Origin of the sequence: Bacillus sp. bc15 (assembly GCF_900142585.1) — a bacterium.
Classification (GTDB): domain Bacteria; phylum Bacillota; class Bacilli; order Bacillales; family Bacillaceae_G; genus Bacillus_A; species Bacillus_A cereus.
This window is the reverse complement of sequence record NZ_FRBJ01000014.1, coordinates 1-57,671: the sequence shown is the minus strand read 5'-3', so window position 1 is coordinate 57,671 and position 57,671 is coordinate 1. Positions and strand designations below refer to the sequence as shown.

The following is a 57,671-nucleotide window of genomic DNA, read 5'->3' as shown; positions in this document are numbered from 1 at the left end:
ATACTCTCTAAACGCTTCTAATACATTACTCTTCACATTTCCATACGTATGCTGTGATAAATAACCAATTTTGACACTACTACCAATTCGAATTTCACCAACGTCTGGATTTATTTCTTCTAATAGTAGTTTTAATAATGTAGTCTTTCCTGTACCATTACGACCAACGATAGCCGCACGCTCTTGAAAACGAACATGTAAATTCGCTTGTTCAAATAAAGGTCGTCCAGCAAAACCTTTACTCACTTCTTTCATTACAACAACATCTTTCCCGCTTCTCTCTTGCCCTTCAAACTGAAGACCCATCTGTTTTCGTTCTAAAATTGGCCTCTTTAATTTCTCTATACGTTCTAACGCACGTTCCATATTTCTCGCTCTTTTATGCAATCCTTCATTCGGAGGGTTCGCTTGATTTGCCCATTCACGTAGACGCTTAATTGCTTCTTTCATTTTCTTTATTTTCTTTTGTTGCTCCTGATAAGCTTGAAACTCTTGAAGTAATCTTTCTTCCTTCTCCTCAACGAACTGAGAATAATTCGTATGGTACACGTGAATCTCTCCATCTTCCAAATCAAAAATTTTCGTTACAACTTCATCAAGGAAATAGCGATCATGTGAAATAACCATAACTGTTCCAGTGTATTCTTTTAAAAATTGCTCTAACCATTCAACTGCAAATAAATCTAAATGATTTGTTGGTTCATCTAATAGAAGTAAATCTGGTTTCTGCAATAGCATATATGCAAGGCTTACTTTCGTCTGTTCTCCTCCACTTAATTCCGTAAATACTCTTGAAAATAAGTCTGTCACTTGTAAGCCATTTGCTACCTTCATTATATTTGCCTCGATTTCATAACCACCGAGAAATGCAAATTTTTCTTGAATGACTCCGTACCTCTCCATTAGCTTTTCCAAAGCAGATTGTTCCTGTTCCACCGCCATATTTTTTTCTAAAGCATGCATTTCTTTTTCTAATTCCTTTTCTACTTTAAAAGCAGAACTCAATACATCATATACAGTCATAACCTCATCAAACTTCGGAATTTGTGCGACATGACCAATACGTGTACCTTTCTTCATATGAATGGCTCCTGCATCCAAACTCTCCATTCCAGTTAGAAGCCCAAAGATTGTTGTCTTCCCACTACCGTTACGACCAACTAATCCAACACGTTCACCATTCTTTATTTCAAGCGATATATTTTCAAATATGTTGTTTCCACCAAAAGATTTCGTTACATTATTTACACTACAAATAGTCATTTTCCGTACTCCTTTCAATATAAAAAACCATGAGAAAGAAACATTCCCCATGGTTTTTCGGCATAGAAAAAGGAAGCCAAATAGCTCCCTTTTCACACGTTTATTAAAAATGGGTGAAGAGATTTCTATCGTTCAATAGTCACTATGCAATTGTTAAAAAAGGGCATACGTATCCCGTTAACAACTACATCATGAAAAATCGCACGACAAAAATAGATAAAATCTAAAAATTTGGCACGTGCAGCTAAAGAACGTTTCATCTCATTCACCCCTTTCGTACGGAATTTAATACTTACTTCTTTATTATACTTTCCAATTTCATGTTTGAATAGTCATTTTTCTGAAAATAATGAAGATAGACTAAACATTTCAATAAGTGACATCAAATCTTACAAAACTGTTATGTTCACGTAATGGAAAGCGATAGTACGAAAAGATGCCTCCCTATACAATAAAGATGTAAACAAGAGAGACAAACAAAAGAAGGAAACAAACATGATGAAAGAAATCGTAAAAGCAATCTTTGAGGTATTAGTGAACGGACAAGCAGTTGTAAAAGAACTAAATGAACTATAAAAAGGAGTGAAGAAATATGATGAACATGGTGAAAATGATTTTACACGCTTTAGTCGATGCAAAAGCAGTTAGCCAAGAATTAAACCAACAATAAAAAGGGGTATATGAATATGAAGAAAGCCATTATTATCATTGCAAGCACAGCAATTACTTTATACACAATAAAAAATAGAAAAAAGAAAAATAATGAAAATGTTCTATATTATCCATACACACTATTAGAGAAAAAATAAAAGACAAGGTACCCTATCGTAATGAGGATATCTTGTCTTTTATTTTTTCCATATTTCCTTTAGAGGATTTCCTTCTCCTTTTCCCGAATGTATTAAGCGGGATTTTTACACATATTTTAAAGGGGCATATATACAAATGGATACACAACAACTATATTTTTTAAACGATATCGGTAAACAAAAACCAGAAAGTATTCGGAATAGAAGCGCTGCATGTCCATTTTGCGATAAAGAACATTTAACGGATATTTTAGCAACTGATGGTTCTATTATTTGGTTGAAAAATAAATTTCCTACATTACAAGATACATTTCAAACAGTGTTAATCGAAACCGATAATTGCGAAGATCATATCGCAACATATACAGAAGAACATATGCGGAAATTAATGCAATTTTCTATTCAACATTGGTTACACTTACAGAAGAACAAGGAGTTCGCATCTGTGATTTTATATAAAAATCACGGTCCATTTTCAGGTGGAAGTTTGCATCATGCACACATGCAAATTATCGGAATGAAATATGTAGATTATCTTGAAAATATTAAAGAGGAAAATTTCCAAGGAGTAATTGTTCAAAAAAATGAACGCATTGAGCTTAATATTTCAGAGCGTCCCATTATTGGCTTCACTGAATTCAATATAATCATTGATAATATTTCATATATAGATGAAATGGCAAATTACATTCAGCAAACTGTACGTTACATACTGACAGATTTTCATAAAGGATGCAGTAGTTATAACTTATTCTTCTATTACTTAAATGGAAAAATTATTTGTAAAGTTGTTCCTAGGTTTGTCGTTTCACCGCTGTATGTAGGATATAAAATACCTCAAGTTTCTACAAAACTAGAAGACGTAAAAATACAACTAGCGGAGTATTTCACAAAATGACACGATTATCAAAAAAAATAGAGTAGGTATCAAAACCTACTCTTTTATTACACCTTTATTTCGATAGTACACATCTTCTAATCCGATGTTATACTTCATGTTATTATCCGTCCACTCCGGCCCTAAATTCCCTGGCCATCCAGATGTATTCGCTATATATTTCAGTAATGCAAAATCAGTCAAACCTTTTTGCACCCCGCGCTTATATCCTTTCATCAAATGCGGCATTGCAATTTGTGCATTTGTACGTGGATCTTTTAGCTCATCATCAGTTAAATGTTCTGGTGCAAGCCCGCCGCCGCGGTGTAGTTGAAACAATCCGAATGAAGTTCCATTATCTCCAACACTCCTTGGATTTAATCGACTTTCATGCTCAGCAATTGCAAGAGGTATCCATTCTGGAAGATTTACTTTCTTCGCTTCCTCTATAATGATTTGTTTCACCTGTTTTGCTTCTTCTGAATCAACATAACTTGTTCCATTCACTAGCTTATCCATTCCTTCAGACTTTCCTTGGAAATATAAATATACTCCAAGAACAACTAAAAATCCTACAAAGAATTTCTTCACTACCTCTACCTCTTTCTCCGCTGAAATTTGTCCCCTTTCAGCCTTCCCTTTACAATTACCTACATTCTATTACTCTTTTATCATAGCAAATAACTATACATATTATCATCATGCTTTAGACCGATTTTGTGAAAAAACAGCTGGTAAATACGTGCAAAAATGTAACTTTCATAGACTATAACGTATTTATTGTATATAATTGTAAACTGAACTCTATATATAGAATAGGAGCATACAAAATGAAAAAATGCCTAACACTCTTGTTCAGCATTTTACTACTCATCCCTACCTACACCTCTGCACAAACATCATCAAAACCAAAAGTACTTGTTTTGTATAGTACACAAGACGATAAAGTTTCAAATAATGTCCAAATCCTTAATACTCAATTAGGACATTTTACAAATGATATAACCGTAAAAAACTTAAAAGAAGCAACTTCAATTAATAACGTATCCTCCTATACACATATTGTTTATATCGGTGAAACAAAAGAAGCGTTTTCTAATGAAACGAAACAATTTCTAGAAAACTTCTCCGGCCCTGTATTAGTATTAGGACAAAATGTTGAACAATTATCTAACCGTTTTTCTTTCATTACATTGAAGAGTGACGATATACGAGTTAACAAAATTGAATATCCAGACAAGAAGCTAAAAAATACCTTAGAAGAGGAACGATTAATTCAATCATTTGATACGAATGGAACTGTGATTGCTAACGCTTTAAGCTCAAATAACACTAATCCACTAATCGTTCAGCATGAAACATCTTATTATGTTGCAACACCTAATCTCTTTGACTGGATGTCTCATTACGTCGGTGAAATGTTATTTTCTTATTTCGGCCAAAAACCAACGACGAATAAAGTTGAAGCTTATTTACGTCTTGAGGATGTTCACCCAGCAGCAGATATAAATCAATTGAAAGAAATTGCTGAATTACTAAAAGAGAAGAAGATTCCTTACATGATCACTGTTATTCCTGTATATGCAGATCCAGATACAGGTAAAACACTACATCTAAAAGATAAACCCGAACTAGTGGATCTTTTACGATCTATGCAAGATGATGGTGCAGCAATTATTATGCATGGTTATACTCACCAATTTTATGACAGCGAAACAGGTGAGGGCTTTGAATTTTGGGATGTAAAAACAGATCAACCAATTCGCCAACCGAAGCATGAAAAACCGAAGACAAAAGATGACTTTCCAAATATAGAGGCATATAACCAATATGTAAAAAAAGGGGAAGAGTTTGAGGAAAAATATACGAAAGATCATATCGAAAAAGGAATTCAAGAACTTGTAGCTGCTAAACTATATCCTGTTGCCTTTGAAGCACCTCATTACACGATGTCTCAAAAAGGATATGAAATATTATCAAGATACTTTTCAACTTATGTAGGACAACTACAGTTAAATGATACAACTTGGAAATCCATGCACTCACCATATTATACAAGTACTCCTTCATTTTTACATGGAATGAAACTATTGCCTGAAACAGTCGGATTTATTGAAGAAGATAAGCCACAAACTATTGCTAAAATGAAAGAACGTGCTCTATCTGTTTCTAAATTATCCGATGGGATTATTGGAGCATTCTATCATCCTTACTTAGGTGTGAAACCATTAAAAGAAGTGTTAAAGGATCTAGAGAGTATTCCAAATATAGAATGGATTGATTTACAAAAGGAAAAGAATGAAGTAAAAATGAAAGATATTCATATTACTACGAATAAAGACGGCATTCACGTTAAAAAACCAACAAGTGCAAATGACATAATTGATTATATAAAGCAATATGGCTTCTTCCTTATACTAGGATTCGTTATCATTGTCTTTCTTTTATTATTAAAACGTGCGAAAAAATTAGAATCCTAATACAAAACCACCGAGCGGAACGCTTGGTGGTTTTTTGTCATATATCAAACCTTGGCATTTTACTAAATACATTCAACTTTTACTTTTTCCGTTACATGATTAAAACTATAATTCTCCTATCCTTTCAAATAAAATTGACTTGTATTTTCATATATTGTTTTTGCGACCTTATCAATGGATATGTTTTTTATAGAACTAATTTCCTTTAATACCTCTCGAATCATTCTTGGGTGCGTTATAACATCCTCTTGAAATTCCCACGGACCATCTGTTTCTACCATCATATATTCAAGCGGATAATACGAAACGATTTTTCTAATCTTCTCCTTATGTAAAACATCCGGTGTAATCGAAATATAATAACCATTTCTCATCATCCGTTTCATTGTTTCATCGCTTCCTTTAAACCAATGGAAGTGTGCACGTGAAACTTTATATTTCTCTAGCAAATCACATACAATGTCAGCAGCTTCATAAACTGCGTGTAATACAATCGGCAAATTATACTTACTAGCTAGTTCTATAAATTTTTTTCAATACAGCTATGTATGGATCTGCAGCAATTCTTTCATCTTCTTTTCTCAAATAATAGGGCAAACCTACTTCACCAATCGCAACAATTTCCTCTGCGTTCTGTTCAATAAGTTGATAAATCTGTTCACACTCTTCTTTATGAATCTGTTGCTCTGGATGAAACCCTATCGCTGGATATATAAAGGGATACTTCTTCGCTAAAGATAACGTTTCCTTACAAGATTGATAATTCATAGATACCGCAATAAGCCCCTTTATTTCCTTACTATTTTCCACCTCTTTTAGTAATCTGCTCTTCTCTTCATCCTTATATTGATCAACATGTATATGACTATCAATCCATTTCATCTTTATGCCCCCATAAAAAAAACAAGAAAGGACTTCCTTTCTTGTTTTAGCATCTATATTATTTAACAATTAAGTTTGTTATGATATCAAATAATCCAATACACACTACGGCAACAGTAAAGTAGCTACAGAAATCTTTAATTGGTAACTTCACTACTTCTTCTTTACGCATCCCATTTTTCTCCCTTCTTACTAGATCCCTAATTATTTTTCTATCTGTATCTATTATGCAAAAAATATGACAAATTTACTATCGAATTAACTTACGTAAACCTTACAATGTTGTAAGGTTTAAAAAAGATCCCCATCTTTATTCAGATGAGGATTATTAAAAATTAGTTGGTTTTTCATTCTTCATTACAAACAGAAAGTAATACATTGAGACTTTCTAGTTACACTATATGAAAATTACTATCTTTTAACTATCGAATTACATTACAGAAGGCTTACATGTTTGTAAGTTATGTGTAATGTAATTCGATAGTTCTCCTTACTTATATTTCGTACAATAAAGTTAGAAAGTAAGCCAAATAAGAAGAACAATCACATAACCAAATTACATTGCTAGTAGCTACTCTTCTTATAGCTTTCACCCATGCTACTACAATGTACCCCCTTCCCCTTTATATAACAAAAAAGCCTTAGTCTATATGGACTAAGGCTTTTTTGTTAACCTTAAAAATACCCTTACCCAGTATTTTTATTTTCGACAAAAAATAGCTGGGGGTATATTTCGCTATCTCACCGTTAAAAGTTTACTCTTCGCATTTATAGGAATATTTGCAACCTCAATCTCTTCAATGGACTCACCGTAACGCCCTTTTACAAAAACCTTTAATGCTTCATCTCTCTTTAACATATGCTTAACCGTTTTCTTTATTTTCTGCTCTCTACCACGTTCATCGAATGCAATAAATTCATATTCATACCACTCATCACCGATATGCTGACCAATTGTATTCACAACCGTATAGTATTCTTTCGTCTTATACAGTGGATTATATTTATCGATAACCGGTCCAAGTTTCGTAGGCAGTAACATTACTACTATCACTATCATCGCTATTATAGTAGTGATCAATTTTTTCTTCATAATAAACATTCCTCCTCTGCAGGATATATATACATCCATTTTAAAAAGGGGGAATAAAATCTACTATTGAATCTCATTACATTACACTTACATTTTTGTAAGAATTAAAAAAGGTGAACGAATTTACTCGTTCACCTTTTAGCTTGCTTTAAAGCCACCGCCAAGTACATCACGTACATCATGTATAACAACGAAAGCATCTTCATCTACCCGGCTAATAACTTGTTTTAACTTAACAAGCTCTTGTTTATTAATAACAACATATAAAACTTCTTTATTTTTACCAGTATATCCGCCGCGCCCTTCTAATACAGTAACACCGCGTGTCATATTTTTCGTAATAGCTTCACGAATTAAATCTGGTTGATTCGAAATAATCGTAACAGCCGTTTTTGTGTCCATTCCTTCTACAATGAAATCAATCACCTTCGCTCCAATGAACACAGCCACAAGTGTATACATCGCCTTTTCTTGCCCTATTATAAATACAGAACCAGCAATTACAACAATATCAATAATTAGTACGCCTTTCCCTACACTCCAACCTAAATATTGATTTGCTAACTGAGCTAAAATTGCTGATCCTCCCGATGTACCTCCGGCTTTGAACATACAGCCTAATCCAATACCCACAAATAAACCAGCAAATAAAGCTGCTAATAATGTATCACTATTTACATGATACTCAATATGTTCTGTAACGTATAAGAACAAAGATGTTTCTACAATCCCTAAAATTGTATAAATCATTGTTTTCTTATCAAAAAATTTATAACCAACAGCTAGTAAAATTGCATTTATAGCAAAGTTCACAATTCCTGGTGACCAATCAAATAAGTAGTACGTAACAACCGTTAAACCAATAATTCCACCTTCCGATAAACGGTTTGGAATTGCAAAGTAATTAATACCAATTGCGAATAATAATGAACCAATTGTAATTAGTGTTATTTCCTTTATACGTTGATTAACCATAGTTCATACCCTCCCCCCATTTGACATTGTATCACTATCTCCTAGAGGTTTAGAAGTGGTTTTTATTCCGCATTTTCCCTCTTAAAAATTGAAATATTATGTTTAAACAGAGGGTTGATTAATTATTCATATTTGCTCTAACTGCACGGACAAATCGCTCCACATTCCCTTTCTGAATATACTTAGCGCGAATGGTTTCATGACTACAAGTAAATTCAAAATACGGATGAAAATCTATGCTATCTATATGCAAATATGAATACTCTTTAAATGTTGAAGAATAGTACGGAAATTTCCCGTAAAAAAGGAGACGTCTAGTAGTGGCAACAAAAACCCCATGTTGATACGATAATATAAAATTATCCTTCTCAAATATCCCTACCACAAAAGCCAGAATCTTTTCATCATCATCTACATACTTTTTCATACTCGATAAAAGTTCATTCATGCATATTCCTCCAAATTCTATTCACTGCATTAACACTTGAAAAGAATCCATGGATTATTACAGACCGGTTTAACTCCTTTATAAAGTATGAAACGCGTTTCCTGTCAAAGATATTTCAAAAAAATAATCCGTTATGCGATTATACACATAACGGATTACGATTAAACTGTAGAGCGTTCCACAAGTTCGTATGGAATTTCCAGCTTTTCTTGTTCAGAACTCTCGTCATTCACTTTTCTATGCAACATTTCAAAAGCAGTTTTCCCTATCTCCTTTAAATTTTGATCAATAGTTGTCAATTGTAACACTTGCGAGATAGGTTGATTATCAAAGCCAATAATCGCTAAATCCTCAGGAACTTGAATCCCTAATTTTTCAACTTCTGTCATAACCCCAATCGCAACTTCATCACCTGCTACTATTAATGCTTCAGGAAGATCCTGCATCTCTTTTAACTTATGAGCCACTTTTACACCATCTTCTAGTGTAAAACATTCTGTAAAAATCCATTCTTCATTAACCTCTTCGTCTATAGATTGCAATTGCTGTTTATAAACATCAAAACGTTTTTGGCTACTTGGCCCTAATTTCCTTCCCGTGCAATAACCAATTTTTTTATAACCTTTCTCAATCAAATAATCCATTCCTAATTGAAAGGCCGCTGAATGATTCGTATATACACTTGAGATGTTTGAAATATCATTGTCTTCACAAGCAATTATTGCGCCGTAAGAAGCATATGGTTCTATCGTTTCCCAATCATTTGCACGTGAACAAATAATAAGACCATCCAATTGTTTTGTTTTTAACATATGTAAACTTTTCATTTCTTCTTTTTTATTATAATTCGTTTGGCAAAGTAGCACCCTGTAATTATGCGCTAACGCAGTCTCCATCATTCCGCTCACCATCGCATCAAAACACGGATGATTAATATACGGTAAAATCACACCAACAATATTCGTTTTTCCTTTTGATAAATGAACAGCATTTGCGTTTTGCGAGTAATTCAATTTCTCAACTATCTCTATAACCGCTTTCCTTTTTTCTTCACTTACATATGGGTGATCATTCAACACTCTCGAAACAGTCGTAACTGAAACTCCCGCCATCTTTGCAATATCTTTAATATTAGCCATACACTCACCTCTACCTTTAACTTAATGAATCTCATGAACATATGTCAAATCTTCTTATCATTACACCTTCATTCGTTTCTCTTACAAAAGTGTAATTTTTCTGTAAGCTAATTCGATAGTTACTTTCCGCAACATTTCATACAATTGAGTCAGAAACAGGGTAACAACTATTCGAAAAGGAGCGGATTAATATGCTGAACAAAATGAAAACGAACAATTTCTAAAATGCAATGGGCATGGTATTTTCCGCTCTTATCGACGCAAAAGCTGTTGCTTCTACATTAAACAAGTAAGGAGAATATATTATGAATAACATCACTTTTAACAAATTAGATTTTTTAGGACTAGCTAGTGGCTCGCTTCTTCTTACTGCTTTTATTTACGCCGCTACGCTTGTATAACTTTGTGTCCCCTTTCCCCTTTATTATAAATAGTAATAGAAAAGACGACCGTCTATGCCCGGTCGTCTTTTCTTATTTTTGATTTGATTGCAAAGCTTCTTTTAACTCCTCAAACTTCTCATTTAATTGATCTGTCATCATTTTCATAGCGGTTTTTCGATCTATTTGTTCTCCAGCCTCAATTTGAATTGGATCTCCAAAAATCAATTGTGCCTTTTTCCCCTTTATTAATTCTTTTACACTTGATGGACCAACATAAGCTGCTGGTACTAACGGAACATTAGAACGCATCGCAATTGTCACAGCACCCGCTTTTAATGAAACATCTTCCGCTGATCTTGTTCCACTCGGAAAAATCCCTACTACCTTTCCTTCTTTTAATAAACGTGATGGAATTTTAAGTGTACTTGGTCCTGGATTCGCACGATCTACAGGGAATGCATTTACATTTTTAAAGAACCAATTTTTGAATTTCCCTTCAAATAATTCTTTTTTGGCCATGTAATGAATTTGAGTTGGATACATCCCTGTAGCTAACATTAATACATCCATAAAACTTGTATGTGTACATGCAACAACATACGGTCCACCTTCTGGTAGCTTTTCTCTTCCTTGTACTTCTACTTTCCCAGCTGTTTTAAATATATATTTCAACAAAAATGTAATTGGTTTATACATTTATTTCGTTCCTTTCTAAACATCCGAAGTATAATCATATTCTTACAATAATTATAACACTAAGTTTTAGGAGTTGGTAATAAAATTAAGGATGAATTGTTAAATTTCAATTCTTACAAAAGTGTAATTTTCTTGTAAGCTAATTCGATAGTTACTTCTTACTATATTTCATACAATTAAGTCAGAAACAGGGCAACAATTATTCGAAAAGGAGTGGATCAATATGATGAACAAAATGAAAACGAACAATTTCTTAAATACAATGGTCATGGTATTATCGGCTCTTTTCGATGCAAAAGCTGTTGCTTCTGCATTAAACAAGTAAGGAGAATGTATTATGAATAACATTACTTTTAACAAATTAGATTTTTTAGGATTAGCTAGCGGCTCTCTTCTTCTTACTGCTTTCATTTACGCTGCTACGCTTGTATAACTTTGTGTCCCCTTTCCCCTTTATATAGAAAAAGACGACCGTCTATGCCCGGTCGTCTTTTTAATTTTTTCTTTCTTTCAATTCTTTTAAAAGCTGTATCAGCTCAGCTTGTTGTTTTATCTTTTTACGACCATTTCGATTAATTGCTGCAAGCTCACAGGCAACTCCGACGGCGAAGAAAAACAATAAACTTTCCAACATATGAAATCCTCCATTTGCCTATTAAACAGCTTGACGTAATTGTTCTTCTTGTAAAACTCTCTTATTTATATTTTCTTCTTTTCTCTGGCAAACGTTATTGCGAATAAGCGCTGCAATAACAAGTACAGTCCCTATAATATCAAACATTGTGATCTGATACCCTTGCATCATCATAATAACTAAAGTCGTAATTGGTACAAAATTAATAAATAAAATCCCATTAATGGATGATAAAATTTTCACACCATAGTTCCAAGCAAGTAGCGCTACAATACCTGGCAATGTCATCATAAATAACAAATCATACTTCACAATAGAAATCGTTCCCATACTAGGAACTGAAACATATCCAAGCGACGTAATAATTACCGTTATAATTCCTGTAACAGTCGTACCGAATACACACGTCAACGTAGAATAACGTAATGTTGACCAATCACTACACGTTTGACCACCCATCGTATAAATAACCCAGCCTACAACACCAATAAATATAAATGCTAATGAGAACATATTATCTTTCAATGTTACAAAGAAACTCATGTCACCTTTTGTAATAACAAACACAGCTCCTACAAAAGCAATAACCATACTCGTTATCATATACTTCTTCGGTTTTATATGCTTATATCCCCATAAAATACAAATAGAAATCATCGGCATAAGTGATTCCATAATGGAAGCTACCATTACACCCGACTTACCCATTAACATTTGCCCTAAAAATATGAGGACATTATATACTGTAAATGCCATCGTTCCAAAAAAGACGAGTAACTTTCCTCTTCCCTCTAAACGAAATGCCTGTTTTCCTTCTTTCATTAACAACAATACAATCAGCATTATCGCCACTGCTCCATAACGAATAAGCGAAAAATAAAATGGATCTATGTATTCTAGCGCATGATCAGCAACTGGAAACATCGCTCCCCATGACATACTCGCAATTAAACACGCTAAAGCCCCTATTATCATTTGACCTCTTCTCACCGCAATCCCCCGTTTCTTTCTATTTGCACAAAGAGAATTGTAAAAGAAAAAATATATCACGTAAAATGATTCAAAATGATGTTAACTATCATTTATAATGATAGTTAACATCAAGGGGGATTACAAAATGGAATTAAGAGACTTACAAATCTTTAAAAGCGTTGCCGACCAGGGTAGTGTAAGTAACGCAGCAAAGGAATTAAATTATGTACAATCAAATGTAACTGCACGTATTAAACAACTAGAAAACGAATTAAAAACCCCACTCTTTTACCGCCATAAACGAGGAATGACTTTAACAGCTGAAGGAAGAAAAATGCTCGTTTATGTTAATAAAATTTTGCAAGATGTCGACGAACTAAAACAAGTATTTTTAGATAGTGAAACACCCTCCGGTATATTAAAAATCGGTACAGTAGAAACAGTAAGTACATTACCTACCATTTTATCTTCTTACTATAAAAGCTATCCGAATGTCGATTTATCATTACAAGCGGGTCTAACAGAAGAATTAATTAGAGAAGTACTTGATCATCAATTAGATGGTGCCTTTATATCAGGTCCTATTAAACATCCACTAATCGAACAATACGATGTTAGTACAGAAAAATTAGTGCTTGTAACACAAAATAAAGCTTTTCATATAGAAGAATTTACAACAACGCCTCTACTCGTTTTTAACCAAGGATGCGGATACCGTTCCAAACTAGAACGATGGCTGAAAGACGAAGGTTTGCTACCAAAAAGAATTATGGAATTCAATATATTAGAGACAATATTAAACAGCGTTGCACTCGGCCTCGGAATTACACTCGTACCACAGTCTGCTGTCCATCATCTTTCTAAAGCAGGTAAGGTACATTGTCATGCAATCCCTGAAAAATACGGCAGTATTTCAACGGTTTTCATACGCCGTAAAGATAGCTATATGACGAATTCAATGCGTAGTTTTTTAAAAACAATTGAAGAACATCATCATATCAATATGCTGTGAAAGACATTCTTACAGGAATGTCTTTTTTTCTTACAAAAGTGTAAGTCTTTCGTAAGCTAATTCGATAGTTGCAAGTGGACATATTTCCTATAATTAAGACATAAGCAGGGCAACAACAATTCGAAAAGGAGCGGATACGCATGATGAACAATATGAAATCAAATAAATTTTTAAATACAATGGGCATGGTGCTATCCGCACTTGTCGATGCAAAAGCTGTTGCAACTACATTAAACAAATAAGGAGAGATTATAATGAACAACATTACTTTCAACAAATCAGACTTTATCGGACTTGCAAGTGGAGCTACTCTTCTTACGGCTTTCATTTATACACTTGCTCAAGGTCTTGTTTAACACTTTGTTTCCCCAAACCCCTTTATATAGAAAAAGCTGCTCGTCTTATAGACAAGCAGCTTTTTAGTTTGTTTCATATATAATTTGACCTGTTTTCGTAATATCATATCCGCCAATTGCATTTAATTCATTATGAAATTCTTCCGATTGCAGAATGTCTTTCACGACTTCAATCAGCTCTTCATTTTCTTTATTCTTCAAAATTACTAAATCATACTGTTCTTTCATGATTGGAATAAAGTCCACATTTACAATTTGCGAAAACTTTTCTGAACCTACTCCTACATCAGCTTTTCCATTTGCAACTTGCGTGGCAACACCCAGATGATTCGATTCTTCCCATTCATATCCACTAATATCAGCTTTATTTAATTTTTGGATTCGTAATTGTTCATCCACTAACACTCTAATACCAGAACCCTTTTCTCTATTTACAAACTTTATAGTGGATCTGGATATATCGGCCCATGTCTTTATTTTCTTCGGATTTCCTTTTTGGACATAAAATCCTACATTTCTGGACAATAAATTAATCATAATACATGGCTGGCCTACTAAAATGCGTTTTACATAAGGAACATTATATGTACCCGTTTCACCATCAAACAAATGCAAACTAACGATACTTCCTTCTCCTTGATACATTTTCACTAAACTTGTTAAGCTACCTTGATACGCCCTTAAAACATTAGAACTTGGCAAACGATTTTCTATACGTTTAGCTAACATATCTAACGTTAGTTCTTGACCACTAATAATACACGTGTTCAAGATACTACTACCATCGTTTTTTACAGGAGTAACTTGTACCTTTCCTGTTTTCATTTGTTTTATATATTGATCTAAATCTGCTGCATCAATGCGCATCTGTCTACCAACTCTATAAGAAGGAAGTTCTCCTTTTTTAATTAAGTCGTATACAGTTAATTTTGATACTTTTAATCGCTTTGCTACTTCTTCCGTTGTGTAGGAATGATGATCCATAGACGATTCCTCACTTTCTTCTTTCATTGTAACAAAGAAAAGAATATTTCTCCTATTTTTTAAAAATAGATATATGTTCAAATTATATTCAATTATAACTATTTATATTTAGTTATATTTAGTTATAATTAGATGTGTCAAAACGAAAGGGGATTTTTTTATGAATAAATTTACATTACGTTCGATTGGGGCACTTATACTTTCTTTCCTTCTTATATTTAGCGCTGCTTGTACAAGTGGAGAAAAGCATACAAAGTCAGCTGCTAAAGAGGATAAAACAGTTGAACTCACTATCTCAGCTGCTGCCAGCTTACAAGATGCATTAAAAGAAATCGAAAAACAATATAAAGAAAAAGAGCCAAATATTAAACTTTCTTTTAACTTCGGTGCTTCTGGAGCACTTCAACAACAAATTGAACAAGGTGCACCTGCTGATTTATTCTTCTCTGCTGCAGAAGATAAATTCCAAATCCTTGTAAAAAAAGGATTCATTAATGAAAAAGAAGGGAAAAATCTTCTTGGAAATGAACTAGTTCTAGTCATCCCTAAAGATAGTTCTCTTACAAAATTTCAAGATTTAAAAGATGAGAAAATCAAAAAAATCGCACTTGGTACACCTGAATCTGTACCTGCTGGCAAATATGCAAAGGCCTCTCTAACACACGAAAACCTTTGGAATGATGTTCAAAATAAAGTCGTATTTACAAAAGATGTTCGCCAAGTGTTAACATATGTAGAAACAGGAAATGTCAATGCTGGTATCGTATACAAAACAGATGCTCTCATTTCAGATAAAGTAAAAATTGGTGAAACAGCAGCAGCTACTTCTCATGAGCCAATCCACTATCCTTTAGGTGTTATAAAGGAATCTAAACATAAGAAAGAGGCGACTTCATTTTATGAGTATTTGCAGTCAAAAGATGCACAATCTATCTTTAAGAAATATGGATTTACAGTCCTGTCGTAATTACTATGAGCATTGATGCTATTATATCGCCTGTCTTTCTATCTTTAAGAGTAGCTGCGTGTGCCACTATTCTCGTTACAATTTTAGGGACGATTGTCGGGCGAGCACTAGCTCGCTCCTCATGGCGATATAAAGTACTATTAGAAACCATATTTTTATTACCAATGGTACTTCCACCAACTGTTATCGGCTTCTTTCTCATTATCATCTTTGGAAACAACAGCCCGATCGGAAGGTGGGTTGAATCATTATTTCAGCAGTCTATTATGTTCACATCTACCGCTGCGATCATCGCTTCTACAGTTGTTGCATTTCCGCTTATGTACCAATCAGCGAAAACGGGATTTTCTATCGCAAATGTACAAATTGAAGAAAGTGCTCGTGACCTTGGCGCAAGTGAATATCAAGTTTTTCTGCACGTTACACTTCCGCTCGCATTTCCTGCATTACTAAGCGGGATGATTTTGAGCTTCGTCCGCGCGCTCGGTGAGTTTGGTGCTACACTCATGTTTGCCGGGAATATCCCTGGTAAAACACAGACAATCCCGACTGCAATTTACATGGCCATTGACGCAAGTAATATGCAACTCGCCTGGACACTTGTGGTTATCACTATTAGTATGTCACTCCTATTTCTGCTATGTATTCAGCTTATTAACAAAAGAATTACTAACCCTTAAAGCAGCTTTTTTGGAAGCTGCTTCTTTATTTCTTAGGAAATAAAATATACCACCGGGAAATAACTGAATTTTACCTCTTATTTAAATATACATTTTATTTGAATTCACTTTCTAAAATAGGCAATTTCCTGTTATTATATGGAGGTGTTTCAAAAAATGAAGAAATGAAAACGCATTTATATCGTGAATTCTTCATCCTGTTTTAGCGATCGGTAATCTTCTACTCTATTAGTGGGGCATTACCGATCGTTAGAACGATATGTAACTATATTGATATAGCAAACCGAAGGGAGTCTTGTAATGGACATTTTATTAGCGCTTCTTCCTGCAATTGCATGGGGAAACATCTTATTAGTAAGCGTAAAAATGGGCGGTGGTGCATATAGCCAAACGGTAGGTATGACAATCGGTGCTCTATTCTTCGCAACAATTATGTATGTATTTACTCAACCAGCTTTAACAATGACAATCTTAATTGTTGGGTTTATTTCAGGTTTATTCTGGGCTTTAGGACAAGTAAACCAATTAAAAACAGTTGAAAAACTAGGTGTTTCAACTACCGTAACAATTTCTACTGGTATGCAACTTGTTGCAACTTCTATCTTTGGGGTTATCGCTTTCCGTGAGTGGACTACTACTACAACGATTATTCTGGGAACGATTGCAATCCTATTAATCGTAGTTGGTGTTGTATTCACATCACTAGATGATAAAGAAAATGCTCAGCCACCAGGACAATTGAAAAAAGGACTTCTTACTTTAATTGTTTCTACTTTCGGCTATCTTGTATATGTAATTATTATTCGTTGGTATAATATCGATGGTTGGTCTGCTATTTTACCACAAGCAGTTGGTATGTTTGTTGGTGCGGTTGTACTGACGTCTAAACATAAACCATTTAACAAATATGCAATCCGTAATGCTTTATCTGGTTTACTATGGGGAACTGGAAACTTATTCTTACTTCTTTCATTACCACGTGTTGGAGTAGCAACAAGCTTCCCATTATCTCAAACTGGAATCGTTATCTCAACATTCGGTGCGATTGTATTCTTGGGTGAAAAGAAAACAAAACGTCAATTGATCTTTATTGCACTAGGTAGTGTTTTAATTATCGGCGGCGCTGTACTACTTGGTATGACAAAAGCTTAATCTTATATTCTATTAGTAAACCCCTGAAGCATATATGCTTCAGGGGTTTTTTAATTCTAATTATTTTCTAGATATAATTATTTGTATGTTCTTGCCCCTTATAATTGCTCTTCCACTCTAGCAAACCAGCTACACATATAAAGAGATTAATAATAGCTAATATTAGCATGACGTATAAACCAGTAGAAATATAAATTACAATGCTAACTACGTTATATAAAATCCATAAATGCCAGTTTTCTAATATTTTTCGACTTAACATAAATTGAGCCACTAGTCCCAATACGGCATTTAAAGCGTCTAAATATGGACTTGTTGACTCTAAATAACGGACTTGATAATAACCCCAACCAATCCAAGCAACTAAAATAAAACTTATATAAAAAGTCCACCCTTTCAAATCTAAACGAACTGTTGCTTTTACCTCTCCCTCCCCACTTCGTGCAATCCAATAATACCAACCATATACATTAAATATAAATTGAAAAGCGGCTAATACTGCCATTGCATATAAACCTTGTGTAATAAAAATGTATAGAAATACCGCAACAGTAATCATGCCAAATAAAAAGTTGGATACTTTTTCTCTCGCTAATAACCAAACATTAATGATTCCCATAATTGATGCGAAAATTTCAATATAACTCGATTGAATATACAATCCAACTAATACACAAATAATACTAGAAACAAGTAAAAAAAGTGGACTTCTAACCATATTTATCTCTCCCCAGATGTGTAATAAATTCCCTATCACCAGTATAAGGAATAGCCCTTTCCTTTACCATGAATTTCCGTCTTCTCATTATCCATTCCATCTACGGTAAGTCTTTTCTTTTTACAAAATTCTCTTAAAGATGATATCGTTTTTATAACATATCTCTACTAGAAAGGAATAAAGGATATGCCTAACAAACATCGAATTTTATTTATTGGCGCTGGTCGTATGGCAGAAGCTATATTTTCCGGATTACTTAAAACAAGCAAAGAGTACATCGAAGAAATTATTATCTCTAACCGAAGCAACGTAGAAAAGTTAGAACAATTACAAAGGCGATATAATGTGTCTATTACAACGGATTGGAAGCAGCATATTACATCTGTCGATACGGTTGTTTTAGCAATGCCACCTTCTGCTCATGAAGAATTATTAGCTGAGCTATCTCCGTTAATATCAAATCAACTTGTCGTAACAGTAGCAGCTGGCATTGGACCATCTTATTTAGAAGCTAGACTCCCAAAAGGCACACCTGTTGCTTGGATTATGCCTAATACAGCTGCTGAAATTGGAAAGTCTATCTCCTTATATACAATAGGACAATCAGTAACCGAGATGCATCAAGAAACCCTGCAACTGCTTTTAAGAGGTATTGGTACTTCGCAACTTTGTACTGAGGAAGAAGTTCATCAGCTTACTGCAGTTACTGGAAGTGCGCCAGCCTTCCTTTATTACTTTGCTGAAAGCTTAATTGAAGCAACAAAAAGTTATGGAGTCGATGAAGAAACCGCAAAACATCTTGTCATTCAAATGATTTCTGGCTCTGCTTCTATGCTCGAGCAAACGCAAAATCCAGCTAACCTCCGCGAACAAGTAACAACGCCAGGTGGTTCCACAGCTGAGGGTCTCAAAACTTTATACGAATATAATTTTTCAGAGGCAATTCAAAAAGCAGTAGAAGCAACAAACAAAAAAGCTAGGGGGAAATAATATGATTTTAACAAGTTTAAAAGATTATACAACATTACATAACGGTGTAAAAATGCCTTGGTTTGGTTTAGGTGTTTTTAAAGTAGAAGATGGTTCAGAAGTAATTGATTCTGTAAAAGCAGCAATTAAAAATGGCTACCGCAGCATCGATACTGCAGCAATCTATCAAAATGAAGAAGGCGTTGGACAAGCGATTCGTGAATCCGGTGTTTCACGTGAAGAATTATTTATTACCTCAAAAGTATGGAATAGCGATCAAGGATATGAAACAACACTTCAAGCATTTGAAACTACATTAGAGAAATTAGGTCTAGAATATTTAGATTTATATTTAGTACATTGGCCTGTAAAAGGGAAATATACTGAATCATGGAAAGCATTAGAAAAACTTTATAAAGATGGCCGTGTTCGCGCTATCGGTGTGAGTAATTTCCACATTCACCACTTACAAGACGTATTTGAAATTGCTGAAATTAAGCCAATGGTCAACCAAGTGGAATATCACCCACGTTTAGCACAAGAAGAGCTACATGCATTCTGTAAAGAACATAATATCCAGCTTGAAGCTTGGTCACCATTAATGCAAGGACAACTACTAGATAATCCAACGTTACAAGAAATTGCGACAAAATATAATAAATCAACTGCGCAAATTATTTTACGCTGGGATTTACAAAACGAAGTTGTAACAATCCCTAAATCAATTAAAGAACATCGCATTATTGAAAATGCAAACATCTTCGACTTTGAATTAAGTGCTGATGATATGAAAGCAATTCAAGCTTTAAATGAAGATCGTCGCGTTGGTCCAGATCCAGATAACTTTAACTTCTAGTAGAAAAACCACTGCCATATGCAGTGGTTTTTTTGCTTAAGAAAACTGAAAATTTAAACTATATTCCATTTGGTTGACACTTCATTATTCAAGGTGTAAGATTTTGAATTATCAAAGAAACACAAAAATTAATAAAATTTATTCGTTTACTCATTGTATCAAGAGAGGTGGAGGGACTGGCCCTTTGAAACCTCGGCAGCAGGTTCATTTTGAATACTGTGCCACTTCCTGCAAGCTTTATGCTTGAAAGATAGAATGAGGGACTTCGTTTATATACGGGTGCATAACTTGTACGTAAAAATCCCTCTTTCTCAATATGAAAAGAGGGATTTTTTATTTTTCATTTCCCTCATCATCATCCAAACTTAATTATTTAGGAGGAAAATCAAATGAAAAAGAAGTTTGTACCCGGTATTGCATCAGTTGTAGGAGTAAGTATTTTATTAACTGGTTGCGGTAGTTATAAAAACGAAGCAAGCGGAGCAAATGCAAAAGACGAGGCACCTAGTAAACAGGTTTTAAACTTATCTTCACCTACTGAAATACGAACAATGGATACGGCTCGTGCTACAGATACTGATTCTGGTCAAGTAATGAGAAACGTATTTGAAGGTTTGTATAATCTTGGTGAAGGTAACAAACCTGTTCCTGGTGTTGCAAAATCTCATGAAGTAAGTGGCGATAAAACGAAATACACATTCCATTTGCGAGATTCAAAATGGTCAAACGGCACTCCTGTTACAGCGAAAGATTTTGTGTTCGCTTGGCAACGTGCCGTAGATCCAGCAACAGCCTCTGAATATGCATTTCTATTCTTTGATATTAAAAATGCAACAAAAATTAACAACAAAGAACTTCCAGCCGACCAACTTGGTGTAAAAGCAGTTGATGACCATACGTTTGAGGTAGAATTGGAGCGTCCTGTTCCGTATTTTATTAGCTTAACAGCGTTCCCAACATTTCTACCAATTAACGAGGAATTCTTTAAAGCACAAGGTGATAAGTACGCTTTAGAAGATAATACAATCTTGTACAATGGAGCTTTTACACTAAGCGATTGGAAGCACGAACAAAGCTTTAAATTTAAGAAGAACCCCACCTATTGGGATAAAGATACTGTCAAACTAGAAGAAATCAATTTTAACGTCGTAAAAGAAAAATCAACAGAAGTAAATTTATTCGAGTCAAAACAATTAGATCGTATAAAACTAACATCTGACTTCGTTGATAAATATAAAAAAGATGCTAACTTTAAAGAACGTCCAAATGTAGGCGTACAATTTTTACGCATGAATCAACAAAACAAAGTACTTCAAAACGTTTCTGCACGCCAAGCAATCGATCAAACAATTGATAGAAAATCCTTTGTAAATACGTTATTAAATGATGGCTCTACACCAACATTTGGTCTCGTTCCAAAAAACTTTGCAAAAGGACCTGAAGGAAAAGACTTCCGTACTGCAAACGGCGATTTAACAAAAGTTGATACAAAATCTGCACAAGAATTATGGAAAAAAGCTAAACAAGAGCTTGGTTCTGAAAAGATAACATTAGAATTATTAACGAGTGATGCTGACCTTGATAAGAAAACTGGTGAATTCTTAAAAGGGCAACTAGAAAAGAATCTAGATGGATTAACAGTAAATATAAAACCGCAACCGCGTAAGCAACAAGTTTCGCTTTTATTAAAAGGTGACTACGAAATCGGAATTGACGGCTGGAGCCCTGACTTTGCGGATCCAATTACATTCCTTGAGCTATTTACAACGAATAACCCTTATAACTTAGATCATTACTCTAATAAGGAATTCGATGAAACAATAGCAAAAGTGAAAACAACTTTAGCTGGTGATGAAAAAGCTCGCTGGGAAGCATTACTAGAATCCGAGAAAATATTATTTAAAGACTCTGTTATCGCTCCTCTTTACCAAAAAGGCGAATCTTATTTAGAACGTTCTTATGTGAAAGGAATTGTGCAAGTAGACTTTGCGGGTCAATTAAACTTCAAGTGGGCAAAAATTGAAAAATAAAGTAAAACCGTAATAAGTGGGGGTTCTTCATCCCCACTTATTATTAGCCCACACCAATTGTTTTTTTAGCAAAATATATTAAAAGTAGGTTCTCTCACACAAAAGAATCTACTTTTTTAATATATTATTCTAAGAAATTAACATTCTATTTTTATTATTGACATATAGTTCTTTCCAGTGTTAATATTCTAAATAATCAAAGAAACGAAATATTTCACCATCAAAATATAATGTCTACTAAGTTGAAACATATAACGATAGATTATAGCTCAACATGTATATACATATAGAACACCTGATTACCTATAAACAAATATTTATAATAGGTTCTATCTCCTTCTATAGCTACTTCAAGACATGGACATTATGACGTTACGAACAACACATTTAGGGAGGAACGAACAATGAAGAAAAAAGTTGTACCTGTTGTTGCATCTGTTTTAGGGGCAAGTCTATTACTAACTGCTTGCGGGGGAAATAAAGATAATGCAGGCGGAGCGAAAGCAAACGATAAAGTACCTGATAAACAAGCAATTAACTTATCATTCGCTTCAGAAATTCCAACAATGGATGTTGCAAAAGCAACGGATGGGGAATCCATGAATGTAATGCGCAATGTTTTTGAAGGTTTATATGCAATGGGAGAAGATAATAAACCGATTCCTGGTGTTGCTGAGTCGGTTGACATTAGTCCCGATAAAACAAAATATACATTCCATCTGCGTGATTCAAAATGGTCAAACGGTACTCCTGTTACAGCAAAGGACTTCGTCTTTGCTTGGCAACGTGCCGTAAATCCTGATACAGCAGCTGAATACGCATTCTTATTCTTCGATGTACAGAATGCGAAACAAATAAACCAAAAACAATTACCAATTGATCAACTAGGGGTCAAAGCTGTTGATGACAAAACGTTAGAAGTACAACTAGACCGTCCTGTTCCTTACTTCTTAAGCTTAACGACATTCTCAACATTCTTGCCAATTAATGAAGAGTACTTAAAGTCTCAGGGCGATAAATACGGTTTAGAAACAAATCATTTAATTTACAACGGTGCTTTCACATTAGATAACTGGAAACACGAACAAAGTTTCCAATTGAAGAAAAACCCTAACTATTGGGATGCTAAAACGGTAAAATTAGAAGAAATCAACTTCAATGTCGTTAAAGATAAGTCTACAGAAGTGAACTTATATGATTCAGGACAAATTGATCGCGTTGCTTTAACTGCAGAGTTTGTTGATAAATATAAGAACGATCCAAACTTCAAGGAACGCGCTGAAGTCGGCATTCAATTCTTACGACTAAATCAGAAAAATGAAACATTAAAAAATCAACATGCACGCCTTGCTATTAACGGCGCAATGAATAAAAAGGCTTACGTAGAAACAATTTTAAATAACGGTGCTATTCCAGCTGAAGGAATGGTTCCTGCGAAATTTGCAAAGAGTCCAGAAGGCAATGACTTCCGTAAAGAAAATGGAAATCTAGTCAAGGATGATGTGAAAACAGCGAAAGAAAACTGGAAAAAAGCAAAACAAGAACTTGGTACTGACAAAGTAACAATCGAACTATTAACAAGTGACAATGCTTTAGCTAAAAAGACTGGTGAATATTTAAAAGGTGAATTAGAAAAAAACCTAGATGGATTAACAGTGAATTTAAAACCACAACCACGTAAACAACAGTTGAAACTACTATTAAGTGGTGACTATGAAATTGGTATTGACGGCTGGGGCCCTGACTTCGCTGATCCAATTACATTCTTAGATTTATTTACAACAGATAGTGCTTATAACTTCGATAAATACTCTAACAAAGAGTACGATGAGCTAATTCATAAAGTGAAAACAGATTTAGCTGGCGATGAAAAAGCACGCTTTGAAGCAATGAAGCAAGCTGAAAAAATTCTATTACAAGACGGCGCTGTCGCTCCTTTATACCAACAAGGTCGTTCTTACTTACAACGCTCTTTCATTAAAGGACTTGTAACGACTGACTTCGGCGGTGAATTTAACTACAAGTGGACAGAAGTTGCAAAATAACAAAAGTAAAAAGGTATCCTACGAAGGATACCTTTTTACTTTTATACAACTTTAACTACAGAGCTTCTTCTTCCCTTTACCATTCCTTTTATAGCTAAAGTCTTCACTGCTACTAATTGTGTAACCAATACAATAACTAATAATGAAATAATATTTCTCTCTAAACTAACTCCTCCGAATATTATTGTATAATAGCCATTTGCTGCATATGTTGCTTGAAATAATTCACCGATCGTTTGATACGTTTTAGAAAGCATTTCAGTACCTCCTCACAACTTCAATTTACCATATACATACAAATCATTTTTGATTTAAATTGCGGATGAGTCCTTGTGACTGCAGGATAATAATTTATTTTCAACACATACATAATTACATGTTTTTGGGAAAAACTTGTATAGAACGAATTTACATAAGGAGGAATTTATAATGAGAATTCTACTATCAGTTTTATTAGCTCTTATGCTAGTACCTGCATTAACAGGATGTAAAGCCCCTGCAAAAGAAGACACAACTTCTAATAAAAAGACGACTGAAGAAGCAAAAAATGAGGCTCCTGCAGATTTAAAACTAAACTTTAATGAATTTAGTTTAGATGCTGACTATCAAGATACGAAGAAAGACTACGAAGCTGATTATAAGAATGTAGCCGCTGATAAGAAAATGGAAGCAAAGCTTGAAGACCATAAAACAAATGCAAAGTTTACAGGTGACGAGGCTATTACAAAATTAAGCCCCCTTCTACAAGAATTAAAATTTGATAAAGATACTGCTGACCAAGAAGTAATCGATCAAGTAGTGAACGTGTTCAAACTTGATAAAGACTATCAAAAATTTGATTTAGAAGTTGTCTTCTCTGATGGAACGAAAAAAGAATATAAAAGAGAAATAAAATAAAGAAGTAGGCAATTGCCTACTTCTTTATTTTTTAATTTTTGCGTATCTTAGTTCTGGACTAGAACCGATAATGAACTGAACACCAGATACTGATGGTTTTTGTAAATATGAAGCACTTGGGAAAATAATTGGGATTAATGGTGAATCTGTAAACATAATATCTTCCGCTTTATGCAATAAGTCAAAACGCTTATCTTCGTTTTGTTCAACTTTTGCTTCTTTTACTAAAGCGTCAAATTCTTTATTATGCCATTTTGCATAGTTATTCGGACCATCACCTGCATATAAATCTAGTTTAGTAATTGGATCTAATAAAGAGCCGCCCCATCCCATATAAGCTAATTGGAAATCACTTTGCTTGTATGTGTCGATGTAACTCTTCCACTCTTTATTTTCTAATTTAATATCTACGCCAAGATTTTTCTTAAACATTTCTTGCATTGCTTCTGCTACTTTTTTATGTTGTGTATCTGTAGTGAATTTTAATGTTACTTCAGGTAATGTAGACCACCCTTGTTCTTTCATACCTTCTTCTAATAATTTTTTCGCTTCTGATGGATCAAATTTAACGTAATCACCTTTTTCTTTACGGAAATCACGACCACTTTGTGTTTTTGCTCCTTCTGGAACGAATGCATATGCTTCTTGCGCATTATTTTTATACAGTTTTTCAACGATAAATTTACGATCAACCGCTAATGAAAATGCTTTACGTACTTTCGCATTTGTAAACGGCTCTTTTTCTACGTTAAACGAATAAATATAAGATGAGAATCCTGCAACACGCTTATATTCTTTATTTCCTTTTTCTTTTTCAATCATCTCTTGTGGTAAACCACTTAGTAAATCTAATTCTTTTGATTTAAATAATTGATACGCTGTTTTAGAGTCTGGAATAATACGAAACTCAATTTCTTTTAATGTTACCTTTTTATCGTAGTATTCTTTATTTTTTTGTACTGTAATAGCCTGGTTATGCTTCCACTCTTTTAACTTGAATGGTCCATTCGTAATTAACTCTTTTGGATCTGTTTTTAATTTATTATTATCATCAATCGACTTTTTAGCTAATGGAATAAATAATGAGCTTGCTAATTTCTGTTTAATAGAAGCAACTGGATGTTCAAGAGTTACCTTTAATGTTTGAGGATCAACGACTTGAATACCAACTTGTCCCTCTTCACCTTTTCCAGTATTATATGCCTCTGCCCCTTTAATGAAATACATTTCTGTCGCATTCATAGAACCCGTTTTCGGATTTAATAATCGCTTCCATGCAAATTCAAAATCATTTGCCGTAATAGGAGAACCATCTGACCATTTAATATCTTTCTTCAAATGGATTGTATATTCAGTTCCATCAGCATTTACTTCTTCTTTCTCTGCTAATTCATTTTGATATTTCCCATCACTATCTTGCGTATATAAACTTGAAAACAACTGCCCAATGATATAACCTGACGTGCTATCTGTTGCAATAGCAGAATCAAGTGTGTATGGATCACTACTAATATTCGTTACTAATCGATCGCCTTCTCCCTTACCAGCACTCGCCTTTTGCGTCTCTTTCTTACCGCAAGCGACCGAAGTAATCGCTAAAACAGTCATAATGATAAACAGTAAAAACTTCTTCATCCTATATTCTCCTTTAACCCGAAATTTTTGGTGTTGATGCTAACAATGTTTTTGTATAAGAATGTTGTGGATTACGGAACACTTCGTCCGTATTTCCAAATTCAACAAGTTCTCCTTTATATAAGACAGCCACTTTTTCACATAAATAGTGAACCATCGGCAAATCATGCGCGATGAATAAATATGTATAGCCTTGTTCCTTTTGAATTTTTTGCAGCAGATGTACAATTTGAATTTGCAATGAAACATCTAATGCTGAAATTGGTTCATCAAGAATTAATACTTCTGGCTCACACAATAACGCTCTTGCAATAGCAATTCGTTGACGTTGTCCTCCGCTAAATTCGTGCGGATAGCGATCAATATATCGTCTATCTAATCCCACACGTTCTAGCGCATCACCTGCTACTTTATCCTTTAATCCTTTATCACCTAAACCGAATGAAATATAACCTTCCGTTACGCTATCGTGTACTTTCCAGCGCGGATTTAACGCTGCTGTGGAATCTTGAAAAATAAACTGTACTTTCTGTAAGAAATCACGTTTATGAGCTGCCTTCAACTTGTGAACAACTTGACCGTTATAATCAATTTCACCAGACGTTGGGCTCTCGATCCCAGCTATGAGCTTACCAAGTGTTGTTTTTCCTGAACCACTTTCACCAATAATGCCAAGTGTTGTTCCTTTCGGAATAGAAAGTGATATGTCTTTTAACGCTGTGATTTCTTTACTTTTACTTCCATACGTTTTCGTTACTTGCTTTATAGTAATTAAATCTGTCGTCATGAGGCATTCACCTTCTCTTTTGATTTCGCTTTATTATGCTCTAGAACATGTTGCCAACAATGTGAACTATGCTCCTTAGAATATGTGGTTCTCTCTGGAAAACGATGAATACATTCTTTTATCGCTACTGGACAACGATTTACAAAAGGACAACCAAAGCTATTTAATGTTTCAATGGAAGGTGTCGTTCCTTCTATAGCACGTAATACCTTTTCAGAATCATCCATATTCGGAATTGCTTGTAGTAAGCTTTTTGTGTATGGATGTTTAGGGGAACCTATCACTTCCTCTATCGTTCCTTTTTCAACGACACGTCCCCCGTACATAACAACTACTCGATCAGCTACTTCACGTACAAGTGCCAAATCATGTGTAATTAATAAAATACTCGTATTTTGTTTTTCTTTTCTTTCTTTTAATAGCCCCATAATTTGTTTCTGAATCGTTACATCTAACGCTGTTGTCGGCTCGTCTGCAATTACAAGCTTTGGATGACAAGCAAACGCAATTGCTAAACAAATACGCTGCCTCATACCTCCGCTTAATTGATGTGGGTACTGTTCAAAGCGTTTCTCTGCTTCATGTATCCCTAAACCTGTTAACAAGTTAATCGCAATTTCCTTCGCTTCTCTTTTCGATTTTTTCCCATGTTGCAAAACTACTTCTGTAATTTGTTTGCCTACCTTCATCGTTGGGTTTAAAGATGAAAGCGGATCTTGAAAGATAAAAGCAATATCTTTCCCACGAATTTGATTCCATTCTGATTCTTGTAGATTCGTTAATTCCTCTGATTCAAAAGATATATTTCCATCATCAATATGAATTGATTCTTGATTTAAGCCGATAATAGATTGTGCTGTAACACTTTTCCCTGAGCCACTTTCTCCTACAAGCGCAACTATTTCACCTTCGCTAATAGAAAAGGAAACATGCTTCACAATTGCTTGTTTACTATTCTCTTTTTCAACGGCTAACGTTACGTTTTCTAAAGATAAGATTTGTGCCATGTTTTTTCTCCTTTCGATTCCGTTTGACGATTTTTGGATCAATCGCATCTTGCAAACCATCACCAATTGCATTAAATGCGAACATAATGAGAGCAATCATGATTGCTGGGAAGAATAGCTGCCACCATTCTCCGCTCAATAATGTCCCAAGTGCATCATTCGTCATCGTCCCCCAGCTTGCTGCCGGTGATTGCACTCCTAGTCCGATAAAGCTTAAAAATGATTCTGAGAAAATAGCTGCTGGAATTGTAAATGATAAATTTACGATAATAATGCCTGTTAAGTTCGGAATTAAATGCCCGTATATAATTTTCATATGTGATGTACCTAATCGCTCCGCTGCAATAACAAACTCTCTTTGTTTTAAAGATAAAACTTGCGCCCTAACGAGACGTGCCATACCAATCCATCCTGTTAATGCAAGGGCGATGATAATGGTAAAAAGACCTGGTTTCATAACAATTAATAATAAAATAACAATCAATAAATACGGGATACCGTATAACACTTCGATTCCTCGTATAATCCACTCATCAATTAATGTCCCAAAGCGATTGCGCCCTCTCACATATCCACTAAATCCTCCAATTAGCACACCAAGTCCTATATCAAGAGCAGCTGCCACTAATCCAACTGTTAATGAAATTTTCCCGCCAGCCCAAGTACGTGCCCATATATCTCTTCCCAAATCATCTGTTCCGAACCAATGCTCACTACTAGGTGGTAAGTTTGTGGCCTCTTTTACTTGTTCACTCGCAGTAAATGGCGTTAAACTTTCACCAACAAGCGAGAAAACAATAATGAGTAATAACGTCACTGATCCTAAAACTGCGATTGGATTCGATACAAACTTACGAAACACTTCTTTCTTTCGGCTAATCTTTTGCTGATCTTTATTTATCGTTAATTCTTTTTTCTCTTCATTTGTTAATATCTGGTCATTAATTTCATAAGCTCCCATCTAAATACCCTCCTCCTTATGTAATAGAACGAATACGTGGATCAACAATGCGATGAATAATATCTGTAATGAAAATACAAGCAATTAATAATGCACTATAGAAAATCGTTGTTCCCATAATCACCGGATAGTCTCGGTTAAAAATACTATCTACAAAATATTTTCCTAGGCCAGGAATTGAAAAGATTTTTTCAATAACGAAAGTCCCTGTTAAGAGTCCAGCCATTAACGGTCCAACAAATGTAAGTACTGGAACAATCGCATTTCGAAGAGCGTGTCTTATAATAATCTTCTTAATTGGTATACCTTTTGCTCTTGCTAGCTTAATATAATCACTCTGCAGTACTTCGATCATATTAGAACGAACAAACCTTGTAATAACTGCGATTGGCCCTAACGCTAATGCAAAGGATGGCAATACCGTATGTTCGAATGTTCCCCAAGAGGCTACTGGTAAAAACTCAAATTGGATAGCGAATACTTGTATAAATAGTGGTGCTAAAATAAAACTTGGAATAGAAATACCTAAAATTGCGAGCAAACTCACACTATAGTCAATTAATCTCCCATGATATAGAGCAGCAAATGTCCCTACCGCAATTCCTACTAACAATGAAATAACAAGTGCTTGTAGACCAATAATTGCTGATGGACCAAAGCCAGTTGTTATAATTTCTGATACACCTTGCCCGGTTGATTGAACAGATTCACCAAAATCAAAATGAACTACACCGTCTAAATAAGCAACATATTGATTCCATAACGGTTCATCAAGGTGATACTTCGCTCTCATGTTTTGGATCACTTCTTCAGGAAAGATTTTTGCATCTGATGAAAATGGATCTCCCGGAATAATATGCATAATTAGAAATGTCACTGTCGTAATAACCCATAGTGTGAACACCATAACCGATAATTTTTTAATTACATACACTTCAATAACCCCCTAAACACATGAATTTACTTTGTTTTATGAATGTACTTTTTCCATTACTCCCTTTTCTCTTTTTAGAATACAAAAAGCCTTGATCTTAAAAAATAAGATCAAGGCTTAACAAACAAAGGCCCATCACTTATCTTTCAAGACTTGCTTGCTGGAATTAGCACGGTGTTCCTATTACAGAACCCGCTGCTGAGGTGTCATAGGGCCAGTCCCTCTACCTCTCTGGATAAGTAAATTGCTATATTATTATTTGGTTCAAATTGTATATTTCGAATTATAATTCTGAAAAATTGAAAAGTCAATCGAATTGGATAAATTTAGAAAAATCAGTTTTTAATTCTTTTATCGAAATTACAGTTTTCTGCTTATCATAACAAGAAATGATGTTAAAGGAGTTATAAGATGGATCCCTTACTTCTTGCTACTATAGGATTATCCTTAACTATCGTTATACTTGTCATCATCGGCTTCTATAAACTCTTTATTAAAAAGAAACGTATCACTTCTTTCTTATACCCCTTTCGATAATATTACCGGGCAAACTATTTCCGAATTTCACGAAGAACAGAAAATATTAGTATCTGAGGATGAAGACGGAGATGGTAAGAAGAAAAAATAACCTTGCACAGGCAAGGTTATTTTTTCGTTTCTGCTTGAAAACGTTTATAGTATGTCGATGCTGTTGCAAAATTAATTTCTATATCACGAATCAACGATGAATCTTCTTCTTTAGCTAACTTCTGTAATTTTTTCATCGCTTGTTCTGATTCATTCAAGAAACCAACATATACCTCATGTTCTTGCTCTTTCGACTTCGGAACACGAATTTCTTTACGTATATGATCAATATCTTCTAACATGCTCGTTGTTACCTTTTGCACGTCTTCTTTATATGTAGCATTCGTTATTTCCTTACCGCCCTTTTCTTTTGCCACTTCAAATAACTGGAGTGCTTTATTAATTTCTTTATTCATTTTTATATCGTATTTTTCATGTACTGCAAGGTATTCTTTCATCTCTTCTGTTTGTTCAGTAGATTGCTCTACCTTTTCTTTCGGTTCTTTCGTATCTTTATTTCCATTACATCCTGCTAGAAGGATCATACTTCCCATTACAGCAATACCCAAAACCTTCTTCATCTCTTCTTCTCCTTTTATCTACAGCTATTACTCGTTATAGTTTCTTTTATCTCCACTTGTTATTATACCGAGAACTCCCTACTTTTTACACTTAAGACGACATCGTAATATATATACCAACATGTTTGTCACAGTATCGTCACTTTATACAAATAACTTTTGCAATGCTTTACTACATCACCTTACAAAACTGTAAGCACACATAAAGAACAAACCATGCTAGACTTACATATGCATAACGCAAACATATGTAAGGTTTTAAGGAGAATCATCTATGTACAACACAATGCCTTTTATGGGAGAAGATATTCGTGTCCTTATTCGCGAAAAATCACTTCATATCGAAAATACAGAGAGCCTTCGCCGCGTATTAAAGAAGAAGCATGCTCCATTTAAGTTAGCTCAATATTTAAAACAACAACATACAAATCAATTTCATACCGTGCTAAATATATCGGATAAATCATTAACAATCGAAATCATCGGTCATGTCTACATTGGAAACTTTGCAGATACCTTAAAGGAAATCCCACGTATACCGAAGATTGCTCCTATTATCGTTAAAAAAGCGTATAAAATTACTGACCATACCGATATTATCGACTGTGGGGAAAAAGAAGTCGATAGTAATCGCTGGGTGTGGGATAAACTTGCTGTTTTATATGATACGATCATGAATAATATGTATGAGGTATTTCAAAGAAATGAAAAAAAGAACTGATTCAAACATTCCCTTTGAATCAGTTCTTTTTTGTTAAGCCTCTAAATTTTGTCTTTGTTGCAGTTCAAACTGCTTCTCACTTCTTCTGGCCATAAATAGATAACATAATACTGCTCCTACTTCACAAAGCGCAATAACAACACCCATCGGTAACGCTGTATTACTCCCACCAATACCTACTAGCGGAGCGACAAGCGCTCCTGAAATGAACTGTAATAAGCCTAATAAAGCTGACGCTGTTCCTGCAGCTTGCTTCTGATTTCTCATCGCTAATGAGAACCCAGTTGTTGATACAACCCCGACACTTGATACAACAAGGAATAACGAACATAAAACACCGATTAAACCTATTCCTAGTACGATTGTCAGTAGTAAAGATAGGCCACCAACAGCTGCGATAATAATACCAACAACAAATAATGTCTTCTCATTTACTTTCCCCGCTAAACGACCCGTTACCTGACTAGCAATAATAATACCGATGCCGTTAATCGCAAAGAATAAACTAAATTGCTGTGGTGATGCTCCGTATATGTTCTGCAACACAAATGGTGAGCCCGAAATGTATGCAAACATTGCCGCTGTTACTAATCCTTGTGACAATGCATATCCCATAAACAGACGGTCCTTTAACAATTTTCCGTACGTCGCCAAAGTCCCTGACAAACCACCCGTTTCTCTTTCTTCAAGAGGTAATGTTTCACGCAATACAAAAGTAGCTGAGATTAACATGAATACGCTAATTGCTCCAAGAACGATGAAAACACCGCGCCACGTTGTAAACTGTAATAATTGCCCCCCAATAATCGGTGCCAAAATAGGTGCTGCTCCGTTTACTAACATAAGCAGTGAGAAAAACTTCGTCATTTCAGAACCTGAGTACATATCACGTACCATTGCACGTGATATAACAATCCCGGCTGATCCTGAAGCTCCTTGTAGGAAGCGCAATAATACTAATGTCCAAATAGATGGCGCAACAGCACAAAGTAAAGAAGAAGCAACATAAATAATAAGAGCAATAATAAGTGGTTTGCGTCTTCCGTAAATATCGCTAATTGAGCCAACAAATAATTGTCCTACTGACAGCCCAAGCAAACAAGCTGTTAATGTAAGCTGCGCTAGGGATGCACCTGTTTGCAAATCATCCGTTAACTTCGGTAATGAAGGCAAATACATATCAATAGATAATGGCCCAATCGCCGTAAGTGTTCCTAATACAAGAATCATCCATAACCTGTTTGCCTTTACAGGTTTATATATTTCGTGATTAACTTCATTCACTTTTTCAATTCACCCTTTCCTATACACACTGAATCGTAACAATTATAGTTACATCATAAACATACGTCAAGTACAGCGCATTTTCCTCTTTCATAATGTAAAAAAAGCGATAGAAATTCTATCGCTTTACTTTTTCACATTGCTATTCGCAAATTTAGATACCGAGGCCATCGTCTCTCCTGTATCTAAATATGTAATTTGAATTGGGTCTCCTACTTCTGTAAACATAGCATACGGGAATTTCTTCACTGGTATCATAAATACCTTTTGTTCATTCTCTAAAAGTACGTACACGATTGTATTTTCACCTGATTTTTCTTTATATACACGTTGTACAATACCTTCTTTTTGCGCTTCTTTTCCTGTTGAGGTTGGTCTAAATGTATCACCATTACCGCTCATTACGTTTTTATAATTCTCAAGCGCTTCTTTCTGCGAAGAACCTGTCGCGAATATTTTTGCATTAGCAGCATATACAACTGTATGTGCACGTACTAGGCCTCCGTCATCAACAACCGGAATAATCCAAGCTGGTTTACCGTATACGTTATAAATGACAGGCATTGTCCCATGCCATTTCTCTCTCTTAAAGGAATTATCTACTACTTCTGTAGCTGCTGAACCATCCATAATCCCCTTCACTTCTTTTCCATTATAGTAATATAGCTTGCCTGTGCGTGCATCTACTAATGAATAGCCTAGGGCTGAATCTACTCCTTCTTTTGGAGAAGTAAAGTCTGTAAAATAATACAGTGTTCCATCTTTACCAAAGATCGGGGTCACGCCTTCTTTCGTTCCCCACTCAGTCGGAATTTTCATATCTGTTTGTGAGAATTTCGTATTCCAAAATCCGTGAATATATTTACCAAAGTACGTATTTAACGTAGATGCAGTCTCATGATTTAATACACCATCAACAAATTTAGGTGCCTTTCCTTTATCATATCTTTTCACTTCACCTGTTTGTGCATCTACTACGACAACACCTTCTACCTCAAATCCAGATCTTCCTGAAATAAATTCACCATACGTCATTGTATAATATGGTTTTCCTTTATCATCAACCTCAAATTTAGGTTTTCCTTTAAAGATTAAATTTGGTTCTGCTTGCCTTACCACACGCTCTAAATTATTACCAAAAAACATGCTTGGCACATATTTCATTTTATAACCGAGGTGCAGTTTCGCTTCCGCATCAGGATTCGTACCTGACATCGTTACATACCCTGGAATTGTCTCAGCTTTACGCGCTTTAAAAAATCCTGAAACTTCAATCGGTGCTACATATAAAGCTTCGCCGTTTACCATTTGTGGCGTTAATTCTCCTAGCTCAAAATAAGCTACTTTCGGAATATCACCAAATACTTTTTTCATCTTATTCTCCGCTGTCTTTGGCGGCACTGTAAACGGCTGATCATTTTCAGTAAATGGCTCTGAAATATCTTTCTCTATCTTAACAACAGAATCATATTTCTTTTGCGAGATTACTATATCGTGCAAATAACCAAAGTAGCCGTAACTTGCGAGTAAAATAAACATTAGAAGTCCTTTTAATGTACCTTCTAATTTCCCTATTTGATCTTGTGAAAATAAAACAAGCCCAATTAAAATTGCTACTGCAACAGAATAATGAGTAAGAATCGAATCTACTCGATCATCAATTAGCCAAAAGTATTCATAGATTGCAATACCTATCCAAAATAAAACAGGAATAACTAAAATAGATGATTTCTTACCCTTTACAACCTTCTTATCTCCCTTCTTATCCACTGCTCGAAGCTTACTACTACTTCTTGTCCATGGAATCAAAAACAAAGTAAGAATAGCTAAAACTACAAATTTCATCAAAGGCACTGTCCCCTTTTCTTTTGTATTCCCTTTTAGTATAACAAATAAAGGGTATTAAGGTGAAAATAGGAATAGTTATATTTTTTTACTACTTAATACAATCCCGCTCACTACATATAGAATAGATGCAATATAAAAAATTGTACCAATCGTAAAGAAATCTACTAAATATCCCGTGGCAATAACCGCTACTGCTCCGCCAATGGATGTCCACACATGGTATTTTCCAATCTCATAACCAGCCTTTTCCTGCGCAACCTTTCGTGCTAATGAAGTCTTCTCAGTATTACGCTGCACAGCACCTAAAACTCCCATTACAATTTGAAGAATATACACATGCCATACTTCCGTGGCAATCGGAAAGCAAAGCATTAAGATTGCCATGGACCAAGCGTATATGATTAATAATTTTTTATCACCTACTTGATCAGATACCTTTCCCACTAGTGGATATACAAGTGCTGATGTTAAAGCAAATAAGCCATACGCCCAGCCAAATTGCGAGAAGCTATTTCCAACGTTTCGAAGTAATAATATATAAAAAGGAAATACCATACTTCCTGCCATCATGATAATACTTTGCGAAGCCACAAATCTTCTATATGTCATTTCGTATACTCCCTATAAAATAAATTAACAAATCTCTCTTCTGAATCTACTTCCTTCTTTTTCTTGAGAAATTCTTCAATACGAGGATATGCCCTTTTTAACTGCTCTTTCGTTGGATAAGAATAGTACGGCAAATAGTAACTACCGTTATGCTTTAAAGTAACATCAATCATCTTCCGAATGACATCCTCTGTTTTCTTTATCTCACTCTCTGAGCGTCCCTGGTTAATCAAAAGAACCAGCGCAAACATATCATCTTTCGCATAGGACAAAACTGCATTTTCATTCTTTTCCACGTAACGAATCGTAATGTTGAGTAAATTAAACTCTTCTTCATTTAATGCGTTACGTAAATCATCTATATACTCCGTGAAAGCATCTATAGGTACAAAGTATTCTTGTAACACTTCGGTCCTATTTGGATTTTCATATTCCATAAAAGCACTATCTGATCTCATAACATTATTACGCGTCTCATACTTTCCATCTGTACGTTCAAAATAACCTCTTTGTATATCCCAAAATGTATTCTTTCCCCAATCACTATAACGTGATAACCCAAGTAAAAATTTAGGTGCAGCTATAATATTTTCTTCCTTTAATTCACTGTACTCTTCTCTCATATTTTGATTTTGTGCCAAAGTATAATCCGTCACATACATCTCTTTTAAAAATGAATTTGGAGCAACAGAAATACGCGCTAAGTGCATGCGAACATTCTCATCTCTTTTCACTTTCTCTTTGAAATAAGATGCGTATTCTTTATAATCTATCATTCTCGTGTGCATTTCATATAATTCATCATCTGTTAACTTCAGCGTCACATCTAAAATAACTCCAAATAAACCGTAACCCCCAATGACATATGGAAATAACTCTGCATTTTCTTCTCTACTTACATTACGTACCGTGCCATCTGCCATTAACAATCTAAATGAATCTACTGTATCAATTAGTGCCTCATGACGAATATCACGCCCATGTACATTTACACTTAATGAACCACCAACAGTAAAAATATTTTGAGACTGCATGACCTGTACCGCAAGGCCATATGGATTTATTTTCTTCTGAATATCATTCCACGTGACACCACTTTGAACTGTAATACGCTTCTTCTCTGGATCGAATTCTAATATTTTATTATATCCTTTCATATCGAGCATCGTGCCATTCGGATAATATGTCTGTCCTCCTTGGCTATGTTGCATGCCTGCAATGGAAATTTTCTCTCCTGAAACTTTTGCATCTCGCACTAATTTTATTAACGAGTGCTCTTCCGTAGCACTTTCAACACGTTTTATTTTTGTCGGAAGCAATTTACCTACATCACTCATAATAGGATGATCAATTTGTTTTTTATACGTATGTACAGACGTTGCAAGCAAAACCGTATATGCGACAATGACCACTACTATCTTTCTTTTTTTCAAAGGACACTCTCCTTATTAGCAACAAAAAGAGATACCCGTTCTTTCAGGTACCTCTCTTGACAGTGATTACTTTGCTGCTGGCAATTGTATTGGATCAAATTTATCATACGATGTAAACTTCGCATCCGTAATAATGTGCGCTTTATCCTCACCATTGCTACTCATAACCATATCTATCTTTGCTGATTCATATTTAAAATCTTTTGTAATAATATATTCCCCATCTATTTCTTCTATCTTTGCATTTTGGCCTTGTAGCATTTGTTTCTGCTTTTCATCCATACTAGCTAACATACTCTCTGTCTCTTGCCCTTTTAATGCAAACTTCAGCTTATAATTATCTCCACTTTTCTCCATCTTCACTTTATTTAAAATTTCCGATGGAATCTCTAAATTATCTACCATTCCTTGAGTCGCATTCATTCCGTTAGCATTTAATTGTTCCTCTGGTACAGACATCACTTCACCCGTATTAGGATTTTTCAACTGACCAGCAATTTTGCCACCCACATCATAAACAACAACCTCTGTACCAGAAACATTCATTTCAGAACGAGAATTTTTTTGCTTCGGCTCTAATTGCATTTTGGCCTTTATTACATTCATCTCTGTTCCTTCAGCCTTTATTCCCACATCATATGTCATCGTTACATTTTCTTCGTTTTTAAAAGCTTCATTCGCTTTATTGAAAACATCCTTCGCTGTTAATTCCTTTTCTTTCTGCACAGCTTCTTTTTTCGGCTCATCAGTCTTTTTTGTTTTCTCATTACTACACCCTACTCCTAGACCGACTGCAAGTACTAAACTTGAAATTAAAATAAATTTTTTCATAACGTCCCCTCCTTCCCAAAAATAATATCATCTCTTTTCCTATGAAATCTATATAATTCGTAATATTCTTCTTTAAATTTATTTCCTATATAGCAACATGTTTGAGAAAAAGTTTAAATATGATGTAAATAATAACAACTCATTTCAGGAGGTCATTATGAAAGCTATTATTTGCACAAAGTATGGACCACCTAATGTTCTCCAGCTTCACAATATAGAAAAGCCTAAACCTAAGAAAAATGAAGTATTAGTTAAAATTCACGCAACAAGTGTATCGACTGGAGATTGTAGAATACGTGGCTTTAATAGCCCCCTCTTATTTTGGATTCCTATGCGGATCATATTAGGTTTCAGAAAACCGAGAAAACCTATACTTGGCGTAGAGTTATCCGGTGAAATCGAAGACATTGGATCAGATGTAACACAATTTAAAAAAGGAGATCCAGTTTTTGCATTAACAGAACTAAACCTTGGTGGTTATGCGGAATACACATGCGTGCATGAAAGTGGATTAATAGCATTAAAACCTACCAATGTGACATATGAAGAAGCTGCCGTTATTCCTTTTGGCGGAACTTCAGCATTGCACTTCCTTAGAAAAGGACAGATAAAAAAAGGGCAACGAGTACTTATATACGGCGCCTCTGGGTCAGTAGGGACAGCTGCCGTACAGCTTGCTAAATACTTCGGGGCGACTGTCACAGCCATTTGTAGTAGTTCGAATTTCGATTTAGTAACAGCTTTAGGGGCAGACAACGTAATTGATTATATGAAAGAAGATTTTACTAAGCGGGGCGATCACTACGATATTATATTTGACGCAGTTGGAAAATATAATAAGTCTCTTTGTACAGATGCATTAATGCCTAATGGAAAATATGTATCTGTGAACGGAATGATGGCAAAGGTCAGTAAAGAAGATATGAACCTACTAAAACAACTAGCTGAAACAGAAAAGCTAAAACCTGTTATTGATAGAACTTACCGATTAGAAGAAGTTGTAGAAGCCCATACGTATGTAGAAATGGGCCATAAGAAAGGAAATGTTTCGATTACCTTAAAATAAAATATATTCTGAAAATACCATTGACAATTCTTTTTGTACGATTTACTATTAGTACCATATTCAAAACTACATACACATACTCTTATCAAGAGTGGCGGAGGGACTGGCCCGATGATGCCCGGCAACCGAGCTTATGACGTATAAGCTAAGGTGCTAATTCCTGCAAAACGAGTTTTCGTTTTGGAAGATAAGAGAGGAATCTATTTCGTCTATTCGGCACCTCTCTTATTTTTGGGAGGTGCTTTTTATTTTGGAACGTATATGAAGGGGGATTTATAAATGAAAAAGGTATTATTAAGCATTGTAAGCGGAGCAGTATTATTATTAGGCGCATGTAGCGTGAGTTCAGATAAAGAGGTAAAAGCATTAGACGAGAAAAAGATTACTGTCGGTGTAACAGGTGGGCCGCATGAACAAATTTTTGAAAAGGTAAAAGAAGTTGCCGCAAAAGATGGCCTCGAAATTGATATAAAAGTATTTAATGATTATGTAGCGCCAAACGTATCTTTAGATGAAAAAAGCCTTGATGTAAATAGCTACCAAACAAAATCGTATTTAGATGTATTTAAAGCTGAACGCAATATGAAATTAGCTGAAGTATTTTCAACAGTAACATTCCCTATGGGCGTATATTCTAAAGATATAAAAGATGTAAAAGACTTAAAAGACGGCGATGCAATTGCTGTACCAAATGACCCAACGAATGAACTGCGAGCTTTAAAATTATTTGAAAAAGCAGGGGTTTTAAAAGTTGATCCAAAGGCTACAGAAAAAGCGACTGCAAAGGATGTAATTGAAAACCCGAAAAATTTAAAGATTGTTGAATTAGAGGCATCTCAATTACCAATACAACTAAGTGAAGTGAAAGCAGCCGCAATCAATACAAACTTTGCATTAGGTGCAAAATTAAGTCCGGCGAAAGATTCTATTTTCCGCGAAGGAAAAGATTCACCATATGTGAACTGGGTCGTTGTTCGTACTGAAAATAAAGATGATGCCGTTGTAAACAAATTAAAGAAAGCTTATCAATCTAAAGAAGTGAAAGAGTTTATCGAGAAAAAATTTGATGGTTCAGTTTTACCATCTTGGTAGGAGCTGACGATAATGATTGAATTAAAAAACATATCCAAAGTATTTTCAACAAAAAAAGGGACTGTTGAGGCTCTTAAGTCTACTTCCCTTAAAGTAGAAAAAGGCGAGGTATTTGGAATCATTGGGTATAGCGGCGCCGGTAAAAGCACATTGATTCGATGTGTAAATTTATTAGAAAAACCAACGACAGGAAATATCATTGTAAACGAACAAGACTTAACAACGTTAGCGACAAAAGAACTAGCAAAAGCGAGACAAAAAATCGGAATGATCTTTCAAGGATTCAATTTACTTAAAACTGTTACCATCTATGAAAACATTGCATTACCTTTACGCCTTGCTGGCATTCCAAAAGCGGAAATTAAAAAAAGGGTAGAAAAATATTTACGCATTGTCGATCTTTTCAATCGAAAAGATGCTTATCCAAGTGAACTTTCTGGCGGTCAAAAACAGCGCGTTGCAATTGCACGTGCACTATCACATGAGCCTGAAGTGTTATTAAGTGATGAAGCAACGAGTGCTTTAGATCCAGAAACAACTGATTCTATTCTTGATTTGTTATTAAAGATTAACGAAGAAATTGGAATTACGATTTTACTCATTACACACGAAATGAACGTTATCCAACGTATATGCGACCGCGTTGCCGTTATGGAACATGGATCTGTAGTCGAAAGCGGGACTGTGAAAGATATTTTCACAAACCCACAACATGTAACAACGAAGAAATTTGTAAATAGCGCCTTTGCAGCTAAAATTCCAGAAGAGGTACAGAAAGAACTACAGAATACTGGAGAAATTGTAACACTTTCATTTATTGGCACTACTTCAGGTGAACCTGCCTTAGCTGTTGCCACAAAACGTTTCCAAGTGTATCCGAATATTTTATCCGGTAATATTACGCAGTTAAAACATGAAGCATATGGGAAACTAGTCGTTCATATGCAAGGAGAACAAAATGAAATCCACCGTACTTTATCATTTTTACAAGAGCAAGGAATCATCGTAGAAGGAGGTAGAACAGATTATGGGAAACAAGTCCTTTTTGGATGAATGGGGTAAAGTCATATGGGAAGCCACAATTCAAACCTTTCAAATGACATCTATTTCATTACTCATCTCACTCCTTATTGCACTGCCACTTGGCGTCACACTTGTTTTAACGAGACCTGGTGGGCAGCGTGAAAATAAAATCATCTATCCTATTCTTAATACAGTTATTAATATCATTCGCTCTCTTCCATTTATCATTCTATTATTCTTCATCTTACCTTTTACAAAGTTTCTAATGGGAACATCCATTGGCGTGCAAGGTGTTATCGTACCACTTGTCGTCTTCACAGCTCCCTATATCGCACGTTTAATGGAGACAGCCTTACTAGAAGTAGATCGAGGGGTTATTGAGGCCTATCAAGCGATGGGATTCTCTACTATAAAAATCATTTGGCACGTCATGGTTAAAGAAGCTCGTCCCTCCCTTGTACTTGGATTAACAATTGCAACGATTGGCTTAATCGGCGCAACAGCAATGGCTGGTCTTGTAGGTGCTGGCGGGCTAGGGGACTTAGCATATCGCTTCGGACATTTACGCTATGAACCTGAAGTAATGTATGCAACCGTCTTTATTCTAATTATCCTCGTTCAAGGATTACAGTCTTTAGGTAATGGGGTTGCACGAAGACTGAAGAAAGATTAAAAAAGAAGGTATCTCACCAGGGTGAGATACCTTCTTTTTATCTTTTAAATCCGCCTTCTGAATGAATAACTTGCCCCGTAATCCACTTAGCTTCTTCACTTACTAAAAATTTAATGAGTCTAGCTGCATCTTTTGGCTCACCAATTCTGCCAAAAGGAAACATCGGCTTTAACCCTTGTTTTATCTCTTCAGTCATCCATCCTGTATCGGTTGGTCCTGGATTAATTGCATTCACTGTTATTCCTAATTGAGCTACTTCTGCTGACAACGTACTAGTAAGAGCATCAATAGCTCCCTTCGTTGTCGCATAAGCTAGTTCTCCTGCCATAGGACCTTGAAATTGCCCCGAAGTCATATTAACAATTCTACCACCAGATTTCTTATCAAATCCTCGGGCAAATTGACTACTGAGCAATGTAGTCGCACGAATATTAACCATATAATGCTTATCTAATTCTTCAGCAGTCAACGTAGAGAAATCATTATTCGTAGAATATGCTGCATTATTAATTAATATATGAGGGTACCCTAATTGTTCAGTAACTTTATTTAAAAGCTCTTTCGGTGCATCATTCCGAGTTAAATCTAACTCCATGCTCAATACTCTAACACCTTTTTGTAATAGCTCTTCTTTTAATTGTATTTGTTCATTTTTATCAACGCCCCAAGGCATCTCTTTATCATAATCCGTCCAATACGTAAAAAATATATCGTATCCTGCCTCAGCTAATTCTTTACAAATCGCTGCTCCTATACCGTCTAGACGACTTACGCCTGTAACAACTGCTACTTTATTTTTTAATTGGTTCATCATATACTCCTCCAAGTTTAAAGGACGCATATTTTATATAAGAGATATAAATTTCCCCACCTAGACCTCTGTCCTTACAAAAGGGATGTACAAGCCAACTATGCAGTCCTTGCATGATTTACAAATAGCTAAATAAACCCTCACTTATGAGAGAAAAATTCATCTATCCAATTTCTAATCATTACAAGTTCATCCACATATCGAGTCCTTGTCTCCTTTCCATATATCTCTGTTTCTATCATACCAATATGATGTACTATTTCAAATGATAAAAAAATAAAAACCAATATTCCATTCCAAACTTCTATCGAATTTATTATATTACAATATAATAAATAATGGAAATAACCAGAAAAATACTGGTAAATATTGACTAACCTTCTTATAATAAAACGTGGGGCTAATGTGAGAATTTAGTTTTAAACAAATAGGGGGAAGAAATATGTCAAAAAAATTACTTTCTTTATTTTCTGCAGTAATCGTAGCAGCTTTTGTAATAACCGGCTGTGGTCAAAGCGATACGACAAATAAAGAACAAAAAGAGAATGCAACAAAAGAAAGCAAAACGGAAAAAACAGATACAACGAAAGAAAGTAAACCTACTGAAAAAAAATCCGAAGATAAAAAAACTGAAGACAAAAAAACTGAAGATAAAAAGCCTGAAAATACAGCTACTGGATCAAGCGACTACTCTAAGCTGATTTCCTATATGGAAAAAGAAACAGGTGGTAAAACAAAAGTTCTTTTTGAAAATAAAGAACCACAAGTCTATAAAGCTGAAGATGTTTCAGTATCAATGAATAGTTACACATTAGTTGAATTAAATGGATTCCATACAAACTTCGATATTCCGTTTAATCGTCAAACAGAAGGCGGAGTTATTCTTGTGAACTACAGCGTAAAAAATAGTTCAGCTAAAGATATTTATTATATGCCAGCATTGGACATGTCATTTACTGGCGCGCAGAAAGCATATAGTAACTATAAAGATTTAATTCCAAAAGAAGATCAGCTCCCAACTAAACTTGCTCCAACGAATGATTACTTAGTAAAAGCAGGAGAAACTATTTCTGGTTATATCGCTTATCCATTCGGAAAAGATGATCTAGCGAAAATTTCAAGTCTCTCAACAGTCTCAGTCACAGTCCCAACTGCACAAGCTAATAAAGGAAAATTTGATGCTCCAATCGGAAATCCTGGAAGCTTTTCACTAAGTTTAAACAAACAGGGTGCTGAAAAAGTTGCAACAGATAATACTTTCTACCAAGATAAAGCTACAGCTAATAACATGGGCGATAAAAAAATGTTAAAAGAGAAATCAAGTATTAATAACAATCAAGAATTAGGCGCTGTTAATGTTACATTAGACGGATACCAATTCACTCAATTCACACCAAATTCCGTCGAAGCTCCACGCTTTGCAAATTTTAAAAACGGTCTTGTTCTGTTAACAGTAAAATTCAAGCTTGATAACAAAGATGCTCAAGACGTTTCACTGTCTCCTATAAGCTCTACATTGAGAGTGAATGATGGTACACAATATACGATTAATGAAGGTATGCTATCAAATTATGACTATAATGCTTCAGTCAAAACAGGAACATCTGGAGAGTTACTACAAGTATATATTTTAGATCAAGAGCAGTATGAAAAGATTTGGAAAGACAAAAGCTTTGAGATTGAGTTAGGACCTATGAGAAATAAAGAAGCTAAAGATATTTCACAAGGTAAAAAAGCTAAATTTACATTACCTAAATAAATTAATAAATATATAATAGAAAAGGCATATAACATATGATTGTTATATGCCTTTTTCATTTTATAAAAACACCATTTTTGTTCACACTTTATCCATTGTGAATTTTTTCACAATGGATATATAATAAACATGTAAATAGAATATTGGAGGGATTTCAATGGTTATCAATTTTTTAAGAACTGATAAACGTGCTGCTTTCATATTATTATTTTTACGATTTTACATAGGATATGCATGGCTCACTGCTGGGATAGGTAAAGTTTTCGGACAATCTTTTGATGCAAGTGGTTTTCTAAAGGGCGCTATCGCTCAAGCATCAGGTGACCATCCTGCAGTACAAAGTTGGTGGGCAGATTTTCTTCAAAATTTTGTTCTTCCAAACGCAGACCTATTTAGCTTTTTAGTTCAATGGGGAGAAATTTTAGTAGGTCTAGGTTTAATTTTAGGCGGATTAACAAAAACAGCTGCATTTTTCGGAATCATAATGAATCTTTCATTTTTATTAAGCGGAACTGTTAGTGTAAACCCAAATCTGCTTATTTTAACTATGTTCATTTTAGTTGCAGGGCAAAACGCTGGACGTATTGGATTAGATGGCTATGTTTTCCCTAAACTTTTCCGTAAAAATAACCACGGAACATATAAATTAAGTAAAACTGCGTAGTAACAGTTTACTTTTAAAATATAAATAAGAAAAAGAGCCTGAGTATAGGCTCTTTTTCTTATTTATCCTAATTTAAACTTTTAACGAGCCACGAAAACCTCTGGCAGCATAGTAAGAGTCTGCTCCATTGTGGTACACGAAAACATGTCCGAAGCGATAATCGCAAAATAGAGCACCACCGAGTTCTCGAATATCTGAAGGTGTTTGTACCCAACTTGATGATTTCATGTCAAAATCCCCAAGTTGTTGCAATTCCCGATATTGTTCTTCCGTTAATAGTTCAATGCCCATAGCATTTGCAACATCAATAACATTATTTTCTGGTTTATGTTTTTTTCTTGATTCTAACGCTTCAAGATCATAACAAAGACTTCTGCGGCCTTTAGGACTCTCCTTTGAACAATCATAGAAAGTATATTCGTCCTTTTCTTCATCATAACCGACAACATCCGGCTCACCGCCAGTTACTTCCATTTCGTTAAGTGACCATAATTTTTCAGCATTAGCTTCTATCTTAGCTTCAACCTTAGCCCATTCAAGACCTTCATGGCGGTTCATATTTTTCTCAAAACGAGCTTGCAATACTTTCAATAACTCTTGACGTTTTTCTACTAGTAAGTCATTTTTATTTCCTGTCATATTAGTCCTCCCTGATGTGTGTACAGATATTAGTTTAAGTATATATTTTATAATAAATCATCTCAAGATGAAGACCGTTTCAGCCTTATGTCTTGTACAAACATCCATTATAAAGTTCTAAAACCCTCCATACTTTCTCCAAGAATATAGTGTGAAAACCACATCAAATTCTGCTTCATAATAGCTACATTCATTCCCGGCTGATTAGGACTATATGCCATTCCTTTAAATATAATTAATTCTGTATCCACTTCCATATCCATTAATCCTTGATATAGATCATATGCATTTGTAATTGGAATTCTTGCATCCTTTTCTCCATGCTGAATTAAGGTAGGCGTACAAGCTGATTCAATATACGTCATAGGTGATGTCTTCGTATATATCTCTGGATCATCCCATGGAGTATTTCCTAAATACATTCTAATAAAGTAAGGTATATCTGTATTTACATAATGGGTACTCCAGTTAGTGATTCCACCGCCAACTGAAATAGCTTTAAATCGACTACTAAATGTAGAACAGAAAGCTGATACATATCCACCGTTGCTCCATCCCATAACTCCTACTCTATCCTTGTCTACCATCCCTTTTTCTACTAGTTCATCCACTCCAGATATAACATCATCGTAGTCAGCAATCCCCTGTTTTCTATAGTTAGCTTTTAAAAATTCATTACCATAACCTGAACTTCCTCTGTAATTTGGTTCTAAAACGATAAAGCCTTTTTCAATAAACTGTTCAATCGGATATTTCTCATTGAAGCAGTCTGAAAATATCGGAAAAGACGCCCAAGCCGGACCGCCGTGAATTACTACTAATAAAGGATATTTTTTATTAGTATCAAACTCTACTGGCGTTGATAAAACACCTTCTATTTCAAGACTATCGCTACTTTTCCATGAGATGATTTCCCTGTTACTTCTAAGTTTCCCTTTGAAAAAGCTATTTTCATCCGTTATTTTTTTATCGTCTAAATAGATTTCAAAGGTTTCATTTGTTATTGCCTTATTGTAGGATATATATTTGCCATCCTTTGTTATAGAAGCATCCATTATAAAGCCATCTACTTTTTCGCTTAATATTTCCACAGTTCCATCTTCAGCTAGCAACCCAATAAGATAATTCGTTTTATTCTGCCATCTAATTAAAATCCCTTTAGCTGTCCACTGTAATGGCATAACCGTACTATCAAAATCTGTTAAAGGTTGAATTAGCTCTCCATTATGAATATCATATATCTCTAACGTACTATCTTGTATATAGTTTCTATAGTAATCCCTCTCTCTTATGCTTGCTGAGTAACAAATTTTGCTGCCCTCTGGAGAAAAGCAAACACTCCCTCCCAACAATTTATCCACATTCAGCTTTTGTAGCTCTCCAGGTTTAATATGGAGTATATATAGATCTCCATTTATATAATCTGCCATATTTGAGCTTGGTGTCGCCATAAATACAACCTTTTTACCATCATTTGAAATATCAAATTCATGGATATGAAAATCCTTACCATCAGTTAATCGATAAACAACTCTGTTCTCATGTTCATCTGTATCACTTTGTATCACCTTTTCTATTTCAATGTAATATAAACAATTATTCTGGTGTTCCTTACTTACATGATCGAAATCTCCATATAATTCCTTACGTTTCTTTATTTCCTCACATTCTTTTGACTGTGCAACATAATAAAAACCTTTGCCAGCAGGATCCCATTTGAATGTACTAATTCCTTCCTTCTCATCAGTAATTTGAACCTCGCTATAACCATCTAGCGACTTAACAAATATCTGATTTTTCCCATCACCAACTGGACTAAGATATGCGATACACTTAGCATCTGGAGACCATAATGGGTGTGTACTATCTATATCCCCATTTGATAATGGGTAACTCTGCTTCTTATCTTTTTCATATATCCATACATGATTCCTATATGTATTGTCTTTCCAATCAGCCGTCTTCTTTACAAATGCTACGTTTTTACCATCATCACTTATGTTTGTACTTGATAAGGTTGGTAATGAAATAATCTCTTCTATACTTAGATATGTTTTTTTAATCGTTTTCATCAATATCCCCCCTGAAATGTCCATAAATCTCTCGTCTCTTTTTGTCGTAATAAAAGAAATTGTTCATGAATACTTAAAATAATAACGGAAAATTCAGATAAATAAAAGTGAATTCGATAAAGTAAAACTTTAATCTATAGGGTTCTATCCACTTACCAATTCTAGATGTTATTTTTCGACACAAAAACACCCCTTTAGATAAAATATCTAAAGGGGTGCAAATTTGTAAATTTATTTTAAAGCTACAACTATATTTATTAACCTACCAATCTCCTACTCAACAGTAACAGACTTAGCTAAGTTACGTGGCTTATCAACGTCACACTCGCGGTGAAGTGCTGCGTAGTATGAAATAAGTTGTAATGGAATAACTGCTACTAGCGGTGCTAGTGCTTCGTGTACAGCTGGTAATACGAAGCTGTCTCCTTCCATTTCTAAGCCTTTCATTGAGATGATACATGGGTTAGCTCCGCGTGCTACTACCTCTTTCACGTTGCCGCGAATTCCAAGGTTTACGTGCTCTTGTGTAGCAAGTGCGATAACTGGTGTACCATTTTCGATTAAAGCGATTGTACCGTGTTTTAACTCTCCTCCAGCGAATCCTTCTGCTTGGATGTAAGAGATTTCTTTTAGTTTTAACGCACCTTCTAATCCTACGTAGAAGTCTACGCTACGTCCGATGAAGAAACAGTTACGCGTTGTCGCTAAAAATTGTTTTGCTAATGCGTCCATTTCTTCTTTTTGATCACAAAGTTCTATCATTGCATTTGCTACAAGTCCTAGTTCGTGTGTTAAATCGAAATCAAGAACTTCACCTTTTGCTTTAGCAATATCAGCTGCTAAAATTGAAAGTACTGCAAGCTGTGCTGTGTAAGCTTTCGTTGATGCAACTGCAATTTCTGGTCCAGCATATAACGGAAGTGTATAATCAGCTTCACGAGAAAGAGTAGAACCAGGCACGTTTGTAATTGTTAATGCTTTATGACCCATTTCATTTGTTTGTACAAGTACTGCACGGCTATCAGCAGTTTCACCACTTTGTGAAATGTAAATGAAGAATGGTCTTTCTGTTAATAATGGCATGTTGTAAGAGAATTCACTTGCTACATGCACTTCAACTGGCATTTTTGCAAACTTCTCGATAAATTGTTTTCCAACAAGACCTGCATGATAGCTCGTTCCACATGCAATGATGTAAATACGATCGCTATCTAAAATCGCATTGCGAATGTCTTGATTTAATTCAATCTCGCCATTTTCATCTTGATACTTTTGAATTATATTACGGATTACAAGTGGTTGCTCATCGATTTCTTTAAGCATGAAATGAGGGTATGTTCCTTTTTCAATATCACTTGCATCTAATTCCGCTGTAAACGGTGCACGTTCAATCGTTTCACCTTGTAAGTTTTTAATTGTAATACTTTCTTTCGTTACGATTACGATTTCTTTATCCATTAACTCAATAAATTGATCTGTAACTTGTAACATCGCCATAGCGTCGCTCGCCACAACATTAAAGTTGTCACCAACACCTACTAATAGCGGGCTTTTGTTTTTAGCAACATAAATCATGTTTGGATTTTCAGCATCAAGTAATCCGATTGCATAAGAGCCATGTAAAAGAGATAGCGTATTACGGAACGCTTCTTCTACACTTAATCCTGTGCTCACTTGTTGTTCCATAAGCTGTACGATAATCTCTGTATCTGTTTCACTTACGAACGTTACATCTTGTAAATATTCCTTTTTCACTAATTCATAGTTTTCAATTACACCGTTATGAACTAGTGTAAAGCGTTTTGATGTACTTTGATGCGGATGCGCGTTTACTTTACTTGGAACACCGTGTGTAGCCCAGCGTGTGTGTCCGATACCTACGCTTGCTGCTACATTCTCATCTACGATTTCACGAAGTTTTGCGATACGGCCTTTTTCCTTGTATACAACAACACCGTTCTCTGCTTGTACTGCAATACCTGCTGAATCATATCCACGATATTCTAGCTTTTCTAAACCTTTTAATAAAATTTCCTTTGCATCTTGCTCTCCAATAAATCCTACGATTCCACACATGTTTAGTCGCCGTTACAAATGCTTACACTGCTCTGCGAACATGTAACGACATAGTCCGATACCATTTTTATTTATACTAAAAAACGGATTACATATTGCTAGCCCTGTAAGCTTGTAACGGCTTTCACCTTCCTCTCGATTGGGTTTAAGTCCGTATATACTTATACAGCTAGTTTTCATCCGTTCCTCTTCTCTCATCACACTTTCACCTTTGTCCACTAAGTCACCTTAATGATTTAAGTAAAAGTTTGCGGTTGTGATGAACAACCGGGAGTCATCCGCCGAAATCTCGATAAACCCCACCTCGTCAACTACACTATTTGTAGTTCTGGCGCTTTTATAATTTACAATATTTCCTTTGAGAAAAAGAACAAGACCATCTTATAACAAACATGGATAAACCGTCAATGAAATTTTTTTCATCGTCTATAAAACATATGAAAAAGGAGCACTTTTTGTGCTCCTTTTTCATATAAATTCAGCTAATTACTCAGCGCCAACTTCGGCTTTCACAACTTCTACAATGCGATGTACATATGCATCACAAACTTCTTGTGTTGGTGCTTCTGCCATTACACGAATAAGTGGCTCTGTTCCAGATGGACGAACAAGAATACGGCCATCACCGTTCATTTCTTCCTCTACAACACGAATAATTTCTTTAATTTTTTCATTTTCTAATGCTAATTTTTTATCTGTTACACGAACGTTTACTAGCAATTGTGGGAATTTCGTCATTTCTCCTGCAAGCTCAGATAATGGTTTTTTCATCATTTTCATGATGTTTACAAGTTGAAGTGCACTTAACATTCCGTCACCAGTTGTAATGTAATCAAGTAAGATAATATGGCCTGATTGTTCTCCACCTAAGTTGTAACCACCGCGTTTCATCTCTTCCATTACATAGCGGTCACCAACTGCTGTTTTATCACTTGTAATATTGTTTGCTTCAAGTGCTTTGTAGAAACCTAAGTTACTCATAACAGTTGAAACAACTGTATTATGTTTTAATTGACCAGTTTCTTTCATGTACTTCGCACAAATAAACATAATTTGATCACCGTCAACGATGTTTCCTTTTTCGTCTACAGCAATTAAACGGTCGCCATCGCCATCAAAAGCAAGTCCAATATCCGCACCTTTTTCTTTTACCAATTCAGCTAAGCCTTCTGGATGTGTAGATCCTACACCCTCGTTAATATTCATACCGTTTGGAGAAGTTCCCATTGTTGAAATATCAGCTTCTAGGTCTGCAAATAAGTATGGAGCTAGAGAAGAAGTTGCACCATGTGCACAATCTAAAGCGATATGTAGGCCAGAGAAATCTTCTTCAACAGTTTGTTTAATGTACTGTAAATATTTTTGTCCACCTTCAAAGTAATCGCTCACTTGTCCAAGATTAGTACCTGTCGGACGTGGTAGTTCATCAACTTCTTTGTCTAATAAAGCTTCAATCTCAGCTTCTTGCTCATCTGTTAATTTAAAGCCGTCTGAACCAAAGAATTTAATACCATTATCTTGTACTGGATTATGAGATGCAGAAATCATAACACCTGCTTGTGCATCTAGTGCTTTTGTTAAATAAGCAACGCCCGGTGTAGAAATAACGCCAAGGCGCATTACTTCTGCTCCAGTTGATAATAGACCTGCTACTAAAGCTCCTTCTAACATATGGCCAGATACACGTGTATCACGACCGATAATTACTTTTGGACGATCTGTATCTTTTGTTAATACATAACCACCAAAACGCCCAATTTTGAAAGCTAATTCAGGTGTTAACTCCTTATTTGCAACTCCACGTACTCCATCTGTACCAAAATATTTACCCATTATGATTCGCTCCTTTTTCTTGCTCTTTTTGATTATGGTTATCTACCGTTGGTTCTTGACTAGTTTCTTTATCTTTATCTTGATTTTGGTTTTGATTATTTTCCTGTTCCGTTTCTTTTTCTTGATTGGATTCAGGATTTTTTGGCTTCTCATTTTGATTTTCTTGATTGGTGTTTGAATCCGGTTGTTGACCGTTACCCTGTACTTCTTTATCTGGTTTTTCTTTCTTTACAATAGTAACTTTAGCACTTTTTTGTTTTGGCTCTATTGAAATATTACCAGGTCCACTCACTTGAATAGAAATATCTTTCGTCCCTGAAGATACATTTTGCAAATTAATTACCGCTGTTATTTGGGCAGCTGTTATTTTATCTACTATACTTGCTTCTCCTGAAATATCAACACTTATCTTTCCATCTTGCGGCGAAATTAGCTGAGCCGTAACATCTTTAGAAAGTCCATTTTTTTGGATTGGGATGCCATCAATCGTTTTTGTTTTCGTTTGTTTTGTTTTTTGCACTCCCACCGAAACCTTCACTTGATTCGGTTTTGCACTGGTTACACCCTTGGGTAATAAAACAGAGGCATCGAATGTTGTAGACTCTGTCAATTGACTAAGATCTACTTCGACCCCCTCTAGCGATTGTATATTATCCAAAATATCTTTTGGACCAGCTATTGTTACTTCTCTCGGCTCGACACTGATATTTGTAACTGCCAATCCTTCTGCTAAACTCCCCTTCTTCGTATACGTTACAGGAACAGTTTTTTCAGTATTATTGGCTGTAGTTTGCGTTGCCACATTCAATGTTACACTAATTTTAGATGGACTTGTTCTTACATTTAAACGTTTTCCTTCTTTATTGTATAATGTAACTTCGGGCGTTTTTGTAACAGTTTTATTAACACCTTTTAAATCAACATACGCTTTGGCAGATGAAATGCTTTCAATTTCTTCTTTCGTCCCAACTACCTCAACAGTATCCGGTTTAATGCTTGATTTTTCGAGAGTAGCCCCCGCTGGCATTTGATCCTCATTTGATAATTTCAAATCTACATGAACATATTTTCTCGCCTTTTCATGAAGAGTAACTTTAATTGTTGATGGCTGAACTGTTCCTTTCACATCGTCTGGAAGCCCGTTCGTTTTTAAAGAAATCTCATAAGTTCCTTTTGGACTATCTCGCAAATCAATTGGTATGTCAAATTGTTTTTTTGCTTTTGCTGTAGCAACTGATGCTTTTGGGCCTTCTAACTTCACCTTAACGCCCTCTGCTGGAATACCACTTACAATATATTTCTCCTCATCATACTTAAGATTAATCTCATAATTAGTTAATGTTTCTTTCGTATCATTTGCAAAAGGTAATATACCTGATGTCGTATTTTTCTCAGTTAACGTCGCTGACATAAAAAGCATACACGCCAATAGTAATGAGATCCCTTTTAAAAACCAATGATTCTCCATTAACTTATCCATGACGCTTTCTCCTCCAATTCCATAAAGACGAAGAAGTCGTTTTTTCGTTCCCACTAAATTCAGCTAATAACATATCCTTCAGCTGTTCTGTCTTCAAATCACGATGCAACTTACCATTTTTCGTTAAAGAAATTTGACCAGTTTCTTCAGACACAACTACTGTAATACTATCAGTAACTTCACTAACTCCCATTGCAGCACGATGTCTAGTTCCTAATTCTTTAGAAATAAACGGACTTTCTGATAATGGAAGATAGCATGCTGCTGCTTTAATTGTACTTCCTTGCATAATTACCGCTCCGTCATGAAGAGGTGTATTTGGAATAAAAATATTAATAAGTAATTCCGATGATACGTTTGCATTCAGCGGAATACCCGTTTCCACATAATCACCCATACCGGTCTCTTTTGACAAAGTAATTAATGCACCTATTCTACGTTTCCCCATATATTCGGTTGCTTTTGCTATCGCTGTTGCAACCATTTCAGGTTCATCATCCTCATGCGGTCCAACACGCGAAAATAAACTCCCGCGCCCTAGCTGCTCAAGTGCTCTTCGCAATTCTGGCTGAAAGATAATAATAACGGCTAAAAATCCCCATGTTAATACTTGTTCAGTTAGCCAAGATAACGTATGCAATTCAAGGAAAATACTAATCATCTTAACGACAATGATAACTGTAATCCCTTTTAAAAGTTGAACAGCTTTCGTCCCTCGGATTATGAGAATCAGCTTATATATAATAAACCATACAATGGCAATATCTAATGCCGTACTAAGATATTTCAAAATGGTCGTATCTTCAAAAGGCATGCTATCCCTTCCTCCTACTTACGAGCAATTCTATCCATATAGTGAAATATTGTTTTATGCTCTATCTGTATGTATTTCCAACAACTAGTTAATTATACCATACATGAAACAAACGACAATTACAAACAACCCCCTTTAGCTCAAATTGGTAAGATGTCAAACATTTTTATCTTACAGTATAATATAAATCATTATTATACGCCTATTTTCAAATAAAAAAAGCAACTTCTCAGTTGCTTTTCTTACATTTATTTTAGTTTTTCACCGAATAAAGAACCCATTAAAGCAACTGCTGTTGTTGCCGTTCTATTTCTCTCATCTAAAATCGTATTTACCTCAACAAATTCAGCAGATGTGATAATATCCGCTTCTGCTAACATTTCCATCGCCAAGTGGCTTTCACGATAAGATAAACCACCAATTACAGGCGTCCCAACACCTGGTGCATCATGAGGATCAAGACCATCTAAATCTAATGATAAGTGTACACCATCAGTATGAGATAAATATGCGATTGTTTCTTCCATAACAGCCGTCATCCCCATACGATCAATTTCATGCATTGAGAACACTTTAATACCTTCATTGCGAATGAAATCTTTTTCTCCTTCATCCAATGCACGCGCACCGATAATTACGACATTCTCTTTTTTCACCTTTGGATATGCTCCATATAAATCTACAAGTGAAGAATGTCCATAACCTAAACTTGCTGCAAGTGACATACCGTGAATATTTCCAGATGGTGAAGTTTCCTCTGTATTTAAATCACCGTGTGCATCATACCAAATAACACCTAAGTTTTTATAATGTTTTGCTACACCAGCTAATGTACCGATAGCAATACTATGGTCACCACCTAATACAAGTGGAAAACGACCTTCTTCTATAATATGATCCACCTTACTTGCTAATTCATTACATACAGTTGCAACTTGTGTAAGGTTTCTTAATTTTGTATTTTCATCTATCTCTTTTTCTCTCTCTATACGTATATCTCCCATATCTTTAACATTATATCCAATTTCTTCAATTCTTTCAATTACCCCTGCATAACGGATTGCGCTCGGTCCCATATCAACGCCACGACGCATCTGCCCTAAATCCATTGGAACTCCAATAACTGAGATTTCTTTTTTCATAGATAGTATCCCCCTTCTGTGCCTTCACTAAATATTTTAAATCTTTTATATAGTCTGACTCAACTCGACATTTTTCTGTATGGATATACAAATTATTCACTTATATTCACGTTGAAAATCAAATTTCAAGACTATTCTATGTATAAAGTTAACTTAATGAAACAATCACAATCACTATTATTAAATAATAATAAAAAAACACCCCTACATTTAGAAATGTTTTTCTGACGCTATTTTCCATACTGTTGCAATATTCTTCGTTGTCATTTCAATATTTTCTTCTGCTACTCTATATGCTTCTTCTAGTGTCATCGGTCTCGTTGTAATACTAAATACCGCATCTATTCCTTTCTCGTACACGGCTGAATAATCAGATGATACAGACCCTCCAATAGCAATTACAGGCACAGAAAAACGTTTCGCACGCCCCGCAACACCAACAGGAGCCTTCCCATATGCAGTTTGTTCATCTATTCTACCTTCACCAGTTATAATGAGATCTGCATCTTCTATATGTTTATCAAAATTTGTATAATCCAATACAATTTCAATGCCCCTTCGCAAGTCTCCCTTTAGCACTGAAATAACAGCCGCTCCCATTCCTCCTGCTGCCCCTGCACCAGGTATTTCAGATACATCAGAAGATACATATCTTTTAAGGATATTCGCATAATGTTTTAAATTCTCATCTAGCTCTTTCATCATCTCTACATTCGCACCCTTTTGTCTCCCAAATACGAAAGATGCTCCCTGCATTCCGACTAATGGATTATCCACATCACATGCCGCTTCTATCTTTACCCCCTTGAAGCGTGGGTCCATTTGTGAAAAATCAATAGCAACAATCGAATGTAACGTACCTCCAGATGGATCTATTACTTCACCCTTATCATTTATAAATCTTACTCCTAAAGCTGCTAACATGCCTGCCCCACCATCATTTGTAGCACTTCCTCCAAGTCCTAAAATTATGTACTCCGCCCCTTGATTTAGCGCATGTAATATAAGTTCTCCTGTTCCTTTTGTCGTTGTAATAAGTGGGTTTCGCTTTTCAACTGGAACGTGCTGTAATCCTGATGCTGCTGCCATTTCAATAAACGCTGTCTTTTTATCTTTAGACACGCCATAAAAAGCTTGCACACTTTCTCTAAGCGGTCCTGTCACACTAATTGATATAATTCTCCCCCCTGTAGCATCAACAAGCGATTCAACCGTCCCTTCTCCTCCATCTCCAATTGGTATTTTCACATACTTTGCATTAGGAAAAATTGCTCTAAAACCTCTTTCAATAGCTTCACATACTTCTATAGCTTTTAGGCTTTCTTTATATGAATCAGATGCAATAACAACTTTCACAATTATCCCCCATCCCTTATTTTTACGTTTTCTTCATTTTAAACGATAAATATAAAAGTTGTCTTTTTAAACACAAAAAAGCTTACATCATATGATGTAAGCTTTTTCTATTTAGATGGAGCCTAGCGGGATCGAACCGCTGACCTCCTGCGTGCAAGGCAGGCGCTCTCCCAGCTGAGCTAAGGCCCCTTAGTAATAAAGCGGAAGACGGGATTCGAACCCGCGACCCCAACCTTGGCAAGGTTGTATTCTACCACTGAACTACTTCCGCGAAAATGGTGAGCCATGAAGGATTCGAACCTTCGACCCTCTGATTAAAAGTCAGATGCTCTACCAACTGAGCTAATGGCTCGTAAATGGCTGGGCTAGCTGGATTCGAACCAGCGCATGACGGAGTCAAAGTCCGTTGCCTTACCGCTTGGCTATAGCCCATTAATATTTACTAGTATGGTTATCTTCTCAAAAAAATAAACCCTTTCAGGTTATTTTTAAGAAAATGGTGGAGGGGGGCAGATTCGAACTGCCGAACCCGAAGGAGCGGATTTACAGTCCGCCGCGTTTAGCCACTTCGCTACCCCTCCGACATTTAAACATATATGGTGGAGGATGACGGGATCGAACCGCCGACCCCCTGCTTGTAAGGCAGGTGCTCTCCC

56 protein-coding genes, 5 tRNA genes, 2 pseudogenes and 3 riboswitches (1 of these 66 running past the window's edge) are annotated in these 57,671 nt (G+C 35.3%); of the genes and pseudogenes, 23 read left to right on the top strand and 40 right to left on the bottom strand.

Features of this window, described 5'->3' with window-relative positions; translation table 11 throughout:
- A protein-coding gene (gene abc-f / locus BUA87_RS27025; protein WP_072941412.1) for a ribosomal protection-like ABC-F family protein crosses the window boundary here: on the bottom strand, positions 1–1,314 show its 5' portion. It extends 618 nt beyond the left edge of the window; only the first 1,314 of its 1,932 coding nucleotides appear in the window; its start codon is at positions 1,312–1,314; its stop codon lies beyond the left edge, outside the window.
- A 74-nt stretch (positions 1,315–1,388) separates the two neighbouring features.
- Complete coding sequence (locus BUA87_RS32010) at positions 1,389–1,523, bottom strand: RAxF-45 family protein (RefSeq protein ID WP_000830643.1); 135 nt, start codon at positions 1,521–1,523, stop codon at positions 1,389–1,391.
- Positions 1,524–1,943: 420 nt separating this feature from the next.
- On the opposite strand from BUA87_RS32010, the gene BUA87_RS27020 reads away from it, so the two are divergent.
- Positions 1,944–2,072, top strand: a complete 129-nt coding sequence (locus BUA87_RS27020; protein WP_001998915.1) for a hypothetical protein — start codon at positions 1,944–1,946, stop codon at positions 2,070–2,072.
- A gap of 136 nt (positions 2,073–2,208) precedes the next feature.
- Positions 2,209–2,970 carry a DUF4931 domain-containing protein gene (locus tag BUA87_RS27015; protein WP_071713807.1) on the top strand — a complete coding sequence of 254 codons (762 nt, stop codon included), beginning with the start codon at positions 2,209–2,211 and terminating at the stop codon, positions 2,968–2,970.
- Between the two features lie 36 nt (positions 2,971–3,006).
- Here the strand turns inward: BUA87_RS27015 and BUA87_RS27010 are convergent, their stop codons facing one another.
- Positions 3,007–3,540 carry a transglycosylase SLT domain-containing protein gene (locus tag BUA87_RS27010; protein ID WP_000713253.1) on the bottom strand — a complete coding sequence of 178 codons (534 nt, stop codon included), beginning with the start codon at positions 3,538–3,540 and terminating at the stop codon, positions 3,007–3,009.
- Positions 3,541–3,779: 239 nt separating this feature from the next.
- Here BUA87_RS27010 and BUA87_RS27005 point away from each other — a divergent pair, with 239 nt between their 5' ends.
- Complete coding sequence (locus tag BUA87_RS27005; protein ID WP_071713806.1) at positions 3,780–5,429, top strand: DUF2334 domain-containing protein; 1,650 nt, start codon at positions 3,780–3,782, stop codon at positions 5,427–5,429.
- 116 nt (positions 5,430–5,545) lie between these two features.
- On the opposite strand, the pseudogene BUA87_RS27000 reads toward BUA87_RS27005, so the two are convergent.
- The 5 genes and pseudogenes from BUA87_RS27000 to BUA87_RS26980 form a co-directional block, all read right to left on the bottom strand.
- Positions 5,546–6,311, bottom strand: a pseudogene (locus tag BUA87_RS27000) (TatD family hydrolase).
- Positions 6,312–7,047: 736 nt separating this feature from the next.
- On the bottom strand, positions 7,048–7,404 hold the full coding sequence (locus BUA87_RS26995; RefSeq protein ID WP_072941409.1) for a YxeA family protein: 357 nt from the start codon (positions 7,402–7,404) through the stop codon (positions 7,048–7,050).
- Positions 7,405–7,542: 138 nt separating this feature from the next.
- The gene (locus BUA87_RS26990) at positions 7,543–8,379 is read right to left on the bottom strand and encodes a YitT family protein (RefSeq protein ID WP_000248045.1); all 837 of its coding nucleotides are present in this window, start codon (positions 8,377–8,379) and stop codon (positions 7,543–7,545) included.
- Between the two features lie 118 nt (positions 8,380–8,497).
- The gene (locus tag BUA87_RS26985) at positions 8,498–8,827 is read right to left on the bottom strand and encodes a PH domain-containing protein (RefSeq protein WP_001004245.1); all 330 of its coding nucleotides are present in this window, start codon (positions 8,825–8,827) and stop codon (positions 8,498–8,500) included.
- A gap of 161 nt (positions 8,828–8,988) precedes the next feature.
- Positions 8,989–9,966, bottom strand: coding sequence for a LacI family DNA-binding transcriptional regulator (locus tag BUA87_RS26980; RefSeq protein ID WP_001273903.1), 978 nt, complete (start codon positions 9,964–9,966; stop codon positions 8,989–8,991).
- A gap of 305 nt (positions 9,967–10,271) precedes the next feature.
- On the opposite strand from BUA87_RS26980, the gene BUA87_RS26975 reads away from it, so the two are divergent.
- Positions 10,272–10,367, top strand: coding sequence for a DUF3948 family protein (locus BUA87_RS26975; protein WP_001060007.1), 96 nt, complete (start codon positions 10,272–10,274; stop codon positions 10,365–10,367).
- A gap of 72 nt (positions 10,368–10,439) precedes the next feature.
- On the opposite strand, the gene BUA87_RS26970 is transcribed toward BUA87_RS26975, so the two are convergent.
- A complete protein-coding gene (locus BUA87_RS26970; protein WP_000277778.1) occupies positions 10,440–11,045 on the bottom strand; it encodes a lysophospholipid acyltransferase family protein in 606 nt (201 codons plus the stop codon).
- Between the two features lie 337 nt (positions 11,046–11,382).
- Between BUA87_RS26970 and BUA87_RS31105 the strand changes: the two genes are divergently transcribed.
- Complete coding sequence (locus BUA87_RS31105; protein ID WP_001060007.1) at positions 11,383–11,478, top strand: DUF3948 family protein; 96 nt, start codon at positions 11,383–11,385, stop codon at positions 11,476–11,478.
- 60 nt (positions 11,479–11,538) lie between these two features.
- Here BUA87_RS31105 and BUA87_RS26960 read toward each other — a convergent pair whose 3' ends face one another.
- Complete coding sequence (locus tag BUA87_RS26960; RefSeq protein WP_000894065.1) at positions 11,539–11,679, bottom strand: YrzO family protein; 141 nt, start codon at positions 11,677–11,679, stop codon at positions 11,539–11,541.
- A 21-nt stretch (positions 11,680–11,700) separates the two neighbouring features.
- Positions 11,701–12,669, bottom strand: coding sequence for a DMT family transporter (locus BUA87_RS26955; RefSeq protein ID WP_002004285.1), 969 nt, complete (start codon positions 12,667–12,669; stop codon positions 11,701–11,703).
- A 127-nt stretch (positions 12,670–12,796) separates the two neighbouring features.
- Between BUA87_RS26955 and BUA87_RS26950 the strand changes: the two genes are divergently transcribed.
- Both BUA87_RS26950 and BUA87_RS26945 read left to right on the top strand, forming a co-directional pair.
- Positions 12,797–13,663, top strand: coding sequence for a LysR family transcriptional regulator (locus tag BUA87_RS26950; protein ID WP_016513341.1), 867 nt, complete (start codon positions 12,797–12,799; stop codon positions 13,661–13,663).
- A 254-nt stretch (positions 13,664–13,917) separates the two neighbouring features.
- The gene (locus tag BUA87_RS26945; protein WP_001060018.1) at positions 13,918–14,019 is read left to right on the top strand and encodes a DUF3948 family protein; all 102 of its coding nucleotides are present in this window, start codon (positions 13,918–13,920) and stop codon (positions 14,017–14,019) included.
- 63 nt (positions 14,020–14,082) lie between these two features.
- On the opposite strand, the gene BUA87_RS26940 is transcribed toward BUA87_RS26945, so the two are convergent.
- Entirely contained in the window at positions 14,083–15,003 is a 921-nt protein-coding gene (locus BUA87_RS26940) for a substrate-binding domain-containing protein (RefSeq protein ID WP_014481933.1), read from the bottom strand.
- Between the two features lie 160 nt (positions 15,004–15,163).
- Between BUA87_RS26940 and modA the strand changes: the two genes are divergently transcribed.
- From modA to BUA87_RS26925, 3 genes are all read left to right on the top strand, one after another.
- Positions 15,164–15,970 carry a molybdate ABC transporter substrate-binding protein gene (gene modA, locus BUA87_RS26935; RefSeq protein WP_071713803.1) on the top strand — a complete coding sequence of 269 codons (807 nt, stop codon included), beginning with the start codon at positions 15,164–15,166 and terminating at the stop codon, positions 15,968–15,970.
- 5 nt (positions 15,971–15,975) lie between these two features.
- Positions 15,976–16,650 (top strand): molybdate ABC transporter permease subunit, encoded by a 675-nt coding sequence (gene modB / locus BUA87_RS26930; protein ID WP_002152004.1) that lies wholly within the window; start codon positions 15,976–15,978, stop codon positions 16,648–16,650.
- A gap of 300 nt (positions 16,651–16,950) precedes the next feature.
- The gene (locus tag BUA87_RS26925; RefSeq protein ID WP_000353544.1) at positions 16,951–17,802 is read left to right on the top strand and encodes a GRP family sugar transporter; all 852 of its coding nucleotides are present in this window, start codon (positions 16,951–16,953) and stop codon (positions 17,800–17,802) included.
- Positions 17,803–17,869: 67 nt separating this feature from the next.
- On the opposite strand, the gene pnuC is transcribed toward BUA87_RS26925, so the two are convergent.
- On the bottom strand, positions 17,870–18,520 hold the full coding sequence (gene pnuC, locus BUA87_RS26920; RefSeq protein ID WP_000252484.1) for a nicotinamide riboside transporter PnuC: 651 nt from the start codon (positions 18,518–18,520) through the stop codon (positions 17,870–17,872).
- 186 nt (positions 18,521–18,706) lie between these two features.
- On the opposite strand from pnuC, the gene proC reads away from it, so the two are divergent.
- The 4 genes from proC to BUA87_RS26900 all read left to right on the top strand — a co-directional run bounded on the left by proC (position 18,707) and on the right by BUA87_RS26900 (position 24,420).
- Positions 18,707–19,510, top strand: coding sequence for a pyrroline-5-carboxylate reductase (gene proC, locus BUA87_RS26915; RefSeq protein WP_063546217.1), 804 nt, complete (start codon positions 18,707–18,709; stop codon positions 19,508–19,510).
- Position 19,511: 1 nt separating this feature from the next.
- Complete coding sequence (locus BUA87_RS26910) at positions 19,512–20,345, top strand: aldo/keto reductase (protein ID WP_000604196.1); 834 nt, start codon at positions 19,512–19,514, stop codon at positions 20,343–20,345.
- 152 nt (positions 20,346–20,497) lie between these two features.
- Positions 20,498–20,602: riboswitch (SAM riboswitch) on the top strand.
- Between the two features lie 132 nt (positions 20,603–20,734).
- A complete protein-coding gene (locus BUA87_RS26905; protein ID WP_053565427.1) occupies positions 20,735–22,375 on the top strand; it encodes a peptide ABC transporter substrate-binding protein in 1,641 nt (546 codons plus the stop codon).
- A gap of 404 nt (positions 22,376–22,779) precedes the next feature.
- On the top strand, positions 22,780–24,420 hold the full coding sequence (locus BUA87_RS26900) for a peptide ABC transporter substrate-binding protein (protein ID WP_071713802.1): 1,641 nt from the start codon (positions 22,780–22,782) through the stop codon (positions 24,418–24,420).
- A gap of 41 nt (positions 24,421–24,461) precedes the next feature.
- Here BUA87_RS26900 and BUA87_RS26895 read toward each other — a convergent pair whose 3' ends face one another.
- Positions 24,462–24,677 carry a hypothetical protein gene (locus BUA87_RS26895; protein WP_065481514.1) on the bottom strand — a complete coding sequence of 72 codons (216 nt, stop codon included), beginning with the start codon at positions 24,675–24,677 and terminating at the stop codon, positions 24,462–24,464.
- A gap of 172 nt (positions 24,678–24,849) precedes the next feature.
- On the opposite strand from BUA87_RS26895, the gene BUA87_RS26890 reads away from it, so the two are divergent.
- A complete protein-coding gene (locus BUA87_RS26890) occupies positions 24,850–25,317 on the top strand; it encodes a YusW family protein (RefSeq protein WP_053565429.1) in 468 nt (155 codons plus the stop codon).
- A gap of 24 nt (positions 25,318–25,341) precedes the next feature.
- On the opposite strand, the gene BUA87_RS26885 is transcribed toward BUA87_RS26890, so the two are convergent.
- From BUA87_RS26885 to BUA87_RS26865, 5 genes are read right to left on the bottom strand one after another with little or no spacing between them, the layout of a single operon-like run.
- Complete coding sequence (locus BUA87_RS26885; protein ID WP_071713801.1) at positions 25,342–26,952, bottom strand: peptide ABC transporter substrate-binding protein; 1,611 nt, start codon at positions 26,950–26,952, stop codon at positions 25,342–25,344.
- Between the two features lie 13 nt (positions 26,953–26,965).
- Complete coding sequence (locus BUA87_RS26880) at positions 26,966–27,739, bottom strand: ABC transporter ATP-binding protein (RefSeq protein WP_000205645.1); 774 nt, start codon at positions 27,737–27,739, stop codon at positions 26,966–26,968.
- Positions 27,736–28,746, bottom strand: coding sequence for an ABC transporter ATP-binding protein (locus tag BUA87_RS26875; RefSeq protein ID WP_071713800.1), 1,011 nt, complete (start codon positions 28,744–28,746; stop codon positions 27,736–27,738). The genes BUA87_RS26880 and BUA87_RS26875 overlap by 4 nt, the downstream gene beginning before the upstream one ends.
- Complete coding sequence (locus tag BUA87_RS26870) at positions 28,703–29,707, bottom strand: ABC transporter permease (protein WP_071713799.1); 1,005 nt, start codon at positions 29,705–29,707, stop codon at positions 28,703–28,705. Before BUA87_RS26870 ends, BUA87_RS26875 begins: the two co-directional genes overlap by 44 nt.
- Before the next feature lie 16 nt (positions 29,708–29,723).
- Positions 29,724–30,641 carry an ABC transporter permease gene (locus BUA87_RS26865; RefSeq protein ID WP_071713798.1) on the bottom strand — a complete coding sequence of 306 codons (918 nt, stop codon included), beginning with the start codon at positions 30,639–30,641 and terminating at the stop codon, positions 29,724–29,726.
- Positions 30,642–30,777: 136 nt separating this feature from the next.
- Positions 30,778–30,883: riboswitch (SAM riboswitch) on the bottom strand.
- A gap of 169 nt (positions 30,884–31,052) precedes the next feature.
- Here BUA87_RS26865 and BUA87_RS26860 point away from each other — a divergent pair.
- Positions 31,053–31,269: pseudogene (locus BUA87_RS26860) on the top strand (DUF3951 domain-containing protein).
- A gap of 16 nt (positions 31,270–31,285) precedes the next feature.
- Here the strand turns inward: BUA87_RS26860 and BUA87_RS26855 are convergent.
- Complete coding sequence (locus BUA87_RS26855) at positions 31,286–31,789, bottom strand: hypothetical protein (RefSeq protein WP_000756523.1); 504 nt, start codon at positions 31,787–31,789, stop codon at positions 31,286–31,288.
- 274 nt (positions 31,790–32,063) lie between these two features.
- On the opposite strand from BUA87_RS26855, the gene BUA87_RS26850 reads away from it, so the two are divergent.
- On the top strand, positions 32,064–32,510 hold the full coding sequence (locus tag BUA87_RS26850) for a hypothetical protein (protein ID WP_000282869.1): 447 nt from the start codon (positions 32,064–32,066) through the stop codon (positions 32,508–32,510).
- A gap of 33 nt (positions 32,511–32,543) precedes the next feature.
- On the opposite strand, the gene BUA87_RS26845 is transcribed toward BUA87_RS26850, so the two are convergent.
- The 5 genes from BUA87_RS26845 to BUA87_RS26825 form a co-directional block, all read right to left on the bottom strand.
- On the bottom strand, positions 32,544–33,803 hold the full coding sequence (locus BUA87_RS26845) for a multidrug effflux MFS transporter (protein ID WP_225989860.1): 1,260 nt from the start codon (positions 33,801–33,803) through the stop codon (positions 32,544–32,546).
- Between the two features lie 117 nt (positions 33,804–33,920).
- Positions 33,921–35,639 (bottom strand): DUF3981 domain-containing protein, encoded by a 1,719-nt coding sequence (locus BUA87_RS26840; protein ID WP_071713797.1) that lies wholly within the window; start codon positions 35,637–35,639, stop codon positions 33,921–33,923.
- Between the two features lie 78 nt (positions 35,640–35,717).
- Positions 35,718–36,251, bottom strand: a complete 534-nt coding sequence (locus BUA87_RS26835) for an MFS transporter (protein ID WP_000222367.1) — start codon at positions 36,249–36,251, stop codon at positions 35,718–35,720.
- The gene (locus BUA87_RS26830) at positions 36,248–37,684 is read right to left on the bottom strand and encodes an FAD-binding oxidoreductase (protein ID WP_000746313.1); all 1,437 of its coding nucleotides are present in this window, start codon (positions 37,682–37,684) and stop codon (positions 36,248–36,250) included. The genes BUA87_RS26835 and BUA87_RS26830 overlap by 4 nt, the downstream gene beginning before the upstream one ends.
- A 66-nt stretch (positions 37,685–37,750) precedes the next feature.
- Positions 37,751–38,515 carry a DUF6612 family protein gene (locus tag BUA87_RS26825; RefSeq protein WP_000713524.1) on the bottom strand — a complete coding sequence of 255 codons (765 nt, stop codon included), beginning with the start codon at positions 38,513–38,515 and terminating at the stop codon, positions 37,751–37,753.
- A gap of 157 nt (positions 38,516–38,672) precedes the next feature.
- Here BUA87_RS26825 and BUA87_RS26820 point away from each other — a divergent pair, with 157 nt between their 5' ends.
- From BUA87_RS26820 to BUA87_RS26805, 4 genes are all read left to right on the top strand, one after another.
- On the top strand, positions 38,673–39,581 hold the full coding sequence (locus BUA87_RS26820) for an NAD(P)-dependent alcohol dehydrogenase (protein WP_071713794.1): 909 nt from the start codon (positions 38,673–38,675) through the stop codon (positions 39,579–39,581).
- A 79-nt stretch (positions 39,582–39,660) separates the two neighbouring features.
- A riboswitch (SAM riboswitch) is annotated at positions 39,661–39,775 on the top strand.
- Between the two features lie 85 nt (positions 39,776–39,860).
- Positions 39,861–40,673, top strand: a complete 813-nt coding sequence (locus BUA87_RS26815) for a MetQ/NlpA family ABC transporter substrate-binding protein (protein WP_023520834.1) — start codon at positions 39,861–39,863, stop codon at positions 40,671–40,673.
- 12 nt (positions 40,674–40,685) lie between these two features.
- Positions 40,686–41,726 carry a methionine ABC transporter ATP-binding protein gene (locus tag BUA87_RS26810; protein WP_071713793.1) on the top strand — a complete coding sequence of 347 codons (1,041 nt, stop codon included), beginning with the start codon at positions 40,686–40,688 and terminating at the stop codon, positions 41,724–41,726.
- Positions 41,701–42,369 (top strand): methionine ABC transporter permease, encoded by a 669-nt coding sequence (locus BUA87_RS26805; protein WP_072941400.1) that lies wholly within the window; start codon positions 41,701–41,703, stop codon positions 42,367–42,369. Before BUA87_RS26810 ends, BUA87_RS26805 begins: the two co-directional genes overlap by 26 nt.
- A gap of 37 nt (positions 42,370–42,406) precedes the next feature.
- Here the strand turns inward: BUA87_RS26805 and BUA87_RS26800 are convergent, their stop codons facing one another.
- On the bottom strand, positions 42,407–43,183 hold the full coding sequence (locus BUA87_RS26800; RefSeq protein WP_071713792.1) for an SDR family oxidoreductase: 777 nt from the start codon (positions 43,181–43,183) through the stop codon (positions 42,407–42,409).
- Positions 43,184–43,622: 439 nt separating this feature from the next.
- Here BUA87_RS26800 and BUA87_RS26795 point away from each other — a divergent pair, with 439 nt between their 5' ends.
- On the top strand, positions 43,623–44,939 hold the full coding sequence (locus BUA87_RS26795) for a DUF5068 domain-containing protein (RefSeq protein ID WP_071713791.1): 1,317 nt from the start codon (positions 43,623–43,625) through the stop codon (positions 44,937–44,939).
- Between the two features lie 157 nt (positions 44,940–45,096).
- On the top strand, positions 45,097–45,603 hold the full coding sequence (locus BUA87_RS26790; RefSeq protein ID WP_071713790.1) for a DoxX family membrane protein: 507 nt from the start codon (positions 45,097–45,099) through the stop codon (positions 45,601–45,603).
- Positions 45,604–45,675: 72 nt separating this feature from the next.
- Here BUA87_RS26790 and BUA87_RS26785 read toward each other — a convergent pair whose 3' ends face one another.
- The 14 genes from BUA87_RS26785 to BUA87_RS26720 all read right to left on the bottom strand — a co-directional run bounded on the left by BUA87_RS26785 (position 45,676) and on the right by BUA87_RS26720 (position 57,596).
- Complete coding sequence (locus BUA87_RS26785; RefSeq protein ID WP_000147403.1) at positions 45,676–46,242, bottom strand: DUF4256 domain-containing protein; 567 nt, start codon at positions 46,240–46,242, stop codon at positions 45,676–45,678.
- 107 nt (positions 46,243–46,349) lie between these two features.
- The gene (locus tag BUA87_RS26780) at positions 46,350–48,314 is read right to left on the bottom strand and encodes a S9 family peptidase (RefSeq protein ID WP_071713789.1); all 1,965 of its coding nucleotides are present in this window, start codon (positions 48,312–48,314) and stop codon (positions 46,350–46,352) included.
- A gap of 273 nt (positions 48,315–48,587) precedes the next feature.
- On the bottom strand, positions 48,588–50,390 hold the full coding sequence (gene glmS / locus BUA87_RS26775) for a glutamine--fructose-6-phosphate transaminase (isomerizing) (protein WP_000334155.1): 1,803 nt from the start codon (positions 50,388–50,390) through the stop codon (positions 48,588–48,590).
- Positions 50,391–50,402: 12 nt separating this feature from the next.
- On the bottom strand, positions 50,403–50,588 hold the full coding sequence (locus tag BUA87_RS26770) for a hypothetical protein (protein ID WP_001206405.1): 186 nt from the start codon (positions 50,586–50,588) through the stop codon (positions 50,403–50,405).
- A 288-nt stretch (positions 50,589–50,876) separates the two neighbouring features.
- The gene (gene glmM / locus BUA87_RS26765; protein WP_072941397.1) at positions 50,877–52,223 is read right to left on the bottom strand and encodes a phosphoglucosamine mutase; all 1,347 of its coding nucleotides are present in this window, start codon (positions 52,221–52,223) and stop codon (positions 50,877–50,879) included.
- Positions 52,216–53,703, bottom strand: coding sequence for a CdaR family protein (locus BUA87_RS26760; protein WP_000359607.1), 1,488 nt, complete (start codon positions 53,701–53,703; stop codon positions 52,216–52,218). Before BUA87_RS26760 ends, glmM begins: the two co-directional genes overlap by 8 nt.
- Entirely contained in the window at positions 53,696–54,517 is an 822-nt protein-coding gene (gene cdaA, locus BUA87_RS26755) for a diadenylate cyclase CdaA (protein WP_001115694.1), read from the bottom strand. The genes BUA87_RS26760 and cdaA overlap by 8 nt, the downstream gene beginning before the upstream one ends.
- 248 nt (positions 54,518–54,765) lie before the next feature.
- On the bottom strand, positions 54,766–55,659 hold the full coding sequence (gene rocF / locus BUA87_RS26750; RefSeq protein WP_000711581.1) for an arginase: 894 nt from the start codon (positions 55,657–55,659) through the stop codon (positions 54,766–54,768).
- A 210-nt stretch (positions 55,660–55,869) separates the two neighbouring features.
- Complete coding sequence (locus BUA87_RS26745; RefSeq protein ID WP_071713787.1) at positions 55,870–57,015, bottom strand: glycerate kinase; 1,146 nt, start codon at positions 57,013–57,015, stop codon at positions 55,870–55,872.
- A gap of 116 nt (positions 57,016–57,131) precedes the next feature.
- Positions 57,132–57,204, bottom strand: a tRNA-Ala gene (locus BUA87_RS26740).
- A 10-nt stretch (positions 57,205–57,214) separates the two neighbouring features.
- Positions 57,215–57,286 (bottom strand) — tRNA-Gly (locus BUA87_RS26735).
- Positions 57,287–57,291: 5 nt separating this feature from the next.
- Positions 57,292–57,367, bottom strand: a tRNA-Lys gene (locus tag BUA87_RS26730).
- A gap of 5 nt (positions 57,368–57,372) precedes the next feature.
- A tRNA-Gln gene (locus BUA87_RS26725) sits at positions 57,373–57,447 on the bottom strand.
- A 65-nt stretch (positions 57,448–57,512) separates the two neighbouring features.
- A tRNA-Tyr gene (locus tag BUA87_RS26720) sits at positions 57,513–57,596 on the bottom strand.
- Positions 57,597–57,671 lie beyond the last annotated feature (75 nt).

Excerpts from the sequence above, each read along its gene's own strand:
- BUA87_RS32010 (WP_000830643.1), bottom strand. The coding sequence starts at position 1,523 with ATGAAACGTTCTTTAGCTGCACGTGCCAAATTTTTAGATTTTATCTAT.
- BUA87_RS27020 (WP_001998915.1), top strand. The coding sequence starts at position 1,944 with ATGAATATGAAGAAAGCCATTATTATCATTGCAAGCACAGCAATTACT.
- BUA87_RS27015 (WP_071713807.1), top strand. The coding sequence starts at position 2,209 with ATGGATACACAACAACTATATTTTTTAAACGATATCGGTAAACAAAAA.
- BUA87_RS27005 (WP_071713806.1), top strand. The coding sequence starts at position 3,780 with ATGAAAAAATGCCTAACACTCTTGTTCAGCATTTTACTACTCATCCCT.
- BUA87_RS26995 (WP_072941409.1), bottom strand. The coding sequence starts at position 7,404 with ATGAAGAAAAAATTGATCACTACTATAATAGCGATGATAGTGATAGTA.
- BUA87_RS26990 (WP_000248045.1), bottom strand. The coding sequence starts at position 8,379 with ATGGTTAATCAACGTATAAAGGAAATAACACTAATTACAATTGGTTCA.
- BUA87_RS26985 (WP_001004245.1), bottom strand. The coding sequence starts at position 8,827 with ATGAATGAACTTTTATCGAGTATGAAAAAGTATGTAGATGATGATGAA.
- BUA87_RS26980 (WP_001273903.1), bottom strand. The coding sequence starts at position 9,966 with ATGGCTAATATTAAAGATATTGCAAAGATGGCGGGAGTTTCAGTTACG.
- BUA87_RS26975 (WP_001060007.1), top strand. The coding sequence starts at position 10,272 with ATGAATAACATCACTTTTAACAAATTAGATTTTTTAGGACTAGCTAGT.
- BUA87_RS26970 (WP_000277778.1), bottom strand. The coding sequence starts at position 11,045 with ATGTATAAACCAATTACATTTTTGTTGAAATATATATTTAAAACAGCT.
- BUA87_RS31105 (WP_001060007.1), top strand. The coding sequence starts at position 11,383 with ATGAATAACATTACTTTTAACAAATTAGATTTTTTAGGATTAGCTAGC.
- BUA87_RS26960 (WP_000894065.1), bottom strand. The coding sequence starts at position 11,679 with ATGTTGGAAAGTTTATTGTTTTTCTTCGCCGTCGGAGTTGCCTGTGAG.
- BUA87_RS26950 (WP_016513341.1), top strand. The coding sequence starts at position 12,797 with ATGGAATTAAGAGACTTACAAATCTTTAAAAGCGTTGCCGACCAGGGT.
- BUA87_RS26945 (WP_001060018.1), top strand. The coding sequence starts at position 13,918 with ATGAACAACATTACTTTCAACAAATCAGACTTTATCGGACTTGCAAGT.
- BUA87_RS26940 (WP_014481933.1), bottom strand. The coding sequence starts at position 15,003 with ATGGATCATCATTCCTACACAACGGAAGAAGTAGCAAAGCGATTAAAA.
- modA (WP_071713803.1), top strand. The coding sequence starts at position 15,164 with ATGAATAAATTTACATTACGTTCGATTGGGGCACTTATACTTTCTTTC.
- modB (WP_002152004.1), top strand. The coding sequence starts at position 15,976 with ATGAGCATTGATGCTATTATATCGCCTGTCTTTCTATCTTTAAGAGTA.
- BUA87_RS26925 (WP_000353544.1), top strand. The coding sequence starts at position 16,951 with ATGGACATTTTATTAGCGCTTCTTCCTGCAATTGCATGGGGAAACATC.
- pnuC (WP_000252484.1), bottom strand. The coding sequence starts at position 18,520 with ATGGTTAGAAGTCCACTTTTTTTACTTGTTTCTAGTATTATTTGTGTA.
- proC (WP_063546217.1), top strand. The coding sequence starts at position 18,707 with ATGCCTAACAAACATCGAATTTTATTTATTGGCGCTGGTCGTATGGCA.
- BUA87_RS26910 (WP_000604196.1), top strand. The coding sequence starts at position 19,512 with ATGATTTTAACAAGTTTAAAAGATTATACAACATTACATAACGGTGTA.
- BUA87_RS26905 (WP_053565427.1), top strand. The coding sequence starts at position 20,735 with ATGAAAAAGAAGTTTGTACCCGGTATTGCATCAGTTGTAGGAGTAAGT.
- BUA87_RS26900 (WP_071713802.1), top strand. The coding sequence starts at position 22,780 with ATGAAGAAAAAAGTTGTACCTGTTGTTGCATCTGTTTTAGGGGCAAGT.
- BUA87_RS26895 (WP_065481514.1), bottom strand. The coding sequence starts at position 24,677 with ATGCTTTCTAAAACGTATCAAACGATCGGTGAATTATTTCAAGCAACA.
- BUA87_RS26890 (WP_053565429.1), top strand. The coding sequence starts at position 24,850 with ATGAGAATTCTACTATCAGTTTTATTAGCTCTTATGCTAGTACCTGCA.
- BUA87_RS26885 (WP_071713801.1), bottom strand. The coding sequence starts at position 26,952 with ATGAAGAAGTTTTTACTGTTTATCATTATGACTGTTTTAGCGATTACT.
- BUA87_RS26880 (WP_000205645.1), bottom strand. The coding sequence starts at position 27,739 with ATGACGACAGATTTAATTACTATAAAGCAAGTAACGAAAACGTATGGA.
- BUA87_RS26875 (WP_071713800.1), bottom strand. The coding sequence starts at position 28,746 with ATGGCACAAATCTTATCTTTAGAAAACGTAACGTTAGCCGTTGAAAAA.
- BUA87_RS26870 (WP_071713799.1), bottom strand. The coding sequence starts at position 29,707 with ATGGGAGCTTATGAAATTAATGACCAGATATTAACAAATGAAGAGAAA.
- BUA87_RS26855 (WP_000756523.1), bottom strand. The coding sequence starts at position 31,789 with ATGAAGAAGGTTTTGGGTATTGCTGTAATGGGAAGTATGATCCTTCTA.
- BUA87_RS26850 (WP_000282869.1), top strand. The coding sequence starts at position 32,064 with ATGTACAACACAATGCCTTTTATGGGAGAAGATATTCGTGTCCTTATT.
- BUA87_RS26840 (WP_071713797.1), bottom strand. The coding sequence starts at position 35,639 with ATGAAATTTGTAGTTTTAGCTATTCTTACTTTGTTTTTGATTCCATGG.
- BUA87_RS26835 (WP_000222367.1), bottom strand. The coding sequence starts at position 36,251 with ATGACATATAGAAGATTTGTGGCTTCGCAAAGTATTATCATGATGGCA.
- BUA87_RS26825 (WP_000713524.1), bottom strand. The coding sequence starts at position 38,515 with ATGAAAAAATTTATTTTAATTTCAAGTTTAGTACTTGCAGTCGGTCTA.
- BUA87_RS26820 (WP_071713794.1), top strand. The coding sequence starts at position 38,673 with ATGAAAGCTATTATTTGCACAAAGTATGGACCACCTAATGTTCTCCAG.
- BUA87_RS26815 (WP_023520834.1), top strand. The coding sequence starts at position 39,861 with ATGAAAAAGGTATTATTAAGCATTGTAAGCGGAGCAGTATTATTATTA.
- BUA87_RS26810 (WP_071713793.1), top strand. The coding sequence starts at position 40,686 with ATGATTGAATTAAAAAACATATCCAAAGTATTTTCAACAAAAAAAGGG.
- BUA87_RS26805 (WP_072941400.1), top strand. The coding sequence starts at position 41,701 with ATGGGAAACAAGTCCTTTTTGGATGAATGGGGTAAAGTCATATGGGAA.
- BUA87_RS26800 (WP_071713792.1), bottom strand. The coding sequence starts at position 43,183 with ATGATGAACCAATTAAAAAATAAAGTAGCAGTTGTTACAGGCGTAAGT.
- BUA87_RS26795 (WP_071713791.1), top strand. The coding sequence starts at position 43,623 with ATGTCAAAAAAATTACTTTCTTTATTTTCTGCAGTAATCGTAGCAGCT.
- BUA87_RS26790 (WP_071713790.1), top strand. The coding sequence starts at position 45,097 with ATGGTTATCAATTTTTTAAGAACTGATAAACGTGCTGCTTTCATATTA.
- BUA87_RS26785 (WP_000147403.1), bottom strand. The coding sequence starts at position 46,242 with ATGACAGGAAATAAAAATGACTTACTAGTAGAAAAACGTCAAGAGTTA.
- BUA87_RS26780 (WP_071713789.1), bottom strand. The coding sequence starts at position 48,314 with ATGAAAACGATTAAAAAAACATATCTAAGTATAGAAGAGATTATTTCA.
- glmS (WP_000334155.1), bottom strand. The coding sequence starts at position 50,390 with ATGTGTGGAATCGTAGGATTTATTGGAGAGCAAGATGCAAAGGAAATT.
- BUA87_RS26770 (WP_001206405.1), bottom strand. The coding sequence starts at position 50,588 with ATGAGAGAAGAGGAACGGATGAAAACTAGCTGTATAAGTATATACGGA.
- glmM (WP_072941397.1), bottom strand. The coding sequence starts at position 52,223 with ATGGGTAAATATTTTGGTACAGATGGAGTACGTGGAGTTGCAAATAAG.
- BUA87_RS26760 (WP_000359607.1), bottom strand. The coding sequence starts at position 53,703 with ATGGATAAGTTAATGGAGAATCATTGGTTTTTAAAAGGGATCTCATTA.
- cdaA (WP_001115694.1), bottom strand. The coding sequence starts at position 54,517 with ATGCCTTTTGAAGATACGACCATTTTGAAATATCTTAGTACGGCATTA.
- rocF (WP_000711581.1), bottom strand. The coding sequence starts at position 55,659 with ATGAAAAAAGAAATCTCAGTTATTGGAGTTCCAATGGATTTAGGGCAG.